Below are 51290 nucleotides of genomic sequence, written 5' to 3'. Positions count from 1 at the left end.
TTTACGTTGATTTTTGCCAAAACTGAAAAAGTCACGAGGCGCACGGATATATAACCTATAAGTTATAGACTTCTATCAAGACTTTATACTACACTAGCAACTTAGAGCGAAAAGCTCGGTTGAGCAAGGGTGTCGGGTGTCAATTGTCTGTTGGCAGCTAAAAAACCTAACACCTACCACTGATCCTATAAAAAAAAAGAGACACTTTCCCATCAAAATGCTACCGTTTTTAGATAGACGTACCATTCCTACGTCTGGAACAGCGCACTAATAGGGAAATCCCACCGTGATTATCCTTCCGGGTTACCAGATTCTCTCCAAAATATACGAAAGCTCTAATTCTATAGTCTATCGGGGAATCCGACAGGTCGATACTCAACCTGTTATTTTGAAACTTCTCCAACCCGACTATCCCACGTCTGAAGAACTTAGTCGCTATAAAACTGAATACGAAATTACTCATAACTGGCAACTGGCGGGTGTCATTCACGCCTACGACTTACTCACTTATCAGAATAGGTTGGTAATCATATTTGAAGATATTGGTGGAGAATCATTAAACGTATTCCTCAATACAATAAAATTTTCACTGCCCGATATTCTGAACATTGCGATTAAGATTACAGAAGGCTTAGGTCAACTCCACACCGTTAATATAATTCATAAAGACATTAATCCATCAAATATTATTTTTAATCCAGCAACGGGACAACTCAAAATTATTGATTTTGGTATCGCGGTTCGCGTATCCAGCGAAAATCATTCGCTAAAACAATCGCCTAGTGTAGAGGGAACCTTAGCCTATTTATCCCCAGAGCAAACTGGACGGATGGATTGTCCTCTAGATTACCGCACGGATTTCTATTCCTTAGGTGTCACTCTTTATGAACTATTAACCCATCATCTTCCTTTCGATAAAGATGAACCCATGGAGTTGATTTATTGCCATCTGGCTCAACAACCTCTCCCCCCTCATGTAACGTTGCAGTCAAATAGTGTTGAGGAAAAAGATAAGGGCGCTGGAGAAGCTGGGGACGAGGAGGAATTAACGCTAAACAAAGTTTGTCCTCAAGCCATTTCCAATATTGTTATGAAACTATTGGAAAAAATACCGCGAAAGCGATACCAAAGTGCGGTAGGACTCAAGGCAGATTTAGAGTATTGTTTAGAGAAATTAAAAACAACTGGTAAAATAAAAGAATTCCCCCTTGGATGTCAAGATCTGGGGAAAACATTGCAAATTCCCCAAAAACTTTATGGTCGGGAACGTGAAACTCAAGCCCTCCTCGCCGCTTTTTTTCGCATCGCTTGTTTCCAAAAGGGGCAAGGGGCAATAAATACCCAAAAAGGGCTGAGTGAAATTATTCTGATTACGGGTGATGCTGGCGTTGGTAAGTCCGCTCTAATCCAGCAAATTCGCCCATCGATTATCCAGAAAAATAGTTATTTTATTACTGGAAAATTTGATCAATTTCAACGCAATACTCCTTATTCAGCTTTGGTTAATGCCTTCTCCAAATTAATCCGAAAAATTTTAACTGAAAGTGAAGCAAAACTTAGGCAATGGCGAAAAATATTACTGGAAGCATTAGGTCGCAATGGACAAATTATTATCCAGGTCATTCCAGAAGTTGAACTGATTATTGGTACTCAGCCTGAAGTAGCTGAATTAGGATTGGCTGAATCCCAAAATCGCTTCCATTTAGTATTTCAAGCCTTCATGCGGGTTTTCTGTCAACCTGAACATCCTTTAGTCATTTTTTTAGATGATTTACAATGGGCTGATGCAGCTACCCTAAAGTTGCTGGAATTCATTTTGACAGATGACCCAATCTACCATCTATTCCTCATTGGTGCGTATCGAGACAATGAAGTTGATCCGAATCATGCTTTAATGATTAGTTTCGATAAAATTTGTAGTCTTGGCGTTATTCTCAACCAAATTATCTTAACCCCCCTGAACCGGGAACACGTTATTGAGTTAATCTCCGAAACTTTACACAGAGATGCTCAATCTGTTACTGCTTTAGCAGAACTCATAGTTCGTAAAACCGCAGGAAATCCTTTTTTTCTTAAAGAATTTATCAAAACCCTTGCCCAGGAGAATCTGATTTTATTTAGTTCTTCTACCAAGGAAGGTTCTGGTCAGTGGACTTGGGATATCGACCGGATTGAAGAAACGGCGATTACAGATAACGTGGTGGAGTTGATGATTGGCAAGTTGAAAAAACTTCCGGAAAGCACTCAACATGTTTTAAGTTTAGCCGCTTGTATCGGAAATCATTTTCAACTCGATTTACTTGCCAAAATTCATGAGAAAACTCCGAATGAAACCTGGGATGATTTATATCCAGCCATTCAGTTAGGATTAATTGAACCTCAGACGAAAAAATCGCAAAACTATTTTCATTTAATTCAATATTATAAGTTTTCGCACGATCGCGTACAACAAGCGGTTGATGCTTTAATGGATAAAGCATCAAAAGAAACCGTTCACTGGCGCATTGGTCGGCTATTGCTTGCCCAGCTATCCCCCTATCAAAAATATGAGCGAATTTTTGATATTGTTGATCATCTCAATTGGAAAGCTTACGCGATTACCACGACTCACGAACGACTTGAATTAACTCGGTTAAACTTAGCGGCTGCCAAAAAAGCGAAGTCAGCAACGGCTTATACCGCCGCTAGAGATTACCTAAACTACGGACTATTAACCTTAAGTGAAACAAGCTGGACTGACCAGTATTCATTAACCTTAAAACTTCATAAGGAACTCGCGGAAGTTGAATATTTGAATGGTGACTTTGAATCATCACAGCATTTAATTTATCAGAGTTTAATTCAAGCCAAATCTGTTATGGAACAGGCTGAACTGTATAAGCTGCTTATTGTTCAGCATACCATGCTAGCCAACTATAAAGAAGCCATTAAAGTCGGACGCCAAGCCCTCAAAAAAATCGGTATCAATTTTCCCGACACTAATGTAAAAAGCAGCTTAAATCGGGAATTATCTGAATTAAAACGAAATTTAGGAACTCGGCGCATTGCCAGTCTAATTGATTTACCCTACATGACCGACAGGATGACAAAAGCGGCAGTCAATTTACTATTAAGTCTCGATCCGCCCACGTATTTCTTTGATCAAGATAGTTATGCGTGGGTTACGGTAAAACTCGTCAATTTATCCCTACAATATGGCAATGCTCCTGAATCAGCTAAAGGCTATTCTAATTATGGATTACTCCTGGGTTCCCTTTGGGGAGATTATCAGTCTGGGTATGCCTTTGGTTTACTGGCTTGTCAACTGAGCAAAACGTTTAATCATCCAATTTATATCAGTCGCACCCATCATTTCTTGGCGACATTTTTGAATTCCTGGGTCAAGCCGATTCAATGTGCTGAGTCGATTAATCATGAAGCTTATCAGGCGGGAATGGACGCTGGGGATTTTCAATATGTTGGCTATATCTTAAACAATCAATTTCATAATGCCTTCAATCAAGGCTCAAGCTTAACCGATGTCCTTACCCAAGCTGATACATTTTTGCACTTTAGCCGCAAAACTCAAAACCAATGGGTAACAGACATGATTTTAGCCTGTAAACTGCCTATTGGGAATTTATGTGGACGAACGGAAGCGAAAGAGGTATTTGATACTGATGAGATGAGTGAAGCCAATTATTTAGCTAGCTGCCAGACTTATCAGACGTTTGGTGGTCTTTGTACATTTTACAGTATTAAAGCCTGGGTTCTCTATCTCTACAACCAACCCGAAGCAGCACTTAATTGGATTAAATCAGCCGAAAAATACCTGCCCTTTATTCGGGGTTTATACATCCAAGCTGAACATAATTTTTATATCTCTCTGATTCTAACTGCACTCTATCCTCAGGCGGCGGAGAGTCAACAAGCTGATTATTGGCAAACCTTGATTATTGCTCAAGTTCAGATGAAAGGTTGGGCAGACAATTGTCCAGAAAACTTTCGGCATAACTATGTATTAATTAATGCAGAAATAGCACGGATTTCTGGTCAAACGGAAAAAGCGATGGATCTCTATGATCAAGCCATTGACTTAGCCAAAACCAATGGGTTTATTCACCATGAGGCTTTAGGAAATGAACTAGCCGCCAAGTTTTGGTTGAGTAAAGGTAAGGTAAAGTTTGCTCAACTCTACATGCAAAAAGCACGCCATGGCTATCAACATTGGGGTGCCAAGCGAAAGGTTGAAGATTTAGAGAAGACTTATCCTGGCTTATTTACCGACGCCTTAACCTCGGTTAATATCAAAGATACACTTACCAATTCACATACGGACTCAGTTTCGGGGAGTCATCTTGCCGCTGTGCTAGACTTGACCACGATTATTAAAACATTCCAAGCGCTTTCCAGTGAAATTGCCCTCGATAAGTTGCTGATTAGCTTAATGAAAATTTTAATCGAAAATGCTGGCGCGACACAAGGCGCTTTACTATTGGATTGGGAGGGACAGTTACGGATTGAAGCAACGTGTCGGGGGGATTTAGATAGTATTGCTGTTTTGCAATCGATTCCCTTAGAAACCAGCCAAGATATTCCCACCACGATTATCCATTATGTCAGTCGGACGCAAGACATTTTAGTCTTAAATGATGCCATGTCTGAGGATAGATTTATTACCGATGCCTATATTCAGCACAATCAACCCCAATCTATCGTCTGTGCGCCCCTGCTAAATCAAGGACAATTGATTGGACTGTTTTATCTAGAAAATAATTTAGCGATCGCGGCATTTACGCCCGAACGAGTTGAACTGTTAAATCTAATATCAGCCCAAGCCGCGATTTCGATTAAAAATGCTCGTCTGTGGCAAAAACAAGCGGAACTTAATCATTCATTACAGGCGGAAATTGCTGAACGCAAACGCACAGAAATCGCTTTACGTAAAAGTGAGGGACTTTATCGAACCCTGACGCAAAACTTTCCTAATGGTAGTGTTTTATTATTCGATCGAGACTTACGCTTCTTATTAGCAGAAGGGGAGGGGGTAAGGGCTGGCGGCTTTGAACCTGAACAGTTAAAAGGAAAAACGATTACAGACGTCTTATCACCCGATGTTTGTAAAATCATCGAACCTCTGTATCAGTCAGCCTTAGCCGGAGAAACCAATGTCTCGGAAATGACATTTGCCGATCGCATCCATCAAGTGTATACGCTTCCGGTGAAAAATGAGCAAGGTGAAATTTTTGCTGGGATGGTAATGTCTCAAGATATCACCCTGCAAAAACAAGCAGAACATATCTTACAAAATGCACGAGAAGAATTAGAACGGCGAGTCGAAGAACGCACCCAAGCCTTAAGCGCCATGAATAACGTCCTACAAGCGGAAATTGCTGAACGTCGCGATGCGGAAGCAAAACTTAAAGAACTGACCCAGGAATTGCAACGTTCTAATCAAGAATTGGAACAATTTGCCTATATTGCTTCCCACGATTTGCAGGAACCGTTACGCGCTGTGGCAAGTTATACCCAACTTTTACAACAAGACTACCTGGATCAACTGGATGAATCCGCCCAAGACTATATGGCGTTTATCATTGATGGTGCAACCCGAATGCGCCAGTTAATTCAAGCCTTGCTAATGTATTCTCGTTTGGGAACTCGTCCACCAGAGGGGAAACCGACCGATTGTAATGCCATCCTACATCAAGTGACAGAGAATTTACAGATCGCGATCGCAGAAAGCCAAGCGACGATTAGCCACGATTCCCTCCCCACGGTTCAGGCTGATCCCACTCAAGTGATCCAACTGTTTCAAAATCTCATCGCCAACGCGATCAAATTCTGCCGCGATCGCCCCCCTCACATCCAGATTGAGGCACAATTAAGAGAGAATGCATGGCTGTTTCAGGTCAAGGATAATGGAATTGGGATTAAACCCAAATACCTCGACCGTATCTTTGTCATCTTCAAACGTCTCCATACCCGGCGCGAGTTTTCGGGTACAGGTATCGGTTTAGCCGTTTGTAAGAAAATTGTCGAACGCCACGGTGGACAGATTTGGGTGGAATCTCAACCTGGAGTTGGTAGCACATTTTTCTTCACCCTTCCCTATTTGATATCCTCCGATGAGCAGCCATTATAGATTTAGACCCATTGAAATTTTACTGGTGGAAGATTCCCCCAGTGACGCGAATCTGATCCAGATCAGCTTTAAGCAAGCTAAAATTGCCAACAACTTGCATTGGGTAGAAGATGGGGAAACCGCCCTAGACTACTTACTCCAGCAAGGAGATTATGCTAACACTCCTCGTCCAGATTTGATTGTGTTAGATCTGAATTTACCGGGAATGGATGGTCAAGAAGTATTAACCTCGGTCAAATCAGACCCCACGCTCAAACGGATTCCCGTGATCGTTCTCACAACCTCGGAAGATGAAGAGGATATACTCAAGTCTTATGAACGTTATGCCAACTGCTATATTACCAAACCTATCGATATTCAACAGTTTATGCGAATGGTTCGGCTATTGGAAGAATTTTGGTTAGCGGCAGTTCAATTGCCCTCGGAGTGAGACCCGTCCTATGGACAAACACCTAATTCATGTTCTATTAGTGGAGGATAGCCCTAGTGATGCTCGCTTGCAGCGTCATCGATTTTCCCGTTTAGACCCAACCGAATGGCAACTTCATCATGTTGAACGACTCGCTGATGCGATTGAGAGTTGTACAAATCTCCCCATTGATGTAGTTTTGTTAGACCTGAATCTTCCTGATACTGATGGCTTAGAAACCGTTACCGAATTCCGAGAGGCAATTCCCTATCTGCCCATTGTTGTGTTAACGGGAGCCAATGACGAAGAATTAGCCCTAGGAGCAATGGCGCATGGGGCGCAAGATTATTTACTCAAGGATGATATTACGATTCCCCTATTAGTGAAAACGATTCGCTATGCGATTGAACGGGGACAAATTCTCAAAAAACTCCAGGATAGTGAACGACGTTTCCGGGGAATTTTCAATCAAACCTTTCAATCCATGATGTTGCTGACTCCAGAAGGATTGATTGTGGATATCAATGAAACGGCATTAAATGCGAGTGGCTATCAATTAGATGATTTGTTAGGTTTACCTGTATGGAAACTGGAGTGTTGGAATCACTGCCCATCTATACAGGAGTGGTTGAAAGCGGCGATTAAAAAGGCGGCTAATGGTGATTTGGTTCGCCAGGACGTTCAGTTTCGGAAACCGGAACGTGTGATGATTCGTATAGATTTTTCCCTTAAACCGTTAAAAGATGAGGAAGGAAGGGTTATTTTACTTATTGCCGAAGGACGAGATATTCATGAATAAAACTGTTCGTAGTCAGCACTTTAGTGCTGGGAAATCAAGCATTTTGAGGCACTAAAGTGCCTACTACAAACGTATAAAATTAAGCAAGGCGTGGGCGAGTTCAAGTTTGCTGCACGGTTGAACCGACTCCTGGCGTCCCTGTTTATCGATGAAAATGGCTTGATTGGTGTCGCTGGCAAATCCCACATTCGGCTGGTCAATAGGATTGGCTGCGATCGCGTCTAAATTCTTGGCGTTTAATTTTTCTAATGCAGGCTTGACAATATCACCAGTTTGTGCTGCAAACCCGATTAACTGTTGATGAGTTTGTTTGCGCTGTCCTAACTCTGCCAAAATATCGGGTACAGGTTCTAAAGCTAAGGCAGTGGGAAGCTGGGCTTTGGGTAATTTCTCTGAAGTATGATCGGCAGGTTTGACATCGGCGACGGCGGCAGCCATGATTACCAGATCCGCTTCAGGGAAATAAGATAACATGACCTGACGCATTTCAGCCGCACTGACAACGGAAATTGCCTGAATATCGGGGGGAATGGGTTCGGTTAGAGGCGCATGAACTAACACCACTTTGGCGCCGCGATGTTTGGCGGCTTGTGCCAATGCCAATCCCATCTTACCCGTAGAGGGATTGCCAATAAAGCGCACAGGGTCTAAATGTTCTCTGGTGCCACCGGTACTAATTAACACCTGTTTGCCGACTAAATCCCGCTTACCGCCTGTGTATAACACTGAATAAATAGCAGCGAGAATCTCAGAGGGTTCTGCCAATCGCCCCGCACCCACGCGATCGCACGCCAATCGTCCGGCAGCGGGTCCCACCGTATGATACCTGGAATCGCTCAATAGGTGTTGCCAATTCCGTTGTACTGCCTGCTGTTCCCACATATCCGTGTTCATCGCTGGGGCAAGGAGTACGGGACAATGGGAGGCGAGAACGGTATTAGTTAATAAATTATCGGCTAAACCGTGAGCTAACTTGCCCAGTGTGTTAGCAGTAAGGGGGGCAATCACGAATAAATCAGCCCATTCGCCCAACTCGATATGAACGGGGCGATTATGAATCGGTTGCCAAAATAGGCGATCGGTATACGCCTGATGGCGCGAGAGGGTGGAAATAGTCAGGGGGGTGATAAATTCTTGAGCCGCCTGGGTGAGAATCACCCGAACTTGCACCCCAGCCTGAAACAGAGTGGAAATAACCTGACAAACTTTATAGGCGGCGATACCACCGCCTATACCTATCAATACTCGCCGCGACTTATTCACGCTTCATCATACGCTTCTAGGTCTAGCAAGTAGAGGTAGGGTTCTGCTAACTCCGGACGTTGGAAGGCTAGCGCCCGCAGCAAATGCCAGTCATCGAGCCCCGCAAACGCATTGTCATATTCGTCCTGTTCTAAACGTCCTGCTAATTCAGCAACATCCTGTTTCGTGAAAGCCGACAAATCACGCTGGGACATGGTTAACGTTGCCATTGCTCACGCCTCTCTTGAATTCGGATTGGTGTACATTGCACAGAGCGCTATTACCGCCGCGTCTCTATTATCGCCATTCAAGCACAGAACTGGGGAGTTTTTTTGTTAAGGTTCTGGTAAGATTTTTCGGTTTGAGTCATGAATCCTTAACCATGAATTAACCCTAGAGAAATAAATATCTCCAGGGTCAATTTTGGTCTTGCGATCGGAGCGGCGGGATTTGAACCCACGACCCCCACTACCCCAAAGTGGTGCGCTACCAAGCTGCGCTACGCCCCGTGAAACCTTTCCTAGATTATCATAAGATTCATCATTTTAACAACTTTCCAGAAACACGTTCTGGCATAAGGGTTGGAGTGGCATTGATATTTGCTCCTGTTCAAGGAAAAAGAGTTAAACCCTTTTATACCCTTGCACCACTATCAGGGAAAATGTACTATGGCTCCCCTGCTTCCCCTGCTTCCCCTGCTTCCCCTGCTCCCTACCCCCACCATCAGACTTATTCAACAGACCCTATGTATGCAAGCGGGTCGCCCCTACACACACCTCAGGTATCTCTTCCATTCATAGCCCCCTCTGGAACCTTCTCAAAAGACTTTTAGAGACTGAGCCGCTTGCAGCAAACCGGGAACGGCTGTGGCTTGCCAACTCCCCTCACAACGACGTTCCTGGTTCAAAATAAAGCGTAGCGTATAGGCAGACGGATAACCTTCGACTTCCATCCAGAGCAAGTCACTTTCGGCTTCACAGGTGATTTTCTCCTCATCGACCAACTCATCAGCGATGTCTTCAATAGCTTGAGCAAGCTGTGCTAACAATCGGCAAAAATCGTCTAACTCCGCCTGAGTCAGCTCGATTGCCCACTCATCGGTACCCACTAACCCCTGATAATGAGTGGCTTGAGGATTCCAACCTAGACGCCAACCTGAGCCACTTTTGATAATTCGTTCGGTTGTCATTGGTCATTCTTTTCCAACCAATCTCGGATTACCATCTCAACGGTATGAGGAGATACCGCTAACTTTAATTGTGTCCACCTACTTATCCTTATTGGGAGCATCATTAGTTCCTTGGCGAATCTCGAATCATCTGAATTGTATAAGGAGATACACCCACCAATAGGGCAAAGGCTTCGTCAGGTATTTTGGCAATTGTTTCGGCATCAAAAAAGCCCTCAAACTGACTCAGAATCTTCTGGGCACGTTTGGCTGATGTGGGTTGATTGGTTATTTGTATCGTCAGTTGTGTCCACTGACGGCGAATTAAACAAGCACGTTTTCGCTCATCGGCTGATTTTGGAGTAAGCAAGTTCAAATCACCCACAGGTATCACTCGCCGACAATCCTGATCGAATATTCCCCCAACAGCGGCACCAGGTCCGGCAAATTCGGCATGATACTTTTTACATAGAATCACACCATTTCGACTATGCGGATCAACAACTAATACCTGATTATTCAACCCCAATTCTTCTGATGATTTAGGCGAATAATTTACGCTCAAGGAATGATTCCTTAGCAAATCTCGGATCATCATCTGAATGGTATGAGGCAATACCCCAACTAACAGCGCCAAGGCTTCTACCAAAAGAGCCAGGGTTTCGTCTGGCATTTGGGCAATGGTTTCGGCGTTAAAAAATTCCCTAAAGTGACTCAAAATATTCCGGGCGCGTCTGACTGGTGTTGGGTGACCCGTTATGTGTCCAGTCCGTTGCGCCCACTGGCAGCGAATTAAATAAGCTCGTTGTCGCTCCTCGGCTGATTGGGGAGTAAGCAGCTTTAGATCACCCACAAGTATTACTTTCCAACAATCCCGATCCAATATACCCCCGACAGCAGCACCGGGTCCGGCAAATTCAGCGTGATACCGTTTCCAGAGAATTACACCATTATTCGGGCGACGCGGATCAACAACTAACAACTGATTATTGAAGCCAAACTCTTCAATCATTGATGATTTGGGGGGTTTGGGTGGATAACCTGCACCTGATGTTTCTGTACTTAGAGTTTCCGATTCCGAGGATAAGTTAGGCGAAGAATTTACTATCCAGGAAGGATTGGAACTCTCCAGAACTGGATTGAAGGAATGATTCATGGTTACTCGATCATGAGTTTAATATTGTTTTAACTCAGCCAGTAAGTTGTATCATTGGTGTTTGATTCGGATGAGTCCAATATTCACAAAACGTAATATCCTCATCTGGAGCATTATTAAGGAGGTTGGTGGAAATAAACTCAACCAATGTACCCTTGCTCCCCCAGCTTCCCCAGCTTCCCCCGCTTCCCCCGCTCCCCCTCACCACAACACTTATTCAGCAAACCCTACTTAGTTCCTTGGCGAATCTCGAATCATCTGAATTGTATAAGGAAATACACCCACCAATAGGGCAAAGGCTTCGTCAGGTATTTTGGCAATTGTTTCGGCATCAAAAAAGCCCTCAAACTGACTCAGAATCTTCTGGGCACGTTTGGCTGATGTGGGATGATTGGTTATTTGTATCGTTAGTTGCGCCCACTGGCGGCGAATTAAACAAGCACGTTTTCGCTCATCGGCTGATTCTGGAGTGAGCAACCTCATATCCCCCACAGGTATCACTTGCCGACAATCATGATCAAATATTCCACCGACGGCGGCACCAGGTCCAGCAAACTCGGCGTGATAACGTTTATAGATAATTAAACCATTCCGACGACGCGGATCAACAATTGATAACTGATTATTTAACCCACATTTTTCAGTCATTGATAATTTTGGCTTTTCGGATGGGATACCTAAAGCCGATGTCATTGATGATTTGGATGGTTCAGGCGAGACACCTGAATCTAATGTCTCTGTGCTTAGTTTGTCCGACTCCGGGGATAATTTAGGCGAATGATTCACTATCAAAAAATTATTGGAACTCTCCAGACCGAGATTGTTGGGCTGGTTCATTGTTACTAGGGCAGGGGTTTACTCCTGTTTTAACGCAATCGCCGTTGTACTTATCCTACAAACTCCTAATCGCTGCCAATTGAGCTAGGATTGCATCCTCAGTGTCATAGTCCAGCAATTCTGGTGCTGCTGCTGGGGAAACGGTTTCAGGCGGCTGAATTCGTTCCCACTCAATTGTACGCTTCAGTGCTTCTGCTAAAAGGACGGGTTCAACATAACCCAATTCCTGGCGGATGCGGGTAGAATCGACCACCCAATGCTGTTCTAAATTGTAGGGCAAACTCCAACTGTCTGGCATCAGGGATGGCGACGCAATTACGACTTCACCCTTCCATCCAGCCACTTGTCCAATGCGTCGAATCCGTTCTGCTTCCGTCGGCAATTGTGCCTCTGCTATATTGTAAACCTGACCAGCCGCTCGGTCATCGGTAATGGCAAGTGAGATCGCGGCAGCTACGTTCTCCACATATCCCCATGCGCCGCGCCACTGGGCAAAACTTTGTGCCAATACAATTGCCGGACGCTGTTCATCCATCCGCTTCACGTAGGGAAATAGGCGGTGCAAGGGGTCACCGGGTCCATAAACCATCGGTAGCCGTAAAATTGTACCCGGTAACTCTGGGTCATTCCTAACGACTCGTTCAACTAAAATTTTCTCATAATCGGCGGGGACATCCAAAGGTCGTTGGGGGAAGTCCTTATAGGGATAAAGGTTTTGGCGTAAGGGGGACGTTTCTGTAATTGGTACAGGTTCAAGGGGTTCAGATTCAACGCCACGCAGTACATCATAAGCCCGATACACATCGCCACTGCTAATCACGACGACTCGCTGGGCAATGCCGTTGAATGTACTCATCAGGGTTCTAGCATCTTGTTCAGTATAGGCGATCGCATCCAGAACCACTTGGGGTGAAATCTGCTCAAACTCAGCTTGGAAATCCCTGAGGTTTTGACGATTTCCGTAAATGTGACGAACGCCTGATGGCAAATCAGCGTGGGTTTGTCCGCGATGGAACACCGTCACCTCATGTCCCATGGCTACAAGCCGATGGATAACCGGAGGACTAATAAAATTTGTGCCGCCAATTATGAGGATTTTCATCGTTACTCCTGATTGTGCGATGGAATTCCAGTGATTTCGCTAACGAATTTAGACGCTGTATTAATTAACGAGGTATCAATATCAATGTGATATTTACCTTGTTTTAAAAGTTGGAGAATTACTTGACATAAATCAGCATTCCCTTTGCGTGCGCCTAAACCATTAATCGAGCATTCGATTTGCCTGACTCCCCACTCTAGCCCAATTATTGAATTCTCTACTGCTTTGCCTAAATCATTATGACAGTGGACAGACAAAACGGCTTTGTCAATAGTCGGGACTCGGTTACCAATCATTTGCATCAGTTTAGCAAAGCTTTCTGGTAACTCCAATCCTAGGCTGTCTGGAATATTAATGGTGGTTGCGCCCTGGCGAATAGCCACTTCAATCGCTTGACACAAAAAATCCGGATCACTCCGAGGTGCATCAAAGGCGCTCCATTCCACATCATCACAGAGGTTGCGGCAAAGGGAAATACTCTCGTTGATGGTGGCTAATACATCCGCTTCTCTGTGGCTGGGAATATTAACCGATGTGTACGTATGAATTCTGCCTTGATTCGCGGGTTTAATCGCCTCAGCAACCCGGAGGATTTCCTCTCGTTTAAAACTGGCTAATCCACAAATTGTTGATGTTTTTATCTGTTTTGCAATAGTAACTATTTCATCAAAATCCTTGTCATACTGTCCCGGATACCCGACTTCAATTACATCTACACCTATAGTTTCGAGCAATTTAGCCAGCCTTATTTTTTGCTGGACGTTCATTTTTACGCCAGGTGTGAGTTCTCCATCTCGCATCGTGGTATCGAAGACGATGACTTTCAGGGGTTTTTCCGGTTTGGTTAGGTTTTTCATGAAAAGAGAAGGATTATTTTCCCGATCAAAATGCTCAATCTTTAAAAACTATTCCCTGTTCCCTGTTCCTTAAGGTAGATTTATAATTAGCATTTAGCACCCATTATCAACTATGCAACTGCTGTGCATCAGCAACGGTCACGGAGAAGATGTCATTGCTGTCCGAATTTTACAGGAACTCAACGCTAGCCCAGATGCGCCGGAATTAGCCGCATTACCGTTAGTGGGTGAAGGTGCAGCCTATCGGCAATTGGATGTTCCGATTGTTGGACCGGTGCAAACCATGCCCTCTGGTGGTTTTATCTATATGGAAGGGCGTCACCTGCTGCGCGATGTGCAGAGTGGTTTGTTGAAATTGACATGGGCGCAATTGAAAGCGGTTCGTCGTTGGGCGAAACGCGGTGGGGTTATTTTAGCGGTGGGGGATATTGTACCGCTTTTGTTTGCGTGGTTGAGTGGTGCCCCCTACGCCTTTGTGGGAACGGCTAAATCGGAGTATTATCTGCGGGATGAAGCGGGATGGTTACCCAATCGTAAGCGTCGCGAAGGATGGTCTGGTTCGGTGTATTTGCCGTGGGAACGTTGGTTGATGAGTCGCAAGCGATGCAAGGCGGTGTTTCCTAGAGATAAACTGACAACAGAAATTTTGCAAAAATGGTCAATTCCGGCATTGGATTTAGGGAACCCGATGATGGATGGGATTGAACCGGAACACCCAGAACCGATATTTTATGAACCCGATGCTGAACAAAAAGAAATGCAGCGTCCTTTGATTGTTGCATTATTACCGGGTTCGAGAATGCCAGAAGCCTACCAGAATTGGCAGAAAATCGCCCTAGCCGCCAATGGGTTATTGGAGGCTTATAAGCAACGATCAGTGGTGTTTCTCGGCGCGATCGCACCCGCTTTAAGTCTTGAACCCTTACAAGAAACGTTGATCGGGTATGGATGGCGTCAGCAGCCTCTGGAAGCCATCGACGTGAATCTGAAGTTGAATGACCCGAGTGCGATCGCGTTAACCAATCAGAATGGCACTTTGATATTAACCCAAGACGACTATACCCTGTGTCTACTCAAAGCCGACTGCTGCATTGCCATGGCGGGAACCGCAACCGAACAATTTGTCGGATTAGGAAAACCTGCGATCGCAATTCCGGGAACAGGTCCTCAATACACCCCAGCTTTTGCCGAAGCGCAAACGCGACTATTAGGACCATCCTTAATTTTAGTCGAACAACCAGATCGAGTCGCCCAAGTCCTACAGCAGTTGTTACGCGATCCGGATCGCTTACAACTGATTGCCGAAAATGGTCGCCGTCGTATGGGTCAATCCGGTGCAGCGCGACGCATTGCCGATTGTTTGATGGAACGGTTTGAGAAATAATTCTAACCTTTGAAAGATGTTAGTTTGAACCAAACTATTGTATTCCTAAACAGGAGATTCATTCAAAACCCGATCAAACTCATGCCCAATCTTGTCGAGACTGCCATCAACGCTGGTTCATTCAACACCCTGGTCAAGGCGGTTGAGGCTGCCAATTTAGTCGATACTCTCAAGAGTCCTGGTCCCTATACCATATTTGCCCCTATTGATGAGGCATTTGCGAAACTGCCAGAGGGAACCTTAGACACACTCTTGCAGGATATCCCCAAACTCCAGAAAATTCTTACCTATCATGTTGTCTCCGGAGATGTCAGAAGCGATAACCTGATCGAGTTAAAAGAAGTGCCAACCATGGAAGGCTCAGTATTAGCGATCGATACATCTAGTGGTTATAAAGTGAATCAGGCTATTATTGTCAAGCCCGATATCCTGGCGGATAACGGTGTTATTCATGTAATTGACTCAATCTTGATGCCAGCCATAATGTCCAGTTAATTTTTTCGGCTTTTGCATACTTAGTCACTAATTTGTTAGATCTTGCACCAGTCAAGGGTAAGCCGATTTTATGTAGGGTGGGCAAGATTTATAAACCTTAAAATGCTTATATTATCGTTTATTGCTCTTGCCCACCTCACGGTAACTGGGGAATTTGGTTCTTCTGGACTTAGTGTGCTAAACTATCAGTTTTAATGAATTAGAAGGCTTACCAAACAAGGACTGTAGCTTTTCATCGCCTCAAAACTCTCTTGAAATCCGGGTAAAAATAGTTAAAGCTATTGCTGTCCAATATTTGGGCAAATCAAACTAACAATTTAGCACACTAACTACGGAAGACCCAAAAAAAGAACAAGCTAGCTCCCGTAAATGCAAAATAATTTCTATTCTGAAAGATTTACTATTTTTTCTGCTTGCGTTTGGCAGTCACCAAACCGCCCCCAGCCAATAAACTTGCTAATAAAAAGGATGGTTCTGGAGCAGAGGGTACAGATGTAGGTTCTGTAAAAGAAAGAGGGGTCGCTGTTTGGGTAACATTAAAACTCACATGGGTAACCACTGAAGACCCTTGCAATCCTAAATCAGGGAATAAAAAAGCTAGGGGAATGTCAGTATTAGTATTAACGAAACCTGTACCCTTGATCAGACATTCACCATCTAGACAGGGTTGAATACGATTAAAGTCATAACCATCGATAATAACTTCCTTCACATCGGGGTTGTAAGAGATATAAAAATCCGAAAGTAAGCTGTTTTGGGTATCCAAAACTTGCCCTTTAATGTCAATAGAACTGAGGAAAAATACTTGAGAAAGTCCTGAAAAGAAACCCGGAACGATCTGATCAGAATAGTCTTGGGCGTAGCTCCGGGGAATGGTTAAGTTGCAATCACCTGCGTCACATAACCGACCACTGAAATTACCGAATTTTATGCTCTGCTCTACAGTGGCTATCGCTTGGTTACCATCAAATACAATACCCGGAAGATCGGGTAGGGAATCTTCCAACAGTGACATCAGAGGTGATTCTACGGTGACCGTGCCACTATAATCCACTTGTGTACAGTTAAGGTTATTATTTTTACACGTATCGAGGCTCACTTGAGCTGCCTCGGCTGGAGCTGCACTAACGGCTCCGATAGCCATAAATCCGGCTCCGATAAGCGCCACGGATAATCCTTTCATATTGATTGTTCTCTGTTGTAGATATACGAGTTCTCTCTTAATCTATGAGAGTTATAACCCTGATGAGGTAAAGGAACCGTGAAGTTTATATGAAGTTTTGATAAAGTTTTTGGATCGTCAAGTCGTGGGGAGGCGATCGCACAAAAAAAAAGGAGCGAGTTAGCTCCTTCTCCTATAATACAAATGTTCTATTTTGCGGCTGACTATTTTTTCCGCTTGCGCTTGGCGGCAAACATACCTCCCGCCGCCAATAGGCTTCCTAGCACAAAGGAGGGTTCAGGAGCCTCTTCCACTTCCACATTACTGGTTAGCTTAGGATCGTAGATACCTGTATGAGACATCATATCCCCCTGTTCAAGCAACCCAGATTCTGCGGCGCTGAAGCTGTAATTATAGGAAGTCTCTCCGTCATAGGTAATCTTGACAAGTTCAGCAGCTTGGATAGGGTTCCCGCCCAAAAACTCTGACAAGGCAGTTTTTTGGAACGAAGTTAGATCATCAAAGATCAGATCAACTGCATCATAGTGTCCCGCTAGCCCAACCTCTAGGCTTCCTGTCATATCATCCATGTCAACGTAGGCAATATTCGGATCGCTGAATCGTTGAAATCCGCCGTTATCCCGGAATTCGTTGAAAAGACTTGTTTTACTATTAGGAATTTCGGGTATGAACATGTTCGCTGTCTCTAGCAGATCATCGGTGATGTCATAGGAGGTTAAAGCCGCCTCAAACCACTCATTAGCCAAATTATCGGCTCCATAGTTAGTATCCAACGTTTCCCCAAACCAATCTGTTGCCGTTAAACTGCTCAGGGTAATGCTTTTGTCCCCCAGATCACCCGTTAAGCTGGTCGTTGTGTCGTAATTCAAGAATTCATCAAGGGATAGTCGTTCACTATTGGCGAATAGCTCAACATTGCCCCCCGGTTCACCTTTGTTGCAACTGTTACTGGGAACGAACGCTCCTCCAACCGAGCAACTTCCTTGTAGAACTGTGTTTAAATCTGCATCGTTGTTAAGCCTTGTAAAATCCGTCGTCGCTGTAGGATCTAGATTGGGGACGTGTTCGTAGATTAAATAGTCTTCTCCTTTTTCACCAGTCACCATAGGGTTAGTCAGAGATGCCGCCGACGCTGGATTGGTGGCGATCGCACTGACACATAAGCCAACTGATGCCCCGACGAGCAGTTTCTTGATATTAGTTTTCATTGCAGTATCTCCGTGACTTTATAGGTTGAGCCTTTAACAGCACATACATAGGGTTAGGCTTTGGCTAACCCTCTCTTGGCTCTAATAACCTCTGATCTTCCTTAACAGGCGATATCGCCAGCCCTTGAGCTTTCGTCGCCTGCACACAAATTTCCTCATCTCTTTATAAAGTTTACATGAAGTTTCGCAAAAAATCGATAAAGTTTCGATGAAGTTGTAGCCATTTTCTCTTATATGTGCTAAAAGCACTCAACAACTAAATATATATGAATTAATCTAGCAATCTGTATACCTTTGGTGGCATTTTGTAAAAAAATGGTGTATCGCCACCGAAGTATGCCTACTCACTGACAAAAATCAGATCGTCAAACTACAAAGGGAGCCTGTTGGCTCCCTGAAAACTGCTCTAATTGTCACAAGCGCCTATCTCAGCGACAGTTGACCTAAGATTTTTTGCTCTGGCGTTTGGCGGCGACTAAACCACCTACCCCAATTAAGCCGAGTAGAATCGAGGGTTCTGGCACGTCAACTGGATCAAGGGTAAATTGTGGATCGTAGACTCCAGTGTGCGATCGCGTGCCATCGTTGGACGATAGGGTAGATCTAGCCGCACTGAAGGTATAAGCGTAAGTGGTTCTGCCGTTATGGGTCACTTTAACCACCTCACTGGCTTGCAATGGTGAACCTAACGTTCCTATTCCTATTCCTGCGCCTAACAACATGTGTGTCGCGTCATAGTGACCCGCTAAACCAATATCCACTGTGCCGTTATTATTATTGACGTAGCTGATATTCGCGTCACTGAAACGTTGGAATCCACCGTTGTTCAGGAATGTATTGTATAAACTCCCTCGAGTGTAACCTAAACCGCCAAGTAATAAATCGTTAATATTATAGGCATCCAGGGCATCACTAAACCATCTATTGGCTAATGTATTTGCCCCATAGACAGTATTTAGGTCATTTCCAAACCAGTCTACTGCCGTGAGGCTACTCAGTGTCATGCTTCTACCATCATCAAACGTCGCTTCTAAACTGGTAACGTCCTGATGCGCTTTGAATTCATCTAGGTCAAGTTGTTCGCTGCTGGCGAATAATTCTAGGTTTCCACCGGGTTCACCGGGTTGACATTGATATTGAGGCTCATAGGCGGGAACACTGCAATTTCCTTGTAGGAGAGCATTGATATCTGCGGCTGGATTGGCTACTGTTGTATCCAATATGCCATCATTATTCGTGTTGATCGCGTCATATTTAATAATGTCTGAACCAGAAAGAGTAAACGTTGTTGCAGCAGCTGGGGCAGTGGCAAGCCCAGTGACACTAGCAAGAATTGATGCACCAAACAGTAGTTTCTTCAGATTGCTTTTCATGATTCCTTTACTTACTTAGTTATTGAGTGGTTACAAAGTTTAAGGGTTGTATAATTTCGCTTGTCATGGCAATATATTCGCCATTCACCTCCTGGATTTCAGGAAATGACAAGACAACATAAGCCTTTCAAGTTAGCGAAATTTTATCGATTCGCTGGGTTGCACTTTTCTCCTTACTTATCAAACCCAGCCTGCTCTCAGATACCTTTTATTATAGAGATACCGATTCCTAAAATGGGTGAAGCCCGTGTAAAACTTCTATAGGCTTCTGTGAAGATTGTGAGAAGATCAGGAAAACCTAGTGCAACGCGGCAGATAACTATCCAGTTAAAAAAGGTGCAACAGCTTACTGTACAAGCTTTCTTTACTTCTGTCTCCTGCATTCTGCCTTCTTGCACTAGAGACTTAGGACGAGTTAAATAGGGAGAAAAATGCCTGATTTTTTAATTTTTGTAACGTTTATTCCCCAGTTTACTGGCGAAAATATTGAGATTTATGAATCATTAGATCATGTCCTTCTCGTCAGTTATCGTTTCCTTTTACCTTGCAACCTTGTAGTGTGAACATCTTGCTCGCTACCCATTCCCAATCTAAATGCATGACAGCTTAATCTTGTCAAAATCTTGCGCGGGAACCTAAAATATCAGATTGAATACGCTGAATTAAGCGTTTTTAGCACTAAAGCGCAACTACGAAATCGATCTCAAATTGGAAGAAAATTCTAATCTTCAACAATTTCAATTAATTTTATTTTAGACGACAACCCTGATTTAATCTGAACTTGAGACTTGGTAACATTGAACTTTTCTGCCAATAGCTCAATTAACTCCTTATTCGCTTTCCCATCCACAGGCGGCGACTTCAGGTTCACTTTTAAAGTCCCATCCGCCATTTCTTCTATCGATTGGGTTTTCGAGTTGGGTTTAACTTTTACCGATTTTTTCATATCCACCTGTAGTGGACTGACACAGCTAAAATTGTGGAATAGATTTGACGTTTAAACTGGGCGCAAGCCTTGCGCCCCTACAATTCTAATCTACCATTTTAGGTGTGCCACGACACCCTATTAGATCCCCCTTCCGTCCCCTTTTTTTGATCCCCCTCCCGTCCCCCTTCAAAAGGGGGAAGCCAGCGGATGCTTCGCTTTTTTTGCACGGGGGAGACCAAAGGATGCTTCGCTTTTGTTCCATGGGGGAGAACTCAAAGCCTCTCTCCTTGCAGGAGAGAGGTTTGGAGAGAGGTTTTCCAGATCCCGTGAAAAGTAAGCCCTTGTCAAGGGGAGGAAACTCGAATGGTTTTAGTCGGTAGGTTTATCCGAATGATGAATTATGCATTCGGTGTCTGTTCCGGGAACATACATTTATCCGAATCACAACCCACGGGTCCAGCTTCGATTAATTCACCAGCATCATATTTCTCCAAAGCAGAGTAGAACTCAGAGACTTTCCGTCGCTGTTGCACCTCTTGCATTAATTGGTTATATGTTGCTTTATCAATCGGTTCAAAAGGCAAACGTGGGAAGGATTGATGGTCATCAAACCGCGCCAACAGCGCCGCTGAAATATACCCGTCATCATCCTGAATTGCTTGATAAATCCGTTCTCCTAACGGTTCAACTTCATTGACGCGCAATTCCCAGGTGGACGAGGTGTTGTGTGTCACATACCAGCGCTGAACTTGCATGGCAAAATCCATTTGTGCCAATGCCGAAAACTGACTGATATCAATTTCATCAGCACCGGGTAAATCTGCCCAAGAGACAGCCACGGGAATTTCCACCAGCCATTCCGAACAGGCTTCAGCAAACGGATCATTTAAGAGATTCCCGTTTTCATCTTTATCGGATTGCGATGGTGTGACATTGTACCCGTATTCCAGACAAGCTAACGCTACTGGATCATTCTTTCTGAACGTAATTCGGCGAATAAATCGCTGTGCCTTAGGGGGATGCCAACCCGGAGATGCGCCTGTGAGTAGAGATTTTGTCCCAGACGGTTGCACGGTTGTACAGCGATTGGGGCGTTTAATCCCATGCTTATCGCAATACTCCCAAACCACCCGATGCACAATATCGCGCCACCGGGTTAAATAGGCTTTTTCTTGTTCCTTGAACTGTACACCTTGGTCAGTATCGGGGCGTCCCTCTGCCCACCAGTGTAACCAGTCTGCGCCAAACGCCTTGACAAAGAAATCGAATAATCCGGTGAAGGAGACGCCAACAATTGGGTCTAATTCCCGTGATTTTTGATAGCGTTCCTCAACAAACGTATGGTTGAGCAAAATGGCAACGGAAAGCGCCCCCGCACTGAATGCATCCTCTTGTTCTTTCTCGTTGCTTGGATCAATTTGATTCAGGTGAATTTCGGCTAAATTACAATGGAATACCGATCCGATAATTTCACCGCAATTGTGTGCCACAATGCCATTGGCATCAAACCGAGAGACACCTGGAACGGTGCAATCGTAAACGGATTCGATACCAGTAGGAGAAACTGACTCAACGGTGACAACAAAACGTTCCCGGTTTAGCTTACGCTTGTATCCGTTGAGTAAATTATCCAACTTTTGCTGTTTTTCCGGCTGACGGAAACCCACGCGATCGCGAAACTCAATCAGATTGTCGTTAGCAATCACCAATTCGTGCTGATTTTGATCAACCGTAGAAACGATTCCTAGACGCAGCAGCATCCGCTGTACGGCTTGAAGCAACTCAAGATTATGTTGGGCTAAACGCACGCTAATGCCTTGGGTTGGCGTTCCTTGCACGCTACCATTGGCATCAAATAATCCTTGTAGGAATCCCTGATAGAACTCGTAGCTGGCTTGTTCAACTTCCGGCGTCACTATTTTTTGACCGCGATGAATCTTGAACTGGGCGGCTAATTGATCCCACCCACTCGACGCCACTTGCTGTAAATCCGGTTGGCGATCAGAATCACCCCCTAAATTTACAGTACAAACACCATTGTTTTGGAGGGTTGCTACTTCCGACTCTGCCATTTTGACAGGAGAGTCACCCCAGAATCGCACTATTGCTTGAGTTTGGGCGAGTGATCCGTCACCAACAAGACTCCCTAATAACCATCCTTGATTAAATGTTCCCACACCTTGCCAAGGCTGAATTCCTCGGTGATTGTGCAAGCATACGCGATCGCCTGGTTGCAATTCCTCAGCCGCTACCCATTCGGTATATTGACGCATTTGGGTTTGGGCGCTAATACGCAAAAGTTGATGGTTTCCCGTCAGACGTAGGGAAACACCCTCTTTTGTGGCTAGGGTTAAGACAGCGCGATCGCCCGTATAGAAAAAGCCATCGGCTGTTGTACTAAACAGTTCCCCATTAACGTAAGTTCCATGCTGCTTCCCGATTAAATCTTTAACTTGGCGGGGACCAAATTCCGTATGCACCCAAGTATCAGCCGTCACGCAGGGATTTAAGCCAAACCGCTGCAAGCGATGTTCAATTTCATCGGGGGTCAAATTCGGATACTTTTCCTTTAACCAATGACTCCCATTTCCTTGTTCATAAGCTTGCAAAAACTCTTTTCTCAAGGCTGGAGTATCTAACAAATCACAACTTGCTCGTGCTACAGCTTCTCCCGCCCATTGAATCGCACCTTCACCAGAATAATATTGTTTGCGAACGGCAGCAATACATTCATCTAAGGTGGGTTTATGATGAAAAACACGGGAATGATTCGCCATCCTCAACGCATCACGTTCCGGATCAATCCGCCAATTTCCATGTTCATCTTGTTGCCACAGGTTATCTTTAGCATTAACAAACTTTTCATCATTACTAATCCCCTGGCGCATACCGGCAGAACGACGCACGTTTCCGGCTACAACGACAACAGCAGCTTCATCAATTAATAGACAGCACTCGACTGAATTTAATTGCCGTCCCACGGCTTTATTTAAAATCGCCGCACATCGCTGATACAGTTCCGGTAATTTAATCGGATTTGCCACCCCGCCAAAGCCTTTTAGGGATTCTCCGGCGGGACGGATATCACTCACATTAATGGATACCTGAACTTCCCCAGAAAATCGTTCATCTGTGGATAATTCCAACAGACTTTGATAGGACTTAACCCACCCTTGACGGGAGTCCCCGACATAAATTGTCACCTGATTCCCATCAATTTTGACCTCGGTTTTTTCGCGCCGTTCCTCTGGTGGCGTTGTGCCAATTTCACCCTCTAAGGTGACATTCAGGTGATTACGAATTGGGGGTAACTGGTTGATGTATTGGGGTTCTAAAACCGCCCCTGTGCCACATCCCATCATGGCGAGATCCATCATTAAGCCAAAGGCACGCCAGTCTACCACATTCGTAGACGTACAATTATAAGCGCCAGAGAAATTCTCCGGATTTTCCAGCCAATCGGTGCCGCCGACCCATAACCAGCGTCCTGAGGGTAAACTTTTAATCTGGTGCATCATCCGTTCCAGCAGGGCGGTTTCTGCTGGAGTCAGCTTACCCAGTTTGCTTAAGCCTTGGATAGTGCGATCGCAAACCTCCCTCCACGTCTCTCTACCCTTGGCTGTGCGGCGGCTGTAGGTTCTGAAAAACACCGGATTTGCCGTCGATGCCGTTTCCGGAAAATCGCCATTGATGCGTTTTCGCTCAAGCTCTCTTACCATCGTGATAATCTACTGTTAATTTCCGCTAAACCTTGACTATAAGTGATGTCAGATATAGCGTCAAAGCTTGAAAAATTCAGCCGTTTGCGCTATGTGTAGTACGTCTGGGAAGTTTTGAGTTTTGATCCTTCGCTTCGCTCAAGGGATAAAGTTTGTAGGGGCGGGTTTAGGGACAAACATGAATTGTTTTACCTAAATTTTTTGGCAAAACCCGCCCTTATTCAATTTTGAGTGAACTCCCCCATCTCCCCATCTCCCCACATCTCCCTCAAAAACTACGAGTCACCTGATCCAACTGTTCCACCTCACTCGGATTTAAACTCCACCCCAACGCCCCGGCATTTTGCTGGGCTTGCTGGGCAGTTTTCGCCCCCGGAATTGGCACGACACCTTGGGCAATTAACCAATTTAACGCCACCTGTGCAGGCGTGCGATCGTATTTTTCCCCTAATTGACGCAACAGTTGAATCACAGGGGCAATCTTCTCTAACCCCCCTTTACTGAAACGCGGATCAAGCTGACGCGCCCCCGTGGGTTTCATCTCGTTTTCTGGGGTGTACTTCCCGGTTAATAATCCTTGGGCTAGAGGACTATACGCCAAAATCGTCACCCCCAACTCCCGCGCCGTATCCAAAACCCCATTCCGTTCAATTTTCCGCTCCAGTAGGGAATATTGCACCTGATTCACTGCCAAGGGAATTCCTCTGGCGGCTAGATAACCGTGCGCTTCCCGCATTTGTTCGGCGGAGTAATTACTTACCCCCACACTGGCAATTCTCCCCCGTTGCACCTCATCCGCCAGGGCATTCATTAGGGTTTCTTGACTCATAAAGAAGCTAAAGGGAGAATGAACCTGATACAGTTCTATTTGCTCAACCTGTAACCGTTTTAAGCTAGCCGTTAAAGCGTCAGATACCGACTGTGACGTAAACCGCCAGGGAACCGGGAAATATTTTGTGGCTATCTGGGCTGGACGCCCTAATTCTTTCATAAACCGTCCCAACAGCGACTCGGATTCTCCTAATCCATACACTTCCGCCGTGTCAAAAAAGCTGACTCCCGCATCTAAGGTAGCGGCAAAGGCGTCTCGTACCTGAGATACCCCATAATCTTTGCCGTAGCCCCAAAACAGCGTATCGCCCCACGCCCAAGTACCAATGCCTACGCTGGTTACGGTGGGACCATTTTCAGCCAAGGTGGTTGTCTGTATCGTCATTCCCTGCGCTCCGATTTCGTTACATTTCTTAATGTTTATTGTATCGGGTTTTGCTGGTGGGGACTTTTAGGGAAGGTATCGTTTGAGCTTGGGAATTGTAAACCTGCAATCTGCTATATTTTTGCCAAATCTTGACCAGTGGCGATTTCACCGATTGTAATCACGCTAAGGTAGAGTATTTCAGAGGGTTGGGTATCAAGCCAGTCTACAACTCGCTGATTTGGTTGTTTGGCAACCAGTTCGGAAATGAGGCAGGTATCGAGGAGATAGGTCATAGGACAAAACGATCGCCTGGAACAGAGCGATCGCGACTGAGGTCGAGTTCTCCAGTCGCAGCAACTTCAGCCAAGGGAGAGCAGCGAAAAAACTCGGAAAGCTGGGTGGAGGGTTCTGGGGAAGGGCTACTCCAAAGATCATTGAGACTTTGGGCAAGCAGTTGGATGAGGCGAAGTTTGTCGCTGGGTGGGAGACCCAGAAGTTGTTGTTCAAGTTCTGGAGAGAGTTCAAGGAAGAGGGTTGCCATAGTCTTTGCCAAGCCAAAATCTACGTTTATTCTATAGTGATAGTGATGCGGTTTTAACCCGTCACTGAACAATGTCTTAGAATCCACGTTTTTCAAAAGGTCATCTGTAAAAAGAGAAGGAGTGGGTTGGACTTCTTGATTTATGCCAAACCAAACAGCTATAACTAGACATCAACAGTCCATAAAACTCCCAACAATAACCCAAACGATGCTCACTCAATCAAGACAGAAAAAACTTCCTCCTCAAGTAACCAATATACTCCAAGAACTCAAATCCTATTTAGAGAAAGTTTATCAACAACAACTAGAACAAATCATTCTTTATGGTTCTCAAGCAAGGGGCGATGCAGAACCAGACTCTGATATTGATGTTTTAATCGTCTTAAAATCAGACTTTAATTTTTACCAAGAAAGTAGAAGAATTAACAACTTTGTCACCGACTTGTGTCTAAAATACGAAGTGCTACTTAGTTGCACGTTCTCCACCCTTACTCAACTTAAAAATCAAACTACAGCCTTTTACCGTAATGTCAGCCAAGAAGGTATAGCCATCATGACTTCAGAACAACAAAAACTCTTAGAGAAAGCAGCTAGGAGTTTATCGGCTGCTAAAAACTTGAATCAAGACGGTTATCCTGAACTTAGCGTCTCTCGTGCTTACTATTGTATGTTTTATCTCGCCAAAGCTTTCCTCCTCAAAAAAAATTTATCGTTTTCTAAACACTCTGCTGTTATTAGTGCCTTTGGTCGCGAATTTGCCAGTAAAAAAAGAGTACCTGTTGAATATCATCGTCATCTCATTGAAGCAGAAAGAATCCGTTTACAAGGAGATTACAACACAGATATTAAAATAACTAACAACGATGCCAATGGACTCATAAGTCAAGCCGAAACGATGCTCAACTTCGCTCAAAACAACCTAGACATAATCTAAAACCAGTCGCAACGACTTCAGCCAAGGGAGAGCAGCGTCAGTTACATTTCTTAATTTTATGGGTCTCAAAGGCGTGCCATTGAATTTAAAGCAGCAGTAAAAGGATACTCTGGATCTTCGGTTAAAACCTTGGTGTACTTGTTTAAAGCATACCGATCAACACCTCGACTACGCTCGGTGTTGACCCTGAGCGTAGTCGAAGGGTCAACCTTTTCCTCCCTCGGAGCGTCGAGCCAATATCGTAAACATTTGTTGCGAATGAACTGGCATATTTTTATGGCTTCATCTATAGCTCTAAGTTGAGCTTTAGGTGCTTTTGCTTTAAATTCGTAAACTAGCATCGTCTCGACCCATCGATGTGTTAATTTAAAGAGTATCACTCTAGTCGTTCATTGTCAATGCATCCAGAAACTACATACAAAAGGACTCGCAGGGCTGTATACAATCTTACTGTTCATGTTGTATTTGTGTCTAAATGCCGGAGAAGCGTGTTCACAAAGGAGATGTTGGTAAGGCTGTCAGAGGTATTCGAGTCTGTAGCGAGCAGTTGGGAGTCAGAAGTTATTCAATTTAATGGAGAAGAGGAGCATGTGCATCTCCTTCTTTCTTATCCGCCTCACAAATTACTGAGCAGCCTGATTGCTAATTTGAAAGCCACATCATCCAAGACGATGTGGCGAGAATTTGAGCCGACATTAGCTCCTGTTTACAAGAAGAAGGTTTTATGGACAGGTTCTTATTTTGTCTCTAGCTGCGGAGGTGTTACGATAGACAGGCTTAAGGTCTATATCCAAGAGCAAGAATGTCCTGATTCATCCCATCGCGCTCAAGCGAGGGTCTTCTCAGGACGGGAAGGATAAAAATACTGATATTGGGGGTGGGTGCAATGGGAAACATACCTCAAACCAAGTCGGGTAGGGAATGGCGGAGTCTAGGGCGTTGGCGTGCGATCGCGTCTTCTTCTCTGGTGGGGGCAATCTTTGGCACTGGGGTTATTTTATCCCCAGCATCCCTGAATGCACAACCGATTACTCCTGCGGTTGATGAGACGGGAACGGTGGTGACGCCGAATGGGAATCAACTGGATATTACGGGGGGTCGTTTGTCAAGGGATGACGCGAATTTATTTCATAGTTTTGAGGAGTTTGGATTAGATTCGGGTCAAATTGCTAACTTTTTATCGAATCCTGAGATTAGGAATATTTTCGGGCGGGTGGTTGGCGGTGACGCTTCGATTATTAACGGGTTGATTCAGGTAAGCGGGGGCAATTCTAATTTATTTCTGATGAATCCGGCGGGGATTGTGTTTGGCGCAAATGCTCAATTGAATGTCCCGGCAGATTTTACCGCGACAACAGCCACAGGGATTGGTTTTGGTGAGGGGAATTGGTTTAATGCGTTTGATGGAAATGAGTATCAGGATTTAGTCGGAAATCCCAGTGGTTTTGCCTTTGATTTAGCGCAACCGGGAAGTGTGATTAATGCGGGGAATTTGGCGGTAACAGAGGGGCATAATTTAACCTTACTGGGGGGTACTGTTATCAGCACTGGGGAATTGGCTGCACCGGGAGGAAATATTACAGTTGCGGCGGTTCCGGGGGAAAGTTTGGTCAGGATTAGTCAACCGGGACAGTTATTGAGTTTGGAAATAGCACCGCCACGGGATAGTGAGGGGATGTTGCTTCCGGTTGCGCCATTGGATTTGGCGACATTGTTGACGGGAAGTGATGAAACAGGGGAGACAGGGTTAACAGTTCCAGAGGAAACGGTACAGGTAAACGATACAGAATTCAGCGTCGGAAATGGAGACGCGATCGCTAACAGTATAACAGCCCAAACCGCAACATTATCGGCGTCTAACAATTTAATGTTAGTTCCCGTAGGGGCGCACCGACGTGCGCCCTCTTTGGTAACAACAGGAGATTTAACTCTTTTAGCTGGGAGTATGGTTATTGCGCGGGATAATCTGGCGCATCCGTTTATCGCCCAGGCGGGTGGTAATTTGTATATTCAGGGGAATCAAGGGATTGACATTTGGGCGCTGAATCATCTCCAAACACCGTTTGTCAGTGGCGGAAATCTCAGTTTAGTTAGTAATGGAATTATTTCCGGCGATGCTCACTTTGCCAGTGGCGGAAGTCTGGCGATGTTGAATTTATCAGGGGAACCAGGTAATTTTATCAGTTTGTATGATCCGATTATTAGCGCTAATGGGGATGTTGTATTTGGGAATTATACTGGGGTATCCCTAAAGATAGAGGCAACCGGGAGTATTAGTGGAGACGATATCATAATTAATGGTTCAGATACAGGGCTAGATCCTAATATTAACAACAATGATCCGGACATTCCAATTTTAATAGGAAAACCTGCGCTAATTTTAAGAGCAGGTTTAGATGATTTACTTTATTCTGAAAATGTTCCAATTTCAGCAGGAGGAACAAATTTTGATTTATCCGGAAGTCTATCATCGCTACCATCAGGAAGTATTAAGATAGGTGATCTTAATCGTCCAGAACCAGATGGTAATGGTGTTATCGTAATTTTAAATGCCACAGGTAATATTCACACAGGACGTCTAAAAACAGATGAGTTTAGTCAGGATGCTGGTTCCATTAATTTGGATGCTGGAGGTGATATTTTCACAGATGGGCTTTCAGCTATAGATACATCCCCTAATGGTAGAGGTGGTGACATTACTTTGAACGCAGGAGGCGGTATAACTATTACGAGAAGCCTAAGAAGTTTCTCTAATAATAATAATGCTGGTCATGTTACTATTGAGGCAATTAATGACATTAATATTATGAGTTCAGATACGTTTGTACAAGCTTTTTCAGATAGCGAAACAGGCAATGCTGGCGATATTACCGTGATTAGTGAACAAGGAAGCATTATTAGTGAAACTGGCATAGTTGGCTCCAACCGGGGAAGTGGGCAAACTGGTTCTATAACATTGCAGGCTTTTGATGTTATTAGAATTGGTGATATATCAACCGCAACGTCAGGGGCTATTGGTGGCAGTGTTAGCATTCGTTCTCGAGGTAATATTACTACAGGTAGAATTCGTACAGACGGAAAATTAGGTGGCGGCAATATCAGTATTACAAGCACAAATGCTAATATTAACACCACCGCAGATAGTCTAGATTCTAACACTGAAAATGGCAATGGTGGTTCCGTAATTCTGGATGCTGCTGGCGATATATTCACGGCTGATATTACATCCAGTTCTGAATCAGGTATGGGAGGAACAATTACTATTAAAAACGGTGGAATAATTGATACTACCGCAGGTAATCTAGACTCAAGTAGCACAAATAACGGTAATGGAGGCACGATAGAATTAGATGCCCCAGGCGACATTTTTACGGCTGGTATTGATACGTCTGGTAGTGCCAATGGGGGCGATATCATACTTACCAGCGGCGGAACGATTGATACCGCAGCAGGTATTTTAAATGCCGCAGGTGGTGAAAATGGCGGTAATATAACTCTTTTTGCACCCCGCGATATTTCCACAGGTGAAATCACCTCATTCTTGAGTGGCTTTAGTGGCAATAGTGGCAACATCAGCATTACTAGCGAAAATGGCAATATCGATACCAGCCAAGGCGCACTCATTACCTCTTCGGGTTTGGGAACAGGTGGTGATATCATCCTTGACGCCGCCGATAGCATTACCTCTGCTCAAATTGATGCGATTTCTCAAACAAACCAAGGCGGAGAAATCCAACTTACCGCACCAAACACGATTACTCTCAGTGGCGATATCACCACCAATCAAAATAGCCTAATCTTCAACGGTTCAGTTATCCTCGCTGACGATATTTCTATCACCCTATCCGGTACTGGTGATATTACCTTCCACGACACCATTGATGGAACTCAAAACCTGACTCTCGAAACGGAAAACGGTATTATTGAATTTAACGATATTATCGGTGGCTCAACCCCTCTCAACAATTTAATCGTTCAAGGCAATATTACTGATAACCCAATCGGGGTCAACATCACAGCTATCAATAACATTATTACCGATAATCTCACCTTACCCACAGCCATTTCCTTTACCAGTACCCGTGGACAAATCAAAACCGGAGATTTAACCTCACCCGCAGGTATTTCCCTTACCAGCAATAGCGGACAAATTGAAACAGGTATTCTTGATTCCTCTAATCTTAATGATGGCGGTGATATTACCCTCAACGCCCGTGGTAATATTCAAGTCAGCCAGATTAACGCCCAAAGTCTGGGTGATGGCAGTGGCGGAGATGTCGATATTACCACCCCCAGTTATTTCCAAGCCACCGACTCCTTCATCGACCAAAATAACATCAACGCCAGTATTTCTGTCGCTGGGAGTGACAACGGTGGAACCATTATTATTCGTCACGGCGGAGACGGTGAGATTCCCTTTATTGTCGGTAATCCTGATATCAATGGCACAGCAGGCGCGATTACCAGAGGCGATGACGCGGGGATACAGACAATTGAACCCACTAGAGATTATTACTTTACCCACAAACGGGATAGAAACCGAATTCAAATTATATCGATTCTGGGCGCTGTACCTCTACCACCAACGCCCATTCCTGTGCCAGAACCAACACCTAAGCTAAACTTAGATCAAAATCCCATTGAGTCATTAGCCCTTCGGGTTGGGGATACGTTAGACGCCGATACTACGATTAACCAAGACCCAGAAACCGGAAACTATAATATTAGCTGGAGATTTCCTGGCGAACAACCTATCAACCTCAACGTTAACCCCCCCCTAACTCCACTACAAGTCAACCAACAAGATGACATCATTGCTGAAATCGACCAACTCTTTGAAGATGAATTTGAAGACTACTTTGGCGAAAACTTAACCAATGCCAACGTCACCGCCGAAAGCTTACGGGAAACCCTGAAAACCATCGAACAGCAAACCGGAAAACGTGCGGTTGTCATCTATGCCCGTCATCTGCCAGAAGGATTGGAACTGGTATTAGTTTTACCGGAAGACAATTATATCCGTAAACTGGTTCCTGCCGCTACTATTACTACCCTAAACAGTACCGTCGAGGAATTTCAGAAGAGGGTTACGGATATTACCGAATCCCGTGGCTACCTCCCCGCCGCCCAACAGCTTTATCAATGGTTAATTGCCCCCCTAGAATCCGACTTAAATGCCTTAGATATTGATACGCTTATCTTCTGTATGGATGGGGGATTACGTCAACTTCCTATGGCAGCCTTACACGATGGCAAGCAATTTCTGATTGAAAACTACAGTATCGGTTCCATTCCCAGTGTTAGCCTCACCAACACCCGTTATCAACCCGTTAAAGATGCCCAAATTCTCGCCATGGGCGCGACTGAATTTGCCGATTTAAGGGAATTACCCACAGTAGATACCGAATTAAAGATTATCACTCAAACGTTGTGGACAGGGGAATCCTTCCTCAACGAAGAATTTACCCTCAGTAACCTGAAAACCGAGAGTCGCCGCCAACCTTTTGAGATTATCCATCTCGCCACCCATGCTGAATTTAATGATGGTAATCCGAGTAATTCCTATATTCAACTGTGGGATACAAACCTGAGACTCAATCAAGTGCGCCAACTGGAATGGTATTTACCCCCGCCTATCGAATTATTAGTCCTCTCAGCCTGTCAAACCGCCCTGGGAAATATTGACGCTGAATTAGGATTTGCCGGGTTAGCGGTACAAACTGGCGTCAAGTCGGCGGTAGCTAGTCTGTGGTATGTAGGCGATGAAGCGACGCTGAGTTTAATGAGTGGATTCTATGCCCAATTACGCCTACCGGATATCACGATTAAAGCGGAAGCTTTGCGTCAAGCGCAACTGGCGATGTTACGGGAACAGGTGTATTTTGAAGGAGGGAAATTAACGGGAATTGAAGGGTTAGATGTTACACTTCCTGGATTGGGAAGTCGGGCAAATCAACGGTTATCCCATCCTTATTATTGGGCAGGATTTACGATTATTGGGAGTCCGTGGTAGATGGATGATGAGATAATATCTAACGGTAGGGGCGGGTGTAGGGAATCACCCTCATCCCCTAACCCCTTCTCCCATCAAGGGAGAAGGGGAACAATTTCATAATTATTCAGCCGGGTTAACAAACAGATAAACAATTAAATAATATCAAACCGTAGGGGTGGGTTTAGTCACAATTGTAGGGGCGGGTTTAGGGAATCAATTCAGATATCTACCACTAACGGAACAACAAAACCCGCCCTCCCCACTTTCTCAAAGTCCCCCTTTTTAAGGGGGATTTAGGGGGATCTCAATGTTAAGGATTGGTGGGTTACGGCGGATAGATTATTAAACGGTTATTGGCAGAATTTAGTACCGCCTAACCCACCCTACAATAACTACGGGTGACAAATGAACCACTTTCTCAAAGTCCGCCTTTTTAAGGGGGATTTAGTGGGATCTCAATGTTAAGGATTGGTGGGTTACGGCTGATAGATTATTACACGGTTATTGGCAGAATTTCGTACCGCCTAACCCACCCTCCCATAACTCCGGGTGACAAATGAACCACTTTCTCAAAGTCCCCCTTTTTAAGGGGGATTTAGGGGGATCTCAATGTTAAGGATTGGTGGGTTACGGCGGATAGAGGATTAAACGGTTATTGGCAGAATTTAGTACCGCCTAACCCACCCTACAATTAAACAAAGGACAAAGGACAAATGACAAATGACAAATGATCAATTAATCATCTATCGCTTCAACGTCACCCGCGATCGCACTTTGTGGTAAATCCTCTAAACCCATTGATTTTAATAGGGTTTCCCAGGTTGAGGGGAGGGTACGAAGCTGGGAGATATCCTGGGGCAGATCATACCAAAGATTATGTTCAATTAATAGGTCAATCTGCTGGGATAAAGGCGCTTGCTGTATCTGCGTCTCTAAGTCTTGGTTATCTAACCGTTTTACCCATCCCTGATGCCAAACGCGATCGCGCATGGATGATCCGGAGGATGTACAATAGAGCATGAGTTTCCAGGTGTAGCGTTGATTTTGGGCTAAGGGGGGCGCGGTTTTGGGTAAACTAATCTGAATTAAACCGGGGGTTTGGGGTAGAGAAAATTCCTGTCGGTAGATGGTATTTTGTTGTTCGTCTTCTAGGGTAAATTTACCGGAATGGAGGCTACTTGTTTGATAGGGAATGTAGAACCAAAGGGTAGGATATCCGCTAAGCGTGTAGCCTGAAAATTCGCTATTAGTCAGGGGTAATAAGGGGGTAAAGGGTTGATCGGTTTTCTCACAGGAACCCCGAGTTCCACCGGGATTTCGTTCTTCGGCGGGTTCACTGTCTGGGGGTTTGGGTGGATTATTGGTAGTAGGTTGGGTTTGATTGGTTGGGGTGGAGGTGATGAGAATTAAGGAAAGAATGAGTGGAAGGTTTGGGAAAGTCATTGTTTTTTTCTCCGGGTTTGGGGTTGGGTGGTTGGGTGTTTTTTTAACGCAGAGGGGCGCAGAGGTTAACGCAGAGGGCGCAGAGGGGTAGGCGTAGTTGATGTTCTATGGATTTGGGTTGGGGTTGGGTTGATTTTCATGGGTTTGAGGTTGGGTGGTTGGATGTTTTTTTAACGCAGAGGGGCGCAGAGGTTAACGCAGAGGGCGCAGAGGGGTAGGCGTAGTTGATGTTCTATGGATTTGGGTTGGGGTTGGGTTGATTTTCATGGGTTTGGTGTTTAACTGTGCATAGGTTGGTGATTAGATGGGCAAAAATAGAGGGAGTTAGGGGAAGGTAAATATGAAGGGTGATAAAAATAATAAAGCTAACTCCTCCAATGCTAATCAGGATAATTCCACTGGCGATTCCTCGATAGATTAAGCGGGAAATATGCCAGTTAATTAGTCCGGCTGATAACGCCCAAGTTCCAATCCAAAGACTTTCTATCCACCAGGGGGGAAATTGAAGTAGGGGACGTTTGTTTGTAACAGCGCTAATCAGTTGACTGATTTTATGGGCGTGAAGGTGTAAGCCGCGAATCTCTTGATTGTCTGGTGTTTTAAAGTAATCCTTGACGCTGGGATCGGTAACGCCAATTAATATGATTTTGTCTTTAATTAAGCCGGTATTCACTTGATGATTGAGTACCTGAGTTAGGGTGACAGTTGGGGCAATTTCCTGGCTGCGGCGATAGTTAAGCAGAATTTGGTGTCCTTTGACTTGGGAGGTGGTATAAAATCCAGGGTGACTATTCAGAATATTGAAGCGAATTCCGCCAATTTGCCATTGTTTGGCGGTGGGAAAGTCAACAGAAAAGTCCTGATTCTGTAAATAACGCAGGGCGATTTGGGAACTAAACGCATAGTAGGCGGAACAGTTGGAAGGTTGAGGCGGATTCATCGCTAAAAGATGACGGCGAACAATGCTATCGGAATCGGTAATTACATCACTGAATCCTAAACGCTTGTCGGGAATTTCTGGTGGTGGTGAGATACCTTCGGGATCATTCTGATTGGGATGGGTACAAATCGGAATCACGCGATCGCGCGTTTTGAGATACTCAATTAATTCTGCTTGACCTTTGCCTTCAGGTCGGTCACGATAGATATCTAAACCGATAAGTTGGGGCTGATATTGGTCTAAGGCTTGTAATAATTGCCGCATTGTGCGATCATGCAGTGGATATTCGTTGCCTAAGTTGGCGATATCCTGGCGAGTAATCTGTACCAGCAACAACCGTTGATCCGGTTCCTCCGACTGACGCGATCGCCCAAACCAATCAAACGTTTGGAATTCCCAAGATTGCCATACGCCAAGCGATCGCATTCCCATCACTAATACCGTTACCCCTACCGTCGCGGCGATTACCCGCCACCGGGGAAGGGATGGCGAGGGAGAGGGAATCGGCTGAAGCTGTTGATTCACCCAATGGCGATCAAAAACAGAGGCGTAAATCCGATTCGCTACCTGTAACTGTCCCCCCCGCTTCACCACTAACCCCGATAACTGTAATTGCTGCTGCAAATAATTCTCATCAGCCGGAACTTTTTTCCGTTTTAGTATCCGGTGATACAGCATTAATAACGGTTGACTATCTTGATGTCCAGACAAGACGCGATCGCGAATCGTCCGCAGATGTTCAGGATTATCCTGAGACAGCCAGTTATCGAGAATGTGCGATCGTACCACCTGATCCACCAAACCAGTAGGTAGGGTATGGGGTGTAGGGTGTGGGGTGTAGGGAAGCATTTGTTCCCTTTGTTCTCCTACCGCCTGACACACTAACCGACATACCTTTTGCGTCAGAAACGGTTGTCCTCCTGTCCAATTTAATATAGCTTGAAGTACCGCATCAGGATGACGAACCTTTCCCTGTAATCCCCCAACTAAAGGTTTAGCCTCTTCCCGCGTAAACCCCTTTAACTCAATCGCCAAACTATCAATATTAAACGGCGTGCGCTGATTATCCGCAATCAAATCCGATGGCGTCGCCACTCCCAACAACGCAAAGGTTAAACGCTGGTATTTCGGCTGACTTGCCCGTTTATTATAACAAGTGCGGATAAAGCCAAACAGATCATCTTTAAAGTCTAAATTCAGAATACTATCGATTTCATCAATAAAAATAACAATCTTACCCGCAACCCTTCCCAAAACCTCCTCATCCACGAACTTACTGAACCGATCAAAGGGAGATAAATACTCATACCGATACCACCATTCCGCCTCATCTAGATCCAACTCAAACCCACTCACCAAATGACTCACCATTGTGCCATAAAACTCCTCCTGATTAATTTGAAAACTACAGATATCCCGCATTTCCATTTCCACACAAGCGAACCCCTGATCTTGCAGGCGTTTCATCGTCCGCACCAACAAACTCGACTTACCCATCTGCCGAGAATTCAGCACATAACAAAACCGCATCCCCTTCAATCCCAGATAAAGTTCTTGATCCGCCGCCCGAACCACATAATTCGTCGCCTCCAGGGGTAAAGCGCCACCTACTTGATAGTCGTCATTTGTCATTTGTCAAAACACTGATTTCACGGATTTATTGGAGAGATTGGGGTAGGGAGGTGAGAGGTTAGTTGCACTGATTACACCGATAAATTGGTTGTCTATCATTTGTCTTATGTCTTATGTCATCTAATCCTAACTATCGAACCCAAGCCCATCTCCACCCCCCTAAAACTTGGCAACCCATCCACTCAACCCCTCTGCGTTCCTCTGCGTAAACCTCTGCGTTCCTCTGCGTTAAAAAACCACAACCTCTCTCCCCACAGAATCCAATCAAACAATCCCTAACCCCCCGATTCAATCCGACTCTCAAAATACTGACGAAATAACTCATAACGAGGACTAACGCCATCCCCTTCCCATCGAACCAACCCCAAATTCTCCAAAACATCCGCCACCTCTGGATTCAATCTTACCGGATGATTAACACCAACAACCTGATTAAAAACCGCCACTAACTCCGGTAATTGATGTAACTTTTGTTCATACATCAGCAAATAATCCCGATAAATTCCCCTAGGAGTCGCCGCCATTACCAACACCTCCTCCAATGTGACCAACTTTTGCCCAATTTGCTTAATCGCCTCTTGCACCAAATAAGGCTGTCCCCCCACCATCGCCATTAACCGATTCACCTGATCCCCTTGCCAATCCAATCCATAGTGTTGCGCCAACTTTTGCACCTGTTCCCGACTCAATTCCGGTAACGTGATCGGAAGTCCCGTATTAAATGGCGACTGATTAATATCCAGTTCGCGATAATCTTCCGTATATACTAAAACCTGGCGCAATTTCCCCCAAATTGGGCGCGTTTTCGCATCCTCATGTCGCGTTCGCAGCATCCCTAAAAACTCTCCCGCGATTTCTGAATAGGGAAAAATTCGATCCACTTCATCTAACCCCAAAACCAGACAACTGTCTCCCGGTAACAGATGCTTTTCAAAATACGTCTTACACTTATTCTTACTATTGCCAATACTCCGCTGCCAATGTTCAGCCACTGGATTATCTGACAATGAGTCTTGGTTCAGACTCAGCGTCACACTGGTACAGAACCATTGCAGAAATCGATTCAAATCTTGAAAATCCGTCGCCGTTGCATCCCGCAGATTCAAACTCACTGCGCGATAACCCTGATCCGCCGCATAATTCAACACCCGTGACATCAACTCGGTTTTCCCCATCTTCCACGGCGCTTTAATCCGCAGCAAACATCCCGGCTTCAGGATTTCCCGGTAACAGGTAGGCAGAATCCCCGGTTCAATATAACTATCTTGGCAAAGAGGAGACGCGATCGCACGGGAATCTGTCTCTGGATTCCTCAGTTGTTCTCCATGCTGTTGATATCGCACATACTCCCGCTTTAACCAGTCTCGCAAGCGCTTAAATTTCCCCTTTTTCTCCGTATTCAGCGCCGGACAAGAATGGGCAAATGTCGCATAAATTCGTCCCATTCGTCGTTGCAGCGTCGCCTCACTGATATGTAAATTGTCAGCAATTTTGGCATCAAGTTCTGCCAAATTGCGTTCCGCAAAGCGGAGACAGAACACCCGTCTCTCATCGGCATCAAATATACCCTGATAATCTGCAATTTGTTGTAAAAATGTATCCCACGACATAAACATTTATAGGTATTCAATAGTCATCCAAATTGTAGGGGCGCACGGCGTGCGCCCAATTTAATTGTCCAATCTATTCCACAATTTTAGCTGGGTCAGTCCGCCATCATGTGTTAGCATTCGCGCAGCGTTACCGAAAGACAACATAACGCACTCTGACTCTATTCCACTAGGATATCACTTATAATCCAACGCTGAAAATGAAGGTGGCTTGAGTCAGCAATGCAAACGTTTATAGCGAAGACAGCGCAACGATTAACAAAGAATTCATCACTAATATTGATACCTTCTGATAGCTTGTGATACCTTTTGATAGGTTTAAAACAAACCCTCACAATTCTATCTGATAGCTAGCTGTGGGTTCAAATTCAAAATAAACCGATTTAATAGACTTATAAGCAAAATACAACCATCTGATCGATCAGACCTATTTTCCAGTTATCTCAACTCTCTCAGAATTTTCAGGAGTACGATTATGCTGAAATTCAAACCCATTCTTTCTCTTACCGTAGTCGGACTATCTCTCAGCCTACTTACCAGTGGTAAAGCCTCAGCCTTCAGCTTCAATTTTAGCCCAATAGTAGAAACTAGCGATTCATTCAGTTCCTTTACCAGCCTCGGATCAGGACTCGGTACCGCAGGCGGAAATAGCGGCTATAAGTTGTCCAATGACTCCAACTATCAAAACGGAAAAGGACTGGCAATTAACAATAATGGTCAAGTCGTCTTTTTTGCCGAACTCAAGTCAGGAGACCAAGGAATCTATGTTGGTACGGGTGTCAGCGCCCCAGAAATCATTGTTGACAACAAATCTTACTCTATATTTAGCAGTTTTGGTCAGGGACTATCCCTTAATAATGATGGCACAGTCGCTTTTTTTGCCGATGTCGATTCTGGAGGACAAGGCATCTTTACCAGTAATGGTGTCAGTAACACTCAACAAATTGCCCATACAAGCGCAACCTATAGTAGCTTTGCCCCTGGATTATCTCTCAACGATAATGGCACGGTTGCCTTTCTTGCCAATCTCGATAGTGGAGCGCAAGAAATATTTACCAGCGACGGCAATAAAACCATCCAAATTACCAACTGTATAGGTGCTGGCTCATCCGAGCAACAATGTCCTCTCTCCAGTAGTATGCTTGATCCTCTTGCACCTGACATTAATAATCAGGGAATGGTTAGCTTTGTGAGTCACTACGGTGTCTTTACAGGGGATGAGAATGGCAACTATTTGATTGTTTCCGATCCCACTAACTTTTGGAATGGTTCATATCGGGAAGCCAACATCAATGACCAAGGAGAAGTCTCAGCCTTTGCCCACAATAATGGTGCAGGTCAAGTCATTTTTAAAACGAATGGCATTAATGGTGAATTGATTACCGGGAACAATTATGATGAGTTAGAAACACCCGATACATTCTATAATATTGGTACCAGTTCTATCAATAATAAAGGACTCGTCGCTTTTATGGGAAATCAGGTCGTTGAAGGGTCTAGCGTCTTTAGCAACCAGGGCAAAGGTATCTTTGTAGGTAGTAATGCAGTCGAGGATAAAGTTATTGGTATTGGCGATACCTTACTCGGTTCCACTGTAGTCGATTTAGCCATGGATCGGCAAAGCCTGAGTGATGATAATGAGATTGTCTTCTGGGCAAAAATGGAAGATGGGACAGAAGGAATTTACCGCGCCAATAACATCGCTGACTCCCAATTTAATCCTTTACTTCCGGATAGTACCTTGGATGGAGTGTTCCGATTTATTGACGTTATTGGCGGAAAATGGTACGACCCACCCTCTGCCTATGGCTTCCGCTACGAAATGACCGGGGATTCTTTATTTACCTCAATTTTAAACTTCCCGGTTGGCTTTGAAAATCCCTTCACGGTATCTGTAGGAGATACAAATCTGGGTGAATTTCTACCTGGAGACAGTATCGATTTTGTCTCGCTTTTGGGTGGTGGTGTTTCTGAGTTTACGATTACCGGACTCAATGTTGATCCCACCAATCCCACAGCGTTCCCAATTAAACTAGACTTTGATACGGATACCGCGAGTTTCGATATGCACGCACTCATAGAGGAAGACAGTCAGAACGTGCCTGAACCCGTTTCTGTATTCAGTTTGTTCGCATTTGGTTCAGGTGTTGTACTACTGCGTAGACGGAAAGCACAGCAGGTGTAGGGGCGGGTTTTACAACTATCTTATCGGTTGCACCCAGACGTAACTAAACCCGCACCTGCCAACGTTTTTTTGACAGATATACCGTAGGGTGGGTTGAGCGAAGCCGAAACCCACCAGCCTACCAGTCAGTAACATGGATCTATACCTATTGAAGCTTGGCTAGAGTTCTTTATAGGTAAAGGCACAAACAAATAACCAACAAAAGCTAAAAACTTGAAGGAGAAAAAATGTTGAACTATACCGCAAAACTTTCTATTTCTGCTCCAATCATCCCTATCGCCACCGTATGTGGTTTGCTATTTGCCACAGGCGAATCCGCTCAAGCTGCTACGTTTGCTCTCAATGAAGATACTACTGTTGATACATTTACCGAATGTGTCAACGATGGTATTGCCCTCAAAGTTGGCAAAAATCCCGTTGATGAATCAGGATGGCAATATGCGATTGATTCATTTAATGATGGCGTGGATGGATTGCAAGTTGGTGGGGATGGTAATCCCTATGAAATTTACAGTTTAGCGCTGAAGGAAACGGAGGATAGCCTTTTTGTGGCGATTAATGCCAATATGCCGTTAACAGGTGTTGATGGAACCAATGCTGATGATGGAAACATTGGGTGGGGGGATTTGTTCTTCAATTTTACCGATCAAGATTTCACCACGGCGAATAATCAAGGGGATTTGCGATCGCGGTTACTGTACATCCGTCCCTGAACCCTCTGCTGGCTTGGGTTTAGCCGCCCTCGGCTTAATGATTGGCGTCAATCATCTCCGCAAGCGTTACTCGGCGTAAAATCCAGACGCAGCAAAGGGTACAGCTATTGGCAGATAGGAGTGCGTTCGAGAAGCGTGTCCGCCAGACGTATCGCGACTTCACTCATTGCTTAAATGCTCAACATTTTACATCTGTCAATAGCAAGCTTTGGGAGCAGGTTTTATGGCAACCTCAAGACGGATTCAAACCTTATCTATCGCTATAATTGAAGTAGTTAGTGCTGGACTCAATACAGTCCGTATTCCGCAACTAACACCAACTATTTTCAGTCCAAGCACACCGTTTAATTTTCAGCATGAGACGGAACAGACAGCCAATCAACCCGCTCGGAATATTTGCCCATCTCGCCCGACTCTCCCCTGTGCAGCACAACCCCGATAGATAAGAAAAGAAAAGGAAACAGGAACGGTGAGGGACGAATCATTACAGAATAAAACCCAATTTTCTGTACTTTTTACTACATTTTTGCCTGAATTTTGTCCGGATTGCCCAAGCTGGCGATCCACTGAATACAGAGTTGGCGATTAACTTTGTAAAGGTTTGTTACAAAATCCTGACTATGTGCGTAAATGGGAGGAATGAACCCAGAGTAATAGTTAGAAAGTCAATTCACTGTCAACCAATCCAGGAAACTTATGTGGAACATCATTTTCATCGGATTAATCCTCTTTTACCTAGTCATGCTACCGCTTTTCTTCACACGATGGCTAGGCTTTTTACAACGTGAGGAAAACCTCTCTCCCAAAGCCCAATTTCACTCGCTCATGTTTTTACTTCTTGCCGCTATCCTGTGGCCCCTAGTCGTTCCCATCTCTTACCTAGAACTATTAGAACGCCAAGAACAGCTTCAGAATTTTTGACCAACCGGAGTATCACCTTTATTTCTGACACCGCATCAATCACTATTACCTCTCAAGTTATCTGAATTGAAGGAACAAGTCCAATGACTGCATTTACCCTTAACCCCAACCGTTGCGATGAAGACTACATCCATCAGCCATCACTCTTCAATAATCAGACATTAATTTTTTCGCTTCATCCTTCAACCTATTCCATTTCTAAACGCTGCATCGATATTATAGGATCTCTAATCGGACTTCTGATTTTCGGGGTTCTTTTTCTCCCCATCGCCATTGCTATTAAACTCGATAGTCCCGGCGATATTTTCTATAGTCAAACCCGCCACGGACTTTATGGAAAACCCTTCAAAATCTGGAAATTCCGCTCAATGATTTCCCAAGCGGATGCCCTAAAATCCCAAGTTCCCAATCAAGTCCAAGGACACCTGTTTAAGAATGACAATGACCCCCGCATCACCCGTGTGGGGCGTTTTCTGCGCGGAACTAGCTTAGACGAATTTCCACAATTTTGGAACGTTTTAATCGGAGACATGAGTTTAGTTGGCACTCGTCCGCCTACCCACGATGAAGTAATCCATTACAACCCCCACCATTGGCAGCGATTAAACGTAAAACCGGGGATCACAGGCGAATGGCAAGTCAAGGGGCGATCGCAGGTACAGGATTTTGATGCGGTGGTTGCTCTTGATTTAAACTATCAGAAACAATGGCATCCTGGGTATGATTTAATGATTATTTGGAAAACAATTTCCGTTGTTTTTACCCGACTCGGTGCCTGCTAACGAACAGAAGGCAGAAGGTATAGATGTAAAGTACGACACAAAAAATCCTCGAAAAAAGCATCTTAAACTCTAATTTCTTAGTAATTTTCCTTCCTGCTCAGCTTCAGGTTATAGCTGGGTTAGTTTTTCGTAGTCTAAACTCCAGTCAATTAGTCTCACTATTAATAGCGCATCTCGCGATGGACTCAACGATAACCAAGCCCATCAAGTGGCATGGAATTCGGTTAAAAACAGCTACGAACAGAGTGAACATGGTCAATGGCAGCACAAAGCCGAAGGTGGTGCTGGTATCAGCTCTACAGGTACGATGCCTGGTGCCTAATTACCTGTATCCTCTACTTAGATGATGTAATAGCGAAGCATTTGGGTAATAGCTGAGGAGCAAAAACTCAGATTCTATGCCCATGTTTCGTTCTTTCCCGTAGGAAGTTGTAGGTTGGGTTGCAGCAACGAAACCCAACCTATCGTTTACTCAACTGATGCTCTAATCGGCACTGGCTACCAAGCCATTGCCACTACCAACATATTTAATCACTTCAACGCCATTTTGTTCCAAAATCACCAGCGGTTCCTTATTTGTACCTAATTCAATACGCTTAACCTTTACTGCGCCATTCAACAAAGAATCCCCCGCCCGCACATAGCGGCTGGTTGTGTTCGCTGACGCCTTGACAATTGCATTCCATTGTCCCTCAAGCTGCATCACACCACTCACTTTTACCGCATCAGCCAGTTCAGTAGAAGGGGCGGGCGGTTCCTCAATAACGGTTGTCTCGCTAGGCGCTGGAGACGGTTGAGGCTTGGGTTCTTGAGTTTTAGGGGCTGGGGGTTCAGGTGATTTTTCGTTCGCGGCGGGAGTGGGAGAGGATTTAGTCGGAGAGGGTTGGCGTTTAGGTTCTGAAGTTGGGGAAGGTTGAGTTTTGGCTGGAGTTTCAGACGCTTTTGGCTGGGAGGGTTGCGTTTTAGCTGGTTGAGGCTGAGTCGGTTGAGTTGTCTTTGTCGGAGTAGACTGTTGATTCGGTACAACCTTAACCGTACTAAACGGATCTTGACGCGCTTTAGCAACAGGTATCTCAATCAATCGGCTCGACGGAATCAGTCCGGCTGGCGGTGGAGGAACTAGGGTTTTGCTTTGATTGTTAGCAGTTTCAGCTTCAGGTTGTATCGGGGCTGTAGCTACAGACGATTCAGGTTGTGGGGTTTGACTGACTTGGTTATTTTGACGGGTGCAGCTACTGACGAGCAGAGCAACTAGACCTAAACCAACGATCCATCGCAACTTATTCATCGCTTTATCTCGTGAGACCCCAACCTCAGCGATCGAAAAGCGTGCGCGTAGCGCTTCCATCAGGTTGGGGAGGAACAGAGGTCAAACCGTGCCACTCACTTCGACTTCGCTCAGTGTGGTGAGGTTTGACAATCCAACTGTTGATACCAGTCCGGTATTTCGCTGCAACAATTGGACTTTTTTGGCAGTGAACTGTCCCAACCGTTTCCAGTTAGCGTCACTCACCGAAACTTGGGTTTTGGTGTCACCGGAAACATAACCGTAGGAGGTGATACCCGCTTTTTCAGCCTTGACATAATCGCCCTTCCTTAAGCCGTGACGGGTGACTGTTCCGCCATAGCCGCGCCGCAGCCCTCCCTTACCGGGAACCATTAGGTGTAGTTGACGGCGGCAAATTGGGGGACGGCGAATTATCGCAAACTGGCAAGGTGTTACCGCTATTCCACCTAACCATCTGCCGCTTCTGCCCTTGATCTGGCGATACCATAAGAACTGGGAAGCGGCTAGGCAGATGCCATCAACAGCATGGGCGGCGGGGGACTCCTCAGCCTTATTCTTGGCTTTGGGTAAACCCAAGTATTTTCTCAGGTTTGAAGTGTGCCATCCCTCTTGAGTGTGGACGGTATAACCCGCTTGGCGTAGCTGCTCAATCTGCCAATATTGACCGACCATGGTAGGGCCGAACCCTTTGTCCCCTCTGGCTTTAACCACCTCTACTACCACATCGGTGAATGGGTAGATTTTGCCCAGCTCTTGCACGACCCGAAAGGCAAGCTGCTTATTAGCCCGGATGCTGGGGGGTATCTTATGACCTTTGCGGTTATCGAACCTGTTTTGGCGGTGGTTGCGTTGGCTAAAGGGAAGTTTGCGGTTAATCCGTCGCCCTCGCCTTCCCCGTCGCATCATTGCCCTTTGGCTCATCCGCTTGGTCACAGTCTTAAACGGTAGATTGAGGTGGGCAAGGAATAGGGTAGCGCCCCTTGACTGGACAGCAATTCCCGTAAACAATTTACCAGGGTCGATCCCGGTCACAATAGCCTGAGTGTTTCTGCTCGATGGTTCCTCAACTAATTGGACTTGAAAGATACCTAAGTCGTTGTGTACTACCTTGGCTTTCCCAGCCTTTAACCACCGTCGAACACGGCTGGCTTTGGCTGGCATTAATGGCTCACCATCTGGTGATAGAACAGGTACACGAATCATGGGTATAAGCCAAAGAGTGTGTAAGTTATCAGTCCCCTCGACCGCCACCAACAAAATGTCCTTTCTTCAAGCGCCTATGACAAGTAGGCTTACATATAGTCCGGACTAGGGAAGCATCCGGAAGTGTGTATCAGTTGGTGGTTCAATGGCGCTATTCAGCTCTTACGTTGCCAGACTTGTCCCTGGCAATCCCTAACCTCAACGAAGTAGGTTAGGGTTGCTGAAGGCGATTACCTGAGTTCTCTTTCTATAAGAATAGCCTTTCTTAAGAAATTAAGCCGCAGTTAGTTGATCAAAAATGGGAACGAGACTAGGTTTCTGAACTTAAGCTGAAACATAAGTACCTCGACATAAACTTTTTTAACGAAGTTAAGGATTGTAAACACGCTCAATTCCTTACTGTTCCCTGTTCCCCTATCTCAACCGTAAACTTTAATTTTGTCCAACTACTGAGGTGATATCTCGGCTATAAACCAACCAAATCAGCATCAACGCCCCTATTATCAGATCCTGTCAGATAACATACATCAGCCGTTCCAGAATGGCTGGAGTTGGAGAACTCTTGAGGTGTGGCTTTGTTCTCAACGTCAGTGTTCTGGTGACTGGGTAAACCACTTTGTAATTCCAGAGCGATCGCGATCCACTCCGATAGAGAAACACCAACACTGTCAGCTTGTCGCTTCAAGGCTGCATATACTTCATCACTCAGTTCTAGCTTGACAACTTGGCTCACGGCTATGTCCCTCAACGATTGCTATGTAACCCTAGAGTAACATTTCCAAAAAATTCATGGCTTGGATTGATACCCAGCTTTTGCTATCTGAAATTTTTCCTAGACGGCTTTTAAATTTAGTGGCGGTTGCAGGGTGGCAATTGGGGTAACTTGCTCTGTTGGGTTTCGGCGAGTCAACCCAATCTACATCGGCGCGATCGCACATTCACTTCCACATAATAGAACGACCAAGTACAATTTTCTTTACTTCTTGAATATTGTCTACCGAGAATACGAATCATTCATTGTAGTTATCACACTATATCCAGGTAGAAGAAGTCGTTATGAAGAAAGCTAAATACAGTAAAGATGTCGATGCCCTTCTGATTGAGCTATCCGATGATGATATTGCTTATGCAGAAGATGAAGGACAAGTAATTCTTCACTACTCAAATAATGAAAAGTTAGTGTTAATTGAAATTTTAGATTTCAAGCAGTTTATGTCTCAACAGATTATTGCTGAACTTATTTCAATGTCTTGATTGACTTTACACAGAAATATAAAATCTAAAAGGTTTACTGGATAAAAAAATTAGTCGGTTTCAACCGACTTGAGCTATAAGCCAAGAACTTGAGTTCTTGGCGGCGGGTAACATGGGCTTACTCAAGCTTGAAACTGCGACAACAACCAAGCGCTAACTTTACCATGATTCATTTGCCGACTACGCCGAAAGGCTTCTTCCAATAGAGCAATCTCTAAACCAGGAAACACCTGAGACTGGTAAATTCGCCGACTCCCGCCATTTTGAATCTCAAAGGCGATAACCTGAACATTTTTGACATCAATAATCCAATACTCCCGAACTCCCAAGGATTCGTAGAGGAGACGTTTTTCTCCTTTGTCATCAGCTAAAGAAGAATAGGCAACTTCAATGACTAAATCCGGGGGTGGGTAGGTATCGAGATTGATAATCGTCGCTTCCCAAGGGACTGTTTCCGCTTTATCACCGACATAAAATGAGACATCCGGTTGGGCTTCCTCACAGCCTGTCTTACGATACGTGCAGTTATCATGACCATCAAAGTCAATGTCTCGAATACTGGCAAAGAGGGCAATCGCAGCAATAACAATGAAATGGTCGCGGGAATGGGGGTTACCAAGTGGAGACATCTCTAGCCTCATGCATCCGTTGTAATAATAGCCTTTCGCTTTTTCGTAGGCTGGATCACTGATTGCCTGAAGGTATTCGTCCCAAGTTGCATTGACCCAGGTATCGGTTGGTAGTTTGGCTTGCAGTTGACTCATGACGACCTTGCTGATGGCTCGCGATCGCTGATATTGTAACTTAATACGAATGGCACGTTCCTTAAGGATGGTGGGCAATGCCCACCCTACTACTTAATACCAGATCCCCGACTTCTTCAAGAAGTCGGGGATCTCAGAGTTTACTCGGTATTAATTGTCTCCAGCCAAGGCTTTTCGATAATCCTTAAACGACTGATAGCACTCCTGTTGACTATAGAGGTGACATTGGTCGGTAATCTGTTTCATCAACGACCAAGAAAAACGGCATTCACGCAATTCATCCCCCCAATTTTCCTTGAGAATCCGATGCGCTAACCGCAAATTATAGGACGGAATCGCACTGGAAATGTGATGGGGAATGTGAACATTAATATCGTGGCAGAGAAACTCTATCCAACGGGGATAATCACAGTGAACTGAACCAAATAGTTGAGCTTCCGCCTCATTCCACTCCGGTTCTGGGATAAAGGGAATATCGGGTGCTGTGTGGTGAACAATGGTAAACGTACTCATCCAGAAATGGTACACAATCCAGGGCAGTAGCCAGAATTTGATCACTCCCCACACACCTACTGTGGCAAAGAGTAAAGGAAATGCAACAGCAGCAAAACCGATAACCAACAACGCGGAAAACTTGACTTGAGAACGCTGTTTCCCCTGGAAATTCCCCCAGTTAAAATGCAGTAAAGCCCAGTGGAACATCGAACCAATCCACCACAATCGACCTCGGGTTAGTTGGTAAAACAACTTAACTACAATCGGGTGGCTGGCATAATACTCTATAGTAAAAGGTTGCCATGCATTATCTTCGCCAAGCTTATTCGTGTGGGTATGATGGTGGTTATGGAGAATGCGCCAGCTATGAAAGGGATAAAGTAAAGGTAAAAATGCCAGGTGTCCCACCAAATCATTCACCCAACGGCGATTGGCAAAGGAACGATGACCACAATCATGACCGATCACAAAAAAGCCGGTCAATGCTGTACCCGTGAAAATCCATAATAGCGGTAAACAAAACCAGGGCGCGATCGCTAAACCCCCATAGCCTATACTCACCATTACAATACTCACCAGAACCACTGTCCAGGCTTTGCGACGGTTTTTCACAAACACTTCACGCGGTAACGTTCGCAAAATGTCTCTTAACCGTAAGGTAGTCGTCACCCTTGTCATCGAGTAAGGGGAATTTTGTTCTTTGATTGTCGATATAGTCATGAAAGAATTTAATACATGAGATGTTGATGAATTGCGAATAGTCAGGCAAAAAAAATCCTGCCCAGCCGTCTATTACTGGCAGATAGAAGGGTATCTCCTTGTGCTTATCCGTCAGAGTTGACAAAACTTAGCACCCCAAGAATGAGTTCTGGGGTGCAAAAACAGCATGAATCAAACCAAACACTACTGTTCCCCTTAATTATTGGCGTCGGATTGCGCCGCAGCCAACCGTTGTTTTTGGAGGATTTGGAGCTGCTGCAATAGTGAATCTACTTCTGCTTGCAAATGTAGATACTTGACTTGCTGATCAGCCTGGTAAATCGACTTCATTAATTTTATCAGGCGTTGGTCACTCGTGCTGGTTACCATCCCGCGATCGCTCTCGGTTGCAGCTTCCCGATTCGGGTTTGGTGGACAGACTACACTAGATGAACGATTTAGCATTCGTTAAATAGTTATTTTTACTTACTCACACCACAGGCTATTGTATCTTGAACATCAAGTTTTGTTGCATCATATAGGTCAATTTTATGACTGGCTGAGGTATTCATTATGAAAGCCAACAAGCTTGATAAGCTGGAACCCCCATCTGTCAAGTGTTTTCCTCTCGCTCTTGCAAATAACGTTAGCCCGGATGGGAAGTCGGCTTTGACCGTGATAACACAGCCCTTTAGTATAAACCAGGAATCAGTTTTTTGACTCGCTGTTGATAGTCGGTGTATTCCGGATACTTCTGAGTTAACCAAGTTTCTTCCCGTCTAGCTTTGATATCCAAGAAAATCAAGAGGATCACCGTCGCTATCAGGTGGGAAAGACTTAGCTGAAAGATTGCCCAACCCAAACCAGCAAACACTAAACTGCTGTAGAGGGGATGGCGCACCAGACTGTAAACACCCGATCGCACCAGTTGTCCGTCATCTTTGGGATAGGGTAGAGGGGTGAGATTCTCTCCTAAATCCTGTAGTCCTTTGAGAATAAAGACTAATGCCGTTACCTCTAATCCGATGAGGAAACCCCAGCGCAGATAAAACAGAAGCGGAGTGTTAATCACCCAACTACTGGGACGGTAAACGGGTAGCAACAGGAAACCAATAATTAGGATAGCCTGTAGCAACACCAGGTATTCGCCACGTTTACCCTGCTGCCATTCCCGCGTAAATCCCCAATCTCGTAAACGTTGCATCATTGGTGATAACTCCTGGTTAAACTCCCTGTTGGTTGTCTTGACGTTGGGCGATGACGGCGTAGAAAGGATCACCCCCACCAACCCCTAGCATCTGGAACAAACTGGGAACTGGAGAAGAACGGGCAATCACTTCGGGAGTAGCAAATCCGGGTATCGACTGAAAATAACGCTTGACAAGTTGCACGCGACTGGCTTCAGTTCCGTCTCGCCATGCCGCGATCGCTTTTTGGAAGAACATGCGGTTGGAAAAGCTGATAATGGCGATACCACCGGGTTTGAGGATGCGGTGAATCTCCTGAAACACGGCATCAGGGTATTGGAGGTACTGAATCGAGACACAGTTAAGAACCGCATCAAACTCTTGATCGGGCAACGGTAACTGAGGATTTTTATTCAGATCCTGGACAAAATAATGATTTAAGCGGGGATTGCGTGCTAGTTCCTGTTCATTCATCCCATGTCCCTCAACATGGGCGAATTCCATGTCATCGGGCAAGTGGGATACGTGACTACTCATCATATCCAGGATGCGAGTATGGGGTTTCAGGCGTTCTCTATAGAGTTGAGTGAGTTGATCCAGAAACCCAGCATCAACATGGGTGACAAAGCGAGGGAAGGAGTAAAACAGGGTATCGTCGGTATCGTCTAGTTTTGTCCGTTGGTTGGATTGCAGCAGCATAGTCGTTAGCGGAAAATAGGATGCTATCTCTTAGTTTAAGAAAAATTACGGAATGTTAAGGATACGCATCCCATGACTGTTTACGGTTGTGATCCGATCGCCTTTGATATCATGTCCGTCCAAACAGTCATTATTCCCTTGTACCTTGCAACCTTCCTCCTTCCCTTCTGCCCTCTGCCTTCTGCCCTCTGCCTTGTCTCCACCGATAGTGTAAGTATTCCACCGGACACGATATGAGGGGTTACAGGTCAGCGTTATTGGTTCCACGAACCGAACGGCTAAGTAGTTTCCCCGTTGCGGTTGAGATTAGGGAACAGGGAACAGAGAACAGGGAACAGTAAGGATTTGAGGATGATTTACTTGCACTTAATACAGCACCGTTTTCTTTTGTCCGACTACTTATGTTCTGTGGAATACAGTTTTTTGACAATAAGAAACAGGCTAGGCTACGGCAATGCCTATCCGTGTAAACTTAAGGCTGAAACCTTTACTTAATAAGAGATCCCCCCTAGCCCCCCTTAAAAAGGGGGGGACAAGAAATTACATCAAATCTGGTTAAAAAATATCACTAAAAACGGCTAAAACATACCTTTTCAAGTAACAGCATCTGTGTATAGCAACCGCCACAAAGGTTAGGATACTAAACTTGCCTCAAAAAAATACACGGCATTAATTTTATGCCTTAATCTGAAGTTCCCCTTTGACAAATAGCTACACTGTATGCGTATCCCGGCTTAGGGCGATTTGACTTTCGGGTTCACTGGGTACAAATCAGGCTAACGCCCAATAAATCTAAAGCTTTCCTTTGCACAGGAGTCGGTTC

At 44.9% G+C, this 51290-nt stretch carries 42 protein-coding genes, 1 tRNA gene and 1 pseudogene; 16 read left to right on the top strand and 28 right to left on the bottom strand.

The annotated features are described in order from the left end of the window. Positions 1–286 precede the first annotated feature (286 nt). The 3 genes from RIC07_RS13270 to RIC07_RS13260 are packed head-to-tail and all read left to right on the top strand — an operon-like array spanning position 287 to position 7332. Positions 287–6124 carry a protein kinase domain-containing protein gene (locus RIC07_RS13270; protein WP_446394949.1) on the top strand — a complete coding sequence of 1946 codons (5838 nt, stop codon included), beginning with the start codon at positions 287–289 and terminating at the stop codon, positions 6122–6124. Further along, on the top strand, positions 6108–6554 hold the full coding sequence (locus RIC07_RS13265; protein ID WP_446374665.1) for a response regulator: 447 nt from the start codon (positions 6108–6110) through the stop codon (positions 6552–6554). Before RIC07_RS13270 ends, RIC07_RS13265 begins: the two co-directional genes overlap by 17 nt. A gap of 10 nt (positions 6555–6564) precedes the next feature. Then, complete coding sequence (locus tag RIC07_RS13260) at positions 6565–7332, top strand: response regulator (protein ID WP_446394948.1); 768 nt, start codon at positions 6565–6567, stop codon at positions 7330–7332. 63 nt (positions 7333–7395) lie between these two features. On the opposite strand, the gene coaBC is transcribed toward RIC07_RS13260, so the two are convergent. From coaBC to RIC07_RS13220, 8 genes are all read right to left on the bottom strand, one after another. Beyond that, complete coding sequence (gene coaBC, locus RIC07_RS13255) at positions 7396–8595, bottom strand: bifunctional phosphopantothenoylcysteine decarboxylase/phosphopantothenate--cysteine ligase CoaBC (protein ID WP_446394947.1); 1200 nt, start codon at positions 8593–8595, stop codon at positions 7396–7398. Then, the gene (isiD, locus tag RIC07_RS13250; protein ID WP_446394946.1) at positions 8592–8804 is read right to left on the bottom strand and encodes a protein IsiD; all 213 of its coding nucleotides are present in this window, start codon (positions 8802–8804) and stop codon (positions 8592–8594) included. The genes coaBC and isiD overlap by 4 nt, the downstream gene beginning before the upstream one ends. 205 nt (positions 8805–9009) lie before the next feature. Next, positions 9010–9083 (bottom strand) — tRNA-Pro (locus tag RIC07_RS13245). 308 nt (positions 9084–9391) lie between these two features. After that, positions 9392–9763 (bottom strand): DUF1818 family protein, encoded by a 372-nt coding sequence (locus RIC07_RS13240; RefSeq protein WP_446394945.1) that lies wholly within the window; start codon positions 9761–9763, stop codon positions 9392–9394. Between the two features lie 103 nt (positions 9764–9866). Next, a complete protein-coding gene (locus RIC07_RS13235; RefSeq protein WP_446394944.1) occupies positions 9867–10898 on the bottom strand; it encodes a hypothetical protein in 1032 nt (343 codons plus the stop codon). Between the two features lie 231 nt (positions 10899–11129). Next, positions 11130–11591, bottom strand: a complete 462-nt coding sequence (locus RIC07_RS13230) for a hypothetical protein (protein WP_446394943.1) — start codon at positions 11589–11591, stop codon at positions 11130–11132. Positions 11592–11790: 199 nt separating this feature from the next. After that, on the bottom strand, positions 11791–12837 hold the full coding sequence (locus RIC07_RS13225; protein ID WP_446394942.1) for an NAD-dependent epimerase/dehydratase family protein: 1047 nt from the start codon (positions 12835–12837) through the stop codon (positions 11791–11793). Between the two features lie 2 nt (positions 12838–12839). Next, positions 12840–13694 carry a 2-isopropylmalate synthase gene (locus tag RIC07_RS13220; RefSeq protein ID WP_446394941.1) on the bottom strand — a complete coding sequence of 285 codons (855 nt, stop codon included), beginning with the start codon at positions 13692–13694 and terminating at the stop codon, positions 12840–12842. Between the two features lie 112 nt (positions 13695–13806). Here RIC07_RS13220 and RIC07_RS13215 point away from each other — a divergent pair, with 112 nt between their 5' ends. Next, on the top strand, positions 13807–15078 hold the full coding sequence (locus tag RIC07_RS13215) for a lipid-A-disaccharide synthase-related protein (RefSeq protein ID WP_446394940.1): 1272 nt from the start codon (positions 13807–13809) through the stop codon (positions 15076–15078). Positions 15079–15159: 81 nt separating this feature from the next. Continuing rightward, positions 15160–15573: a fasciclin domain-containing protein gene (locus RIC07_RS13210; RefSeq protein WP_446394939.1), complete on the top strand. Its 414-nt coding sequence runs from the start codon at positions 15160–15162 to the stop codon at positions 15571–15573. A 400-nt stretch (positions 15574–15973) separates the two neighbouring features. Here the strand turns inward: RIC07_RS13210 and RIC07_RS13205 are convergent, their stop codons facing one another. From RIC07_RS13205 to RIC07_RS13170, 8 genes are all read right to left on the bottom strand, one after another. After that, complete coding sequence (locus RIC07_RS13205) at positions 15974–16756, bottom strand: hypothetical protein (protein WP_446394938.1); 783 nt, start codon at positions 16754–16756, stop codon at positions 15974–15976. A 203-nt stretch (positions 16757–16959) separates the two neighbouring features. After that, positions 16960–17964, bottom strand: a complete 1005-nt coding sequence (locus tag RIC07_RS13200) for an NF038130 family PEP-CTERM protein (RefSeq protein WP_446394937.1) — start codon at positions 17962–17964, stop codon at positions 16960–16962. A 443-nt stretch (positions 17965–18407) separates the two neighbouring features. After that, on the bottom strand, positions 18408–19337 hold the full coding sequence (locus RIC07_RS13195) for an NF038130 family PEP-CTERM protein (RefSeq protein ID WP_446394936.1): 930 nt from the start codon (positions 19335–19337) through the stop codon (positions 18408–18410). Between the two features lie 721 nt (positions 19338–20058). Further along, positions 20059–20283, bottom strand: coding sequence for a DUF167 domain-containing protein (locus tag RIC07_RS13190; RefSeq protein ID WP_446394935.1), 225 nt, complete (start codon positions 20281–20283; stop codon positions 20059–20061). A 380-nt stretch (positions 20284–20663) separates the two neighbouring features. Then, positions 20664–23984: a ribonucleoside-triphosphate reductase, adenosylcobalamin-dependent gene (gene nrdJ, locus RIC07_RS13185; RefSeq protein WP_446394934.1), complete on the bottom strand. Its 3321-nt coding sequence runs from the start codon at positions 23982–23984 to the stop codon at positions 20664–20666. Positions 23985–24252: 268 nt separating this feature from the next. Then, a complete protein-coding gene (locus tag RIC07_RS13180) occupies positions 24253–25200 on the bottom strand; it encodes an aldo/keto reductase (RefSeq protein WP_446394933.1) in 948 nt (315 codons plus the stop codon). Positions 25201–25313: 113 nt separating this feature from the next. Beyond that, positions 25314–25475, bottom strand: coding sequence for a hypothetical protein (locus tag RIC07_RS13175; RefSeq protein WP_446394932.1), 162 nt, complete (start codon positions 25473–25475; stop codon positions 25314–25316). After that, positions 25472–25723 (bottom strand): hypothetical protein, encoded by a 252-nt coding sequence (locus RIC07_RS13170; RefSeq protein WP_446394931.1) that lies wholly within the window; start codon positions 25721–25723, stop codon positions 25472–25474. The genes RIC07_RS13175 and RIC07_RS13170 overlap by 4 nt, the downstream gene beginning before the upstream one ends. A gap of 142 nt (positions 25724–25865) precedes the next feature. On the opposite strand from RIC07_RS13170, the gene RIC07_RS13165 reads away from it, so the two are divergent. Continuing rightward, the gene (locus tag RIC07_RS13165) at positions 25866–26657 is read left to right on the top strand and encodes a HEPN domain-containing protein (RefSeq protein WP_446394930.1); all 792 of its coding nucleotides are present in this window, start codon (positions 25866–25868) and stop codon (positions 26655–26657) included. A gap of 71 nt (positions 26658–26728) precedes the next feature. Here RIC07_RS13165 and RIC07_RS13160 read toward each other — a convergent pair. Beyond that, positions 26729–26998: pseudogene (locus RIC07_RS13160) on the bottom strand (hypothetical protein); the annotation flags it as partial. Positions 26999–27055: 57 nt separating this feature from the next. Here RIC07_RS13160 and tnpA point away from each other — a divergent pair. Next, the gene (tnpA, locus tag RIC07_RS13155) at positions 27056–27517 is read left to right on the top strand and encodes an IS200/IS605 family transposase (RefSeq protein WP_446394929.1); all 462 of its coding nucleotides are present in this window, start codon (positions 27056–27058) and stop codon (positions 27515–27517) included. 26 nt (positions 27518–27543) lie between these two features. Next, positions 27544–32670, top strand: a complete 5127-nt coding sequence (locus RIC07_RS13150) for a CHAT domain-containing protein (protein ID WP_446394928.1) — start codon at positions 27544–27546, stop codon at positions 32668–32670. 717 nt (positions 32671–33387) lie between these two features. Here RIC07_RS13150 and RIC07_RS13145 read toward each other — a convergent pair. The 3 genes from RIC07_RS13145 to RIC07_RS13135 form a co-directional block, all read right to left on the bottom strand. Beyond that, positions 33388–34095 (bottom strand): DUF928 domain-containing protein, encoded by a 708-nt coding sequence (locus tag RIC07_RS13145; protein ID WP_446394927.1) that lies wholly within the window; start codon positions 34093–34095, stop codon positions 33388–33390. A 232-nt stretch (positions 34096–34327) separates the two neighbouring features. Then, complete coding sequence (locus RIC07_RS13140) at positions 34328–36667, bottom strand: CHASE2 domain-containing protein (RefSeq protein WP_446394926.1); 2340 nt, start codon at positions 36665–36667, stop codon at positions 34328–34330. A 275-nt stretch (positions 36668–36942) separates the two neighbouring features. Next, positions 36943–38283 carry an AAA-like domain-containing protein gene (locus RIC07_RS13135; RefSeq protein ID WP_446394925.1) on the bottom strand — a complete coding sequence of 447 codons (1341 nt, stop codon included), beginning with the start codon at positions 38281–38283 and terminating at the stop codon, positions 36943–36945. Between the two features lie 469 nt (positions 38284–38752). Here RIC07_RS13135 and RIC07_RS13130 point away from each other — a divergent pair, with 469 nt between their 5' ends. The 7 genes from RIC07_RS13130 (at position 38753) to RIC07_RS13100 (ending at position 43200) form a co-directional block, all read left to right on the top strand. Further along, complete coding sequence (locus tag RIC07_RS13130; protein WP_446394924.1) at positions 38753–40462, top strand: DUF7453 family protein; 1710 nt, start codon at positions 38753–38755, stop codon at positions 40460–40462. A gap of 227 nt (positions 40463–40689) precedes the next feature. Beyond that, the gene (locus tag RIC07_RS13125) at positions 40690–41175 is read left to right on the top strand and encodes an XDD3 family exosortase-dependent surface protein (RefSeq protein ID WP_446394923.1); all 486 of its coding nucleotides are present in this window, start codon (positions 40690–40692) and stop codon (positions 41173–41175) included. A 13-nt stretch (positions 41176–41188) separates the two neighbouring features. Then, complete coding sequence (locus RIC07_RS13120) at positions 41189–41254, top strand: hypothetical protein (protein ID WP_446394952.1); 66 nt, start codon at positions 41189–41191, stop codon at positions 41252–41254. A gap of 144 nt (positions 41255–41398) precedes the next feature. Further along, positions 41399–41617 carry a hypothetical protein gene (locus RIC07_RS13115; RefSeq protein ID WP_446379432.1) on the top strand — a complete coding sequence of 73 codons (219 nt, stop codon included), beginning with the start codon at positions 41399–41401 and terminating at the stop codon, positions 41615–41617. Between the two features lie 254 nt (positions 41618–41871). After that, positions 41872–42096: a hypothetical protein gene (locus tag RIC07_RS13110; RefSeq protein WP_446365699.1), complete on the top strand. Its 225-nt coding sequence runs from the start codon at positions 41872–41874 to the stop codon at positions 42094–42096. A gap of 83 nt (positions 42097–42179) precedes the next feature. Further along, complete coding sequence (locus RIC07_RS13105) at positions 42180–42878, top strand: sugar transferase (RefSeq protein WP_446394922.1); 699 nt, start codon at positions 42180–42182, stop codon at positions 42876–42878. 148 nt (positions 42879–43026) lie between these two features. Beyond that, positions 43027–43200, top strand: coding sequence for a ChaB family protein (locus RIC07_RS13100; RefSeq protein WP_446394951.1), 174 nt, complete (start codon positions 43027–43029; stop codon positions 43198–43200). 162 nt (positions 43201–43362) lie between these two features. On the opposite strand, the gene RIC07_RS13095 is transcribed toward RIC07_RS13100, so the two are convergent. From RIC07_RS13095 to RIC07_RS13085, 3 genes are all read right to left on the bottom strand, one after another. Beyond that, positions 43363–44166 (bottom strand): hypothetical protein, encoded by an 804-nt coding sequence (locus RIC07_RS13095; protein WP_446394921.1) that lies wholly within the window; start codon positions 44164–44166, stop codon positions 43363–43365. 81 nt (positions 44167–44247) lie between these two features. Next, entirely contained in the window at positions 44248–45369 is a 1122-nt protein-coding gene (locus tag RIC07_RS13090; protein ID WP_446394920.1) for an RRXRR domain-containing protein, read from the bottom strand. Positions 45370–45835: 466 nt separating this feature from the next. Beyond that, positions 45836–46102, bottom strand: a complete 267-nt coding sequence (locus RIC07_RS13085; RefSeq protein ID WP_446394919.1) for a hypothetical protein — start codon at positions 46100–46102, stop codon at positions 45836–45838. 323 nt (positions 46103–46425) lie between these two features. Here RIC07_RS13085 and RIC07_RS13080 point away from each other — a divergent pair, with 323 nt between their 5' ends. Beyond that, positions 46426–46623 carry a DUF2283 domain-containing protein gene (locus tag RIC07_RS13080; RefSeq protein WP_446394918.1) on the top strand — a complete coding sequence of 66 codons (198 nt, stop codon included), beginning with the start codon at positions 46426–46428 and terminating at the stop codon, positions 46621–46623. Positions 46624–46745: 122 nt separating this feature from the next. Here RIC07_RS13080 and RIC07_RS13075 read toward each other — a convergent pair whose 3' ends face one another. The 5 genes from RIC07_RS13075 to RIC07_RS13055 form a co-directional block, all read right to left on the bottom strand. Next, on the bottom strand, positions 46746–47387 hold the full coding sequence (locus RIC07_RS13075) for a Uma2 family endonuclease (RefSeq protein WP_446394950.1): 642 nt from the start codon (positions 47385–47387) through the stop codon (positions 46746–46748). A gap of 150 nt (positions 47388–47537) precedes the next feature. Then, positions 47538–48602, bottom strand: coding sequence for a fatty acid desaturase (locus RIC07_RS13070; RefSeq protein ID WP_446394917.1), 1065 nt, complete (start codon positions 48600–48602; stop codon positions 47538–47540). A 195-nt stretch (positions 48603–48797) separates the two neighbouring features. Beyond that, entirely contained in the window at positions 48798–49046 is a 249-nt protein-coding gene (locus tag RIC07_RS13065) for a hypothetical protein (protein ID WP_446380674.1), read from the bottom strand. Between the two features lie 226 nt (positions 49047–49272). Then, positions 49273–49788: a methyltransferase family protein gene (locus RIC07_RS13060; protein WP_446394916.1), complete on the bottom strand. Its 516-nt coding sequence runs from the start codon at positions 49786–49788 to the stop codon at positions 49273–49275. 16 nt (positions 49789–49804) lie between these two features. Next, on the bottom strand, positions 49805–50467 hold the full coding sequence (locus RIC07_RS13055) for a class I SAM-dependent methyltransferase (RefSeq protein WP_446394915.1): 663 nt from the start codon (positions 50465–50467) through the stop codon (positions 49805–49807). Positions 50468–51290: the final 823 nt, after the last annotated feature.

Source organism: Coleofasciculus sp. E1-EBD-02 (assembly GCF_040218245.1).
Classification (GTDB): Bacteria; Cyanobacteriota; Cyanobacteriia; order Cyanobacteriales; family Coleofasciculaceae; genus Coleofasciculus.
This window is presented reverse-complemented; position numbering and strand designations above follow the sequence as displayed.

Coding starts and splice junctions, on each gene's coding strand:
- RIC07_RS13265 (WP_446374665.1), top strand. CDS start 6,108: ATGAGCAGCCATTATAGATTTAGACCCATTGAAATTTTACTGGTGGAA.
- RIC07_RS13260 (WP_446394948.1), top strand. CDS start 6,565: ATGGACAAACACCTAATTCATGTTCTATTAGTGGAGGATAGCCCTAGT.
- isiD (WP_446394946.1), bottom strand. CDS start 8,804: ATGGCAACGTTAACCATGTCCCAGCGTGATTTGTCGGCTTTCACGAAA.
- RIC07_RS13240 (WP_446394945.1), bottom strand. CDS start 9,763: ATGACAACCGAACGAATTATCAAAAGTGGCTCAGGTTGGCGTCTAGGT.
- RIC07_RS13235 (WP_446394944.1), bottom strand. CDS start 10,898: ATGAATCATTCCTTCAATCCAGTTCTGGAGAGTTCCAATCCTTCCTGG.
- RIC07_RS13230 (WP_446394943.1), bottom strand. CDS start 11,591: ATGACATCGGCTTTAGGTATCCCATCCGAAAAGCCAAAATTATCAATG.
- RIC07_RS13225 (WP_446394942.1), bottom strand. CDS start 12,837: ATGAAAATCCTCATAATTGGCGGCACAAATTTTATTAGTCCTCCGGTT.
- RIC07_RS13220 (WP_446394941.1), bottom strand. CDS start 13,694: ATGAAAAACCTAACCAAACCGGAAAAACCCCTGAAAGTCATCGTCTTC.
- RIC07_RS13215 (WP_446394940.1), top strand. CDS start 13,807: ATGCAACTGCTGTGCATCAGCAACGGTCACGGAGAAGATGTCATTGCT.
- RIC07_RS13210 (WP_446394939.1), top strand. CDS start 15,160: ATGCCCAATCTTGTCGAGACTGCCATCAACGCTGGTTCATTCAACACC.
- RIC07_RS13205 (WP_446394938.1), bottom strand. CDS start 16,756: ATGAAAGGATTATCCGTGGCGCTTATCGGAGCCGGATTTATGGCTATC.
- RIC07_RS13200 (WP_446394937.1), bottom strand. CDS start 17,964: ATGAAAACTAATATCAAGAAACTGCTCGTCGGGGCATCAGTTGGCTTA.
- RIC07_RS13195 (WP_446394936.1), bottom strand. CDS start 19,337: ATGAAAAGCAATCTGAAGAAACTACTGTTTGGTGCATCAATTCTTGCT.
- RIC07_RS13190 (WP_446394935.1), bottom strand. CDS start 20,283: ATGAAAAAATCGGTAAAAGTTAAACCCAACTCGAAAACCCAATCGATA.
- nrdJ (WP_446394934.1), bottom strand. CDS start 23,984: ATGGTAAGAGAGCTTGAGCGAAAACGCATCAATGGCGATTTTCCGGAA.
- RIC07_RS13180 (WP_446394933.1), bottom strand. CDS start 25,200: ATGACGATACAGACAACCACCTTGGCTGAAAATGGTCCCACCGTAACC.
- RIC07_RS13175 (WP_446394932.1), bottom strand. CDS start 25,475: ATGACCTATCTCCTCGATACCTGCCTCATTTCCGAACTGGTTGCCAAA.
- RIC07_RS13170 (WP_446394931.1), bottom strand. CDS start 25,723: ATGGCAACCCTCTTCCTTGAACTCTCTCCAGAACTTGAACAACAACTT.
- RIC07_RS13165 (WP_446394930.1), top strand. CDS start 25,866: ATGCCAAACCAAACAGCTATAACTAGACATCAACAGTCCATAAAACTC.
- tnpA (WP_446394929.1), top strand. CDS start 27,056: ATGCATCCAGAAACTACATACAAAAGGACTCGCAGGGCTGTATACAAT.
- RIC07_RS13150 (WP_446394928.1), top strand. CDS start 27,544: ATGGGAAACATACCTCAAACCAAGTCGGGTAGGGAATGGCGGAGTCTA.
- RIC07_RS13145 (WP_446394927.1), bottom strand. CDS start 34,095: ATGACTTTCCCAAACCTTCCACTCATTCTTTCCTTAATTCTCATCACC.
- RIC07_RS13140 (WP_446394926.1), bottom strand. CDS start 36,667: ATGACAAATGACGACTATCAAGTAGGTGGCGCTTTACCCCTGGAGGCG.
- RIC07_RS13135 (WP_446394925.1), bottom strand. CDS start 38,283: ATGTTTATGTCGTGGGATACATTTTTACAACAAATTGCAGATTATCAG.
- RIC07_RS13130 (WP_446394924.1), top strand. CDS start 38,753: ATGCTGAAATTCAAACCCATTCTTTCTCTTACCGTAGTCGGACTATCT.
- RIC07_RS13125 (WP_446394923.1), top strand. CDS start 40,690: ATGTTGAACTATACCGCAAAACTTTCTATTTCTGCTCCAATCATCCCT.
- RIC07_RS13115 (WP_446379432.1), top strand. CDS start 41,399: ATGGCAACCTCAAGACGGATTCAAACCTTATCTATCGCTATAATTGAA.
- RIC07_RS13110 (WP_446365699.1), top strand. CDS start 41,872: ATGTGGAACATCATTTTCATCGGATTAATCCTCTTTTACCTAGTCATG.
- RIC07_RS13105 (WP_446394922.1), top strand. CDS start 42,180: ATGACTGCATTTACCCTTAACCCCAACCGTTGCGATGAAGACTACATC.
- RIC07_RS13095 (WP_446394921.1), bottom strand. CDS start 44,166: ATGAATAAGTTGCGATGGATCGTTGGTTTAGGTCTAGTTGCTCTGCTC.
- RIC07_RS13090 (WP_446394920.1), bottom strand. CDS start 45,369: ATGATTCGTGTACCTGTTCTATCACCAGATGGTGAGCCATTAATGCCA.
- RIC07_RS13080 (WP_446394918.1), top strand. CDS start 46,426: ATGAAGAAAGCTAAATACAGTAAAGATGTCGATGCCCTTCTGATTGAG.
- RIC07_RS13075 (WP_446394950.1), bottom strand. CDS start 47,387: ATGAGTCAACTGCAAGCCAAACTACCAACCGATACCTGGGTCAATGCA.
- RIC07_RS13070 (WP_446394917.1), bottom strand. CDS start 48,602: ATGACTATATCGACAATCAAAGAACAAAATTCCCCTTACTCGATGACA.
- RIC07_RS13065 (WP_446380674.1), bottom strand. CDS start 49,046: ATGCTAAATCGTTCATCTAGTGTAGTCTGTCCACCAAACCCGAATCGG.
- RIC07_RS13060 (WP_446394916.1), bottom strand. CDS start 49,788: ATGATGCAACGTTTACGAGATTGGGGATTTACGCGGGAATGGCAGCAG.
- RIC07_RS13055 (WP_446394915.1), bottom strand. CDS start 50,467: ATGCTGCTGCAATCCAACCAACGGACAAAACTAGACGATACCGACGAT.